We start from the raw sequence: 55,778 nt of genomic DNA, 5'->3' as shown, positions 1-55,778 counted from the left end.
AGTTCCATTGTGTTCTCCGGTACCGCTGGGTTTGCTCCACAAGTTACAATTATGCCGATTGTGGCAGCTTTTCTTTCAAAGTTTCAAATTCGCGCTCGAAATCGAGCGTCTTGCGCTGCGTGCTCATGGCCATCAGCGCCTCCGCGCCGTCGCCCTCGTCCTTGATCCACACCCACAGCCGGCGCTCGCGGATGTAGAACATCGAGAACACGCCCAGCACCAGCAGCGCGCAGCCAAGGTAGACCACGTTCTTGCCCGGCGAGCGCGTCACCTGGAACACCGACGCCTTGACCTCGACGAACTCGTCGAGCTGCAGGTACACCGGCGCGCCGTAGAAGAAGGCGTCCGACAGCGCGTTGGTGGCCAGCAGCAGCCAGCGGCCGTGGTTCTCGTCGGCGCTCACCTCCGGCAGCCCGGACTTGGCGCGCGCGGCCTGCCACAACTCCCACAGGCTGCCGTTGAGGATCTTCATGAACACCTCGGCGGTCTTCTCGCGGCCCGCTTCCGGCACCTTCTCCAGGAATTGCGAAATGGCCAGGAAGCCGGCCGCCTTGCTGTCGCCGGCGAACAGGGTCAGGCTTTTTTGCGCCGACGCCTCGATCTGCTCGCGCAGGGTTTCCGCGTTCGGGCCCTTCGGCGCGGCGCGCTCGGCGTAGCGTTTGGCGGCGGCGTCGCGCAGCGCCGGATCGGTCAGCGCCGCCCGCAGGCGCATCCACTCGTTGACGGTATGGGCGTCGTCCGACGGAATGCGCAGGAAGCTGAAGGCGTCCGATGGATTCGAGCGCACGCCGGCCAGGAACACCGTGGCGCCATCGACCGTGACCGGCTGCATGTAGTTCTGGAATTCGCGCGCCTGGCCGGTCTTGTCGCGCAGCTTGTACTGCACGCTCGGGCCGACGTTCTTCAAATCCTTGTTGTTGGCGTTGCGGCCGGCCGAGCCGGTGTGCTTGTCGAGGCCCTGCGCGAACTGTTCCTGCAGGCTCTTGCCCTGGGTGACGGCGCGCGCGTCCTGGCTGGCCAGGTTCTCGACGTTGAACGGGCGGAAGCCCGACCACTCGACCGTGTATTCCTTGCCCAGCGCCGTGTTGCCGCCGACCTCGCCGGCGATGGCGAACGGCGTGGTGTCGGCGCCGGTCATCGGGAAGCCGGTCAGTTTGAGCTTGCTGCCGCCGTCCTCAAAGCTGGACTGGTAGATCGCCAGGCCCTTGTACAGCAACGGTTTGTTGACTTCGATGACGGCCTTGACGACCTCTCCGCTGGCGTGGTCCTTGACCTCGACCTCGCTGGCGAACAGCTTGGGCATGCCGGTGCTGTAGAAGTCGATGGTGAATTTCTTCAGGTTGATCGTCACCGGCAGTTCCTGGATCAGCACGCCGTCGGCGCGCTGCAGCAGCGCGCTGTCGCTCGATGCGCCCTCGGGGATCAGGGTGTTGCCGCGGAAGGTGGGATTGGCCGTGCTCAGGCGGTGCTGCGGCGGCACCGCCGAAATCAGGCCGCTGCCGCCGAACGGCGTCTTGCCGAGGAACCATTCCTGGAAGCGGATCGGCATGTCCGAATCGAACAGCGCGCCGACGCAGATGATGACGATGGCCGAGTGCGCGAAGATGTAGCCGAACTTGTTGGCCGCGCCCTGCTTAGCCGCCAGCAAGGTGCCGTTGTCCTTCTCGACCAGCTTGACCTTGTAGCCGGCGTCGGCCAGGCGGGCGGCGGTCTGCCGCGCCAGCGCCGCGCGGGCCAGCGGCGCGCGCCACTGCATCTTGTGGTGGAAGTTCAGCAGCGACTGCTCGCGCACGTTCTCGCGCCAGCTGCGCATGTCCTTGACCATCTTGGGCGCGTTGCGCACGATGCACAGCGAGGTCGACGTCACCAACATGCCCATCAGCAGCAGGAACCACCACGCCGAATACACCGAGTACAGCCCGGTCTTGTCGAACACCTCGTACCAGAACGGCCCGAACTGGTTGATGTAGTTCGGCGTCGCCTCGTTCTGCTTCATCACCGTGCCGATGACGGCGGCGATGGCGATCATCGCCAGCAGCGCGATGGCGAAGCGCATGGAGGAAATCAGTTCAACGATCTCGCCGACGATGAGGCGGCGTGTCTTCAGTTCGATACCGGTGGTGCTGGGGCTACTCATGCGTGGGACGTCTCAATAAAAGATGCAGCTACCAAGTGTATCACCCGGCACCAACAAAAAGGGCAGCCCGCTCGCGCTGCTGCCCTTGTCTATTCGCGGCGCCGCGCCAACCGGCGCGGCAAAGCCAACTTTATTTCAAGCCAGCGACGTAATCGGCGACGGCCTTCATTTCCTCGTCCGACATGCGCTGCGCGATCGTGCTCATCTGCGCGCTGTTCTTGCGGCCGCCGGATTTGAACAGGCCAAGTTGCGCGACCGTGTAATCCTGATGCTGGCCGGCGATGCGCGGATACTGAACCGGGATGCCGCCGCCGCTGGCGCCGTGACAGCTGGCGCAGGCCGGCACGTTCTTGTCGGCGATGCCGCCGCGGTAGATCTTCTTGCCCAGTTCGATCGTGTCCTTGTTCTTCGCCGCACCCGGCTTGGTGGCCTGGGTGCTCAGCCAGGCCGAAATATTGTGCTTTTCCTCGTCCGTCAGCATCTTGGCGTAGGTCGTCATCACCGGTTGATTCCGCTCCACGGTGGTAAAGTTCACCAACTGCTTATAAATATAGCCCTCGTGCTGGGCCGACAATTTCGGATTGATGGCGATGGTCGAATTGCCGTTGGCGCCGTGGCAGGAGACGCAGGCCGGCAGGCCGCGCGCGTTGTCGCCGTCGGTGTACAGGGCGCCGCCCTTGGCCGCGTCGATTTTCGGTGCAGGGGCCGCGGCGGGCTTTTTCTCTTCGGCGGAGACGGAGGCAGAGACTGCCAGCAGAGCGATGAGCAAGGATTTTACAAATGGTGAAAACACACGATTCATTCAAGCACCCTGAGACGAGTCTAAAAAGTTTTTTTGAAACTGTCGCCCACGCTAGCACGAAATATGCATGGCAACACTTCGTAACCACTCATTGTACAATAGCTTTCCAGCATATTTGCTCCCTTTTGTTGCATTTTTCCCCATCCCATGTCCAAACTCTGGCAAGCCCGCTTCTTTACGACCGTCAACCAATTGCGTGACCTGCCCGATACCACGGTGCCGGAAATCGCCTTTGCAGGTCGCTCCAACGCCGGCAAATCGACCGCCATCAACATCCTGTGCAACCAGAAAGGGCTGGCGTTCGCCTCCAAGACCCCGGGCCGCACCCAGCACATCAATTACTTCTCGATCGGCGGCGCGCACGTCGCCCAGCACCGCAAGGACCCGACCATCGTCGAGGAAATCGAATGCCTGCTGGTTGACTTGCCCGGCTACGGCTACGCGGAAGTGTCCGGTTCGGCCAAGCTGCACTGGCAGCGCCTGCTGGGCGACTACGTGCAGCGCCGCGAGCAGCTGGCCGCGCTGATCCTGATCATGGACTCGCGCCGCCCGTTTACCGACCTGGACATCCAGATGCTTGAATGGTTCGCGCCGACCGGCAAGCCGATCCATTGCATTCTGACCAAGGTTGACAAGTTGAACCGCAACGAATCGGTCAACGTGCTGCGCCAGGCCAAGGCCAAGCTCGACAGCTATGTCGACGAGGACGGCGAAGGCTTCCCGTTCACCGTACAACTGTTCTCCGCGCTCAAGCGCATCGGCATCGACGAAGCCAACGACAAGATCCTGGAACTGGCCGGCGTCACCGACGAGCAAGCGGCGGCTCAGGTCGAGCTGATCGAGATGGAAGACGACGTCGAACCGGACGCGGAGCAGCCGAAGCCGGAATAAGCAAGCCGCCCTTCTTGCCCACACTCTTTAGGAAGTTTTCACGATGCACACGCCTCACGCCTCCGCCCAATTCCCCGGCATCCGCATGCGCCGCATGCGCCGCGATCCGTTCTCCCGCGCGCTGATGCGCGAGAACGCGGTCACGGCGTCGGACCTGATCTACCCGGTGTTCATCCTCGAAGGCACGCACCAGCGCGAGCCGGTGCTGTCGATGCCCGGCGTGGAGCGGGTCTCGGTCGACCTGCTGCTGAAGGTCGCCGAGGAATGCGTGAGCCTGGGCGTGCCGGTGCTGGCGCTGTTCCCGGTGATCGACGTGGCCAAGAAGACGCCCGACGGCGTCGAGGCGACCAATCCGGAAGGGCTGGTGCCGCGCGCCGTGCGCGCCCTGAAGCAGGCGTTCCCGCAGCTGGGCATCCTGACCGACATCGCGCTCGACCCGTACACCAGCCACGGCCAGGACGGCCTGATCGACGACAACGGCTATGTCATCAACGACATCACCACCGACATGCTGATCCGCCAGGCGCTGTGCCACGCGGACGCCGGCGTCGACGTGGTGGCGCCGTCGGACATGATGGACGGGCGCATCGGCGCGATCCGCGCCGCGCTGGAGGAAAAGGGCCATATCCACACGCGCATCATGGCGTACTCGGCCAAGTATGCGTCGGCGTTCTACGGCCCGTTCCGCGACGCGGTCGGCTCGGCCGCCAATCTCGGCAAGGGCGACAAGAACACCTACCAGATGGACCCGGCCAATTCCGACGAGGCCCTGCGCGAAGTGGGCCTGGACCTGGCCGAGGGCGCCGATATGGTGATGGTCAAGCCGGGCATGCCGTATCTGGACATCGTGCGCCGCGTGAAGGACGAGTTCAAGGTGCCGACGTTCGCCTACCAGGTCAGCGGCGAATACGCGATGATCAAGGCCGCCGCGCAAAACGGCTGGCTCGACCACGACAAGGTGATGATGGAATCGATGCTGGCGTTCAAGCGCGCCGGCGCCGACGCCGTGCTGACCTACTTCGCGCTGGACGTCGCGCGCCTGCTCAAGGCCGCCAAATAATCTGATCTTTCGTCGACACGAAAAAATGGCCGGGTGCGATCCCGGCCATTTTTGTTTGTGGCGCCGATTTCCCGTTCGGCGCCGGCCGTCTACTCCTGCGGCGTCAGGGCCAGGGCCGCGCTGAAATCACCCATCGGCTTGGCGCCGTTGGCGGCCAGCGCCTGGTCGCGCACCGTCAGGCCATCGAGCACTGGCAGGTTGAAGCGATGCGTGATGGCGCGCAGGATCGAGGCCGAGTCGTACTGCGTATGGTCGACCGAGCCCTTCTTGACGAACGGCGACACGATGATCGCCGGCACGCGCGTGCCCGGGCCCCAGCGGTCGCCCTTCGGCGGCGCGGCGTGGTCGTAGAAGCCGCCGTTCTCGTCGTAAGTCACGATGACCAGCATGTTCTTCCACTGCGGACTCTGCTTTAGCTTGGCGATGACATCGGCGATGTGGGCGTCGCCGTCGGCCACCGAGGCGTAGCCGGCGTGCTGGTTCAGATTGCCCTGCGGCTTGTAGAACGCCACCGGCGGCAAGGTGCCGGCGGCGACGTCGGCCACGAACTGGGTGTCGTAATCCTTCAGGTGCGCCGCGCGGTAGGCCGCATTCGTCACCGGGTCCATCTCGGCGAAGTAGTTGAACGGCTGGTGGTGGAACTGGAAGTTGGGCGGGTTGGCAAAGCCGCCGCGCGTGGCCGAGGTGGCGTTGGCGGTGGTGCTGTTCCAGGCGCCGGTATACCAGGCCCAGCCGATGTTCTTACTGGTCAGCATGTCGCCGATGTTTTTCTGCGTCTGCGGCGGCAAGGTGTTGGCCTTGGCCGGATCGGCGTACAAGTGGCTGCCGTCGGCGCTGGCCGGGGCGTTGCTGCTCGGCTGGAACGGCGGCTGCATGGTGTTGACCGCGTAGAACATGCCGCTGGCGTCGGCCGGCGTCAAGGTGCTGTCGTTGGCGTAGGTCTGCGCGCCGTTCAGCACGCTGCCGGGCGAGGTGGCCGACGGCGTCAGGCGCACGAAGTTGCCCTTGGCGTCGACATCGATCTTCGAGATCGACGCGGCCGCCACCGACTTGTCGGCGTTCGGGTATTGCGGCGCGCAGGCGCAGATCAGGTACTGGTGCGTCAGGAACGAGCCGCCGAAGGCGCCGATGAACAGGTTGTCGGCCAGCGCATACTGCTTGGCGATGTCCCACATCTTCATCTTGCTGCCGTCGTAGTAGCCCATGGTCAGGCCGCCGGCGTCCGAATACAGGGCGAACTTGTCGTTGGCGCCGCCGTTGATCTGCATCTGGTTGTTGTAGAAGCGGTGCACCAGGTCGCGCGTGATGACCGACTGCGGCATCGCGATCGGGCTGTTGACGTCGTCGATCTGGAACGGCTTGTTCGGCAGGTTGGCCGACTGCGCCTGCGTGATCACCAGGCTCTGGCCGGCGGCGGTCATGCCGCCCCAGGTCGGCGGCAGCACCGGCAAGGTGCTGTTGTCGACATCCTTCTGCGCCACGTAGCCACCGGTCGAGGTCGGATTGACGCCGGGCACGCCGTTAGCGCCCGGGAACAGGCCGTACAGATTGTCGAAGCCCCGGTTCTCCGCGTAGATGACGACGATGTTCTTGATGTTGCCCAGCGCGGCGCCGGCGCTGATGGCGTTGGCCACGTCGGCGCTGGCGCTCTGCGTGCCGGCGGCGGCGATGACGGCGGCGAAATTGTCGTTCTCGGCTTTCAGCTTGGCCTGGTCGTCGCCGGAGACCTTGTTGACGTCGGCCAGCAGATTGCTTTCGGCCACGCCGATACGCGCCGCCAGCTGGGCGCTGGCCTTGGCGAAGTCGCCGCCGTTGGCGTCCATGATCGCGCTCAGCTCGGTGCTGATGGCGTCGATGATGCCGGTGTGGCCGTTCGGCGCGCGAAACACCAGCTTTTGCGTGACCTTGGTGCCGGCGTCGCCTGGGGCGTCGTGACGGATGGCGTCGGTGCCGACGGTGACCAGCAGCGCGCCGCTGCTGGTGCCGGTCACTTTAAAACTGCCGTCGGCACCGGTGCGCACGCTGCCCGAATTGCTGTCGCAGGTCAGCTTGGCGCTGCCGCTTTCCAGACAGACCGAAGCGTTTTCGTAATAGCTGCCAACCACTTGGCCGGACAGGGTCGGTACGTCGCCGTCGGACGAACTGCCGCAGGCGATCAGGCCGGCGCCGGCGCCGGCCGCCAACAACAGCAGCGGCAACGGGCGCAGGACCGTTTTCAGTTTGGATGTCATGTTCTTGCCTTGTGGGTGGGATGAAAGCGGCTCATGCTAGGCGGCGAATATGTCAGGACGATGAAATGGCGGAGCCGGAAACGTATCGTTTTGTATCGTTTTCTAACAGTCATGTAGTCGTCATGTCATATTGGTAGTCTGGGCGCATGAAAATTATTTATGCACTTCTGCTGGCCGCGCTGTTGGGCGCCTGCCAGCGCGCGACACCCACCGCACCCGCCGACGCGGCACAAGTCTCCAGCCCTGGCGCCGACGCGCCGCGCGCCGCCTATGCGCCGCCGGCCGGACGACGGCCGACGGTGCCCGAACTGACCGAACTGGGGCGCGCCATGTTCAACGATACCAGCCTGTCGGCGTCGGGCAAGCTGGCCTGCGCCAGCTGCCACAGTCCCGACAACGCCTACGGTCCCAACAACAATCTGGCGGCGCAACTGGGTGGCGCCGACGGCAAGACCGAAGGCACGCGCGCGACGCCGTCGCTGCGCTACATCCAGAACTCCCCCGCCTTCAGCGAGCACTACCATGACGACGATGGCGACGACAGCACCGACGCCGGCCCCACCGGCGGCCACGACTGGGACGGCCGCGCGCGGTCGGCGCACGAGCAGGCGCTGGGGCCGCTGCTATCGGCGCGCGAGATGGGCAACAAGGACGAGGCGGCGGTGCTGGAGCGGTTGCAGGCCAGTCCGCTGGCGGCGAAGTTCCGGGAGGTGTACGGCGTCGACATCTTCGCGCGGCCCAACGCCGCCCTGCAGGGCGCGTTGATGGCGCTGGAGGTGTTTCAGGAAAGCCCGGCCGATTTCTATCCCTACAGCAGCAAGTACGATGCGTTCCTGCGCAAGCAGGCCACGCTGTCGGCGCCGGAGGTACGTGGGCTGCAGGTGTTCAACGACGAAACCAAGGGCAACTGCGCGTCCTGCCACATCAGCCGCATCTCGCCGGGCGGCGTGTTCCCGCAGTTCACCGACTACGGCCTGATCAACATCGGCGTGCCGCGCAACCGCAAGCTGCTGGTCAACGCCGACCCGCGCCACTACGACCTCGGCCTGTGCGGCCCGGACCGCACCGACCTCAAGGACCACAAGGAATATTGCGGCCGCTTCAAGACCCCGTCGCTACGCAACGTCGCGCTGCGCAAGGCCTACTTCCACAATGGCAGCTTTAGCCGGCTGGAGGACGTGGTGCGCTTCTACGCCACGCGCGATACGACGCCGATGAAGTGGTACAAGGATCGCAAGTTCGACGACCAGCCGGCCGGGCTGGAGGCCAACGTCAACATGGACGCGCCGTTCGGCGGCCGCCCGGGCGGCGCGCCGTCCCTGAGCGAACGCGACATCGCCGACCTGATGGCCTTCCTCAACACCCTGACCGACGGCTACCGGCAAGGCGCTTCGCCCGTTTCGACACGGCAGCCGTAATTCCCAGCGAGGCGCGAGAACTAGTCGCCCGGCGACAGCGGTGTCACCGGTCAGGACCGCTATCCAAATAGTTCTTGACTAGCCTACCTACTAGAAGGTAGCATTCACACATGAGTAAATTATCCAATACCGCCGAAGAAATCGTCTCCTGCGCACGGGGACTGATCATCGCCGGAGGCTATAACGGCTTCAGCTACGCCGATATCGCCGAGGTGGTCGGTATACGCAAGGCCAGCATCCACCACCATTTCCCGAACAAGGTGGACTTGGTCAAGGCGCTCGTGGTGCAACACCGCCAAGCCACGGAGGAAGGGCTGGGCCATCTTCAGCAAGCCATTGCCGATCCGGTGGAGCAGCTGCGCGCGTACATCCAGCACTGGTCGAAATGCATCGAGGATCTGAGCGCGCCGTTTTGTGTCTGCGCGCTGCTGGCGGGCGAATTGCCGATTTTGCCGGAAGAGGTGGCGATCGAAGTGCGCGCCCACTTCCGGTTCCTCTCGGATTGGCTGGCCTCGGTGCTCGCCGAGGCGATACGGCGAGGAACGATCCAGGCGGCCTACACGCCGCAGGTCGAGGCGGAGATTTTCATGGCCACGGTTCACGGCGCGATGCTGTCGGCGCGCGCCTATGGCGACGGCTCGATGTTCGGCACCATCGCCAGCGCCCAGTTGGCGCGGTATTTATCGCAACCGTAGTTTCGTCGAGCCGCTAAGCGCTAATGCGCTTAGGGCTCGGTTTTTTCAACCGCAATACCTACCAACTAGTAGGTAGCACATAAACGGAAAATATCATGTCCCAGCAAGTAAATATCAACATCCCGGCGGAGCAGGAAAACTGGCTCAAACGCTACTACTATGTCCGCGCGGCTTTTTCGGCGATATGGCTCATCGCGGCGATAACGATTGGCAAAAACTCGGCTTCCGCCAGCGCGCTGCTGCTGATCGGCTATCCGGCATGGGACGCGCTGGCCAATTTCATCGACGGCAAACGCAGCGGCGGGCTGGCGCGGAACCGTACCCAGCTGATCAACGTCCTCGTCAGCCTTGCCGTCGCGTTGGCGCTCGCGGTCAGCCTGCCGGACATGCACCGGGTGTTGGTCGTATTCGGCGCCTGGGCCATCCTGTCGGGCCTGCTCCAGCTCGGCACCGCGCTGCGCCGCTGGAAATCGCACGGCGCACAATGGGCGATGATATTGAGCGGCGCGCAATCGGCGCTTGCCGGCGCGTTCTTCATCTCCCAGGCGCAATTGCCGGCGGAGCCATCGCTCGCCACCGTCGCCGGCTACGCAGGTTTCGGCGCGTTCTACTTCCTGGTCTCGGCGCTGTCGCTGAGTTTTGCCACACGGCGCCGCCAACGAGGATGACGGAAACACGGAGGCCGTAAGGCAAGGGCTCGGCTGCGATCAGCGCGGCTTGCCCTCACGAAAAGATAACGATTCATCGCGTCGGCCACACCAACGAATGCCCTGATAAGTCCAGGGTGGCGAATCGAAGAAACATCCATAGACAGCATCCGGCTCAGCAATAAATTTATCGCCCGGCGCAAGTCCCTTGATGAAAAACAGGGAAATGTGGAACTTTTCAACAGGCCGAAAATTCCAAAATGTCCGAATGTCGGCCCCTTGTGTTTTTTGACAGCGGGTTAGTCACGTAGAAACGCGGTGAGGAAAAAAAGTACGCCGAACATTATCGGCAACATTAGAAAATTGAGAGTGAGGCCAATCGCAAATCTGGCCTTGGCCATGAAATACAGTGACGCTAATAACGGAATGCCAGTGCCCACCCCCGTCATCCAAAGAAAGGAAGGAACGCCAGCACTCGATCCTGCTGCGGCAAGACCAAATACCAGCCACAAGAACCCTATGAACCCATTACCGGCGAGAATAATCAACCATACGATCCAGCTAGCAATTTTATCCATACATCTCAGGGAACTGGGTTGCGCGGGGACTGCTCCCCGCAGATGTTTTTATCCGTCGCTACGGAGCGCGGCGATCGGGTCCAGCGCGGCGGCCTGGCGCGCGGGGAAGACGCCGAAGGCAAGGCCCACCGCCACGCACAGCAGCACCGCCGCGATCAGGCTGAGCGGCGACCATGCCACCGACCAGCCGGCCAAGGCGGCGATGCTGTAGGCGGCCACCGCGCCCAACACCACGCCCAACAGTGCGCCGCTGACGGCGATCACCAGCGCTTCTGCCAGGAATTGCTCGACCACGTCGCGCCGGCGCGCGCCCAGCGCCCGCTTCAGGCCCACCTCGCGGCGCCGCTCCAGCACGTTGGCCAGCATGATGTTCATGATGCCGATGCCGCCGACCAGCAACGATACCGCCGCGATCGAACTCATGACGATGGCGAAGATCCGCTGCGTTTGCTGGTTCTGGCGATACAGGCCCATCGGCACGATCAGGTTGGTGTCATCGGCGCCGCCATGGCGCTTGGTGATCAGTGCCTGCAGCACGCGCGCGGCCTGGTCCGGCGCGACCTTGCCGTCGAGCCGCACGCTGATGCCGTCGACCTCGTCCTCGATGCGCTTGAAGTTGAAGCGCGCCCTGCCCGTCTCCCAGGCGACGAACAGGCGCTCGTCGTCGAGCCCCAGCTTGACGCCTTCAAAGTCGGACTTGCTTTGCGCGCGATCCTCCAGCACGCCCACCACCTCCAGCCATACGTGGTTGAGCTTGAGGTGGCGGCCGAGGGCCGGTTCATTGCCGAAAAGCGTGCGCGCCAGGCGGGCGCCCAGCACACACACCGGCGCCAGGGTGGCGCCGTCGGCCGGCGCCAGCCAGCGGCCGGCCGACAGGCGCAGGCCGCCATGCTCGGCGTACGCTGGAGAGACCGCGTAGGCGCGCGCCGGCACCACGCGCTGCCCCAGCACCAGCTGGTCGACCTTGATTTCCTTTTTCATCGACACCGACACCGCGCCCGGCACCACCGACAAGGCCGCCGCGCCGTCGGCGGCCGACAGGCCCAGCGAGCGGGTGCGGATATCCTTGAGCTGCTCGGGGTCGATGGCCTTGCTCTCGATGAGCACGTTGTCCAGCCCCAGCTCGGCCACCAGGCGCAGCGCCTCGCGCTTGCTGCCCTCGCCCACGGCCAGCATGGCGACGATGGCCGCTACGCCGAACACCATGCCCAGCAATGTCAGCCCGGTGCGCAGCTTGCGGCGCTGCAGCTCGGTGACCGCCTCGCGTATCAATGCCAGGTTCATGATTTCTCCGTCGGCGCCGGCGGCAACAGCACGATGCGCGCGCCGGCGGCGACGCCACTTTTCAATTCGCTGCGCACCGGACCGCGTTGGCCCAGTTCGACCTTGCGGCGCGTCTGTTTGCCGCCCTCTTCCGTGTAGACGACATAGCCGGCGCCGTCCTGCACCAGCGCGATGTTGGGTACCGTCAGCGCGGCCGGCTGCGCCACCAGTTCCACCGTGCCGCGCAAGGCCTGGCCCGGCTTGAGGCCGAGCTTGCGCGCGGTGGCGGTGTCGATGGCGGCGTCGAAGTCGCTGTACTTGACCGGCGACTCCTGCGACGTGGTGCTGGCATTGCTGCCGACGCGCGTGACTTTGAGCATGAGCTCGGTACCGGTACCGGCCAGGCGCACCCGCACCGGCAACCCGGTCTTGAGGCCGAACACCTGGCCCTCGGCCACGCTGAAATGGGCCACCAGCTGATTCAGGTCGGGCAGGGAACCGAACTCCTGGCCCGCCACCTGGGTCGAACCGATCTCGGCCTTGGTGCCGTCCCACCTGGCCGCCAGCAGGAACACGCCGTCGTGCGGCGCCACCAGTTCCAACGCGGCCAGACTGTCGCGCTGTTGCGCGGCGGTCCGCACCACGCTGTCGCGCTGCGAATGCAGCACCGCGTCCTGCGCCGCCGTGCGCGCCTGCGCCTGCCCGCCCTTCCACTCCAGATAGGTGCGCTTGGTGGTCAGGAAGCCGACGTCGGCCAGGGCATCCAGTATGTCGTTGCGGGGGAAGATGCTCAGGTCGACGCTGGCGTAGCGCCGGCTCAGGCCGAGGTCGTCCTCGACCTTGGCGCGGTCGCCGGCCAGCTTGTCGCGCTCGACGCTGGCGGCGCTCGCGCTGGTCTGCTCGGCCAGGGTCTTGCGCAACAGTTCCAGCTCGGCCTGCGACAACTCCATGCGCGATTGCGGCGAGTCGAAGCGCGCCACGACCTGGCCCTTTTCCACGCTGCTGCCGTCGGCCACCATGTCGACCAGCATGCGCTGGCTCCAGTTGCTGCCGGGCACGTTGAGTGGGGTGCTGGCGGCGGCCTTGATCTCGCCGTCGACGGCCAGCGTCTCCAGCCATGGACGCGGCGCCAGCGTCTCGGCGGCGACGCCGGACGACGCCGCGTCGCCGCCGCAAGCCGTCAATGACGTGCCCGATGCGATGCTCAATGAGATGGCCAGCGCCAGCGTCATGGCCAGCGGTTTGCGGGAATCGCGCCTCATCGTTTGCTCTCGGCCGGAGGAACGGCATCGGCGACCAGCACCGCTTGCACAGCCGCGCCCGGCTTAAGTCCGCTGGTGCCGCCGTCGAACTGTAACTCGACGTCGCGCACGATGGCCGGCTGGGCGGTCGATTTGCCGTGGAAGGCGCGGCCCAGCGCGACCACGCGCGCGTTCAGCGTCTGGTTGCTGCCCGGTACCGTCACGCGCGCCGCCTGCCCCACGCGCACCCGCGGCGACTGCGCCTCGGGCACGTTGGCGGCGATGTACAGCTGGTCCGGGTCGGCCAAGGTGGCCACCGTCAGCCCCACCCACACCTGGCTGCCGGCGCTGAATTTCTGGCCGTCGAACCCGGTGCGATAGACCACCAGTCCCCTGCGCGGCGCCACCACCTTCAGCGCCGCCTGGCCCTTGGCCAGCGCGGCGATCTGCGTCTGCTGCTGCGCGATCTCGGCCTGCAGGCCGGCGCGCTCGGCGTGGCGGGCGCGCATTTGCGCCTGGTGCTGGGTCACCGCCAGCTTGGCCAGCTGGTTTTTCTCGACCCGCTCGATCACCAGCTTGTCGTAGTCGACGCGCCGTATCAGTTCCTTCGGCATGGTGGCCTTGCGGTCGGCCTTGTCGGCGTTGCTTTGCGCCTCCGCCACGGCCAGTTCGCCCGCGCGGTCGGCCTCGGTCTGGTCGAGCTTGAGCTTGTCGAGCGCGCGCAGCTTTTCGTTGAGCGTGCCCTGCTGCGCGATCAGCCGGGTGGTGACGTCGTTCGATTCGAACTGCGCGATCTGCTGCCCGGCCTCGAGCAGGGTGCCTTCGGGCGCGATCTGCGCCAGCTTGTACTGCCAGACATGGGGGATGCTCGGCGGCGACACCGCCAGCGCGCCGCGCGAGGCGATCTCGCCCTCGACGGTAAGCGCCTCGTCCCCCGGCGGCGGCGCCGGCGGCGACGTCTTGGCCGCGTGCGGTTCGACCAGGGCGCTCATGCCCGCCACCAGCGGCAGGCCGTGCCCGTCGGGCAACGCGATCTTGATGCGGAAGTAGCGGCCCAGGCCCCAGCTCGCGCGCGCCTCCGGCGCGCTGGTGATGGACTTGACCTTGCCGATGACGGCGGCGGTGGCGGTGGCCGGCAAGGCGTCGAAGCGCAGGCTCACCGATTGCCCCTCGGACAGGTAGGGCCGGTCCGCCTCCAGCGCCCAGGCGGTGACGGCCATCTCGCCGTTGCCCAGCACCACGCCGGCGGCGTTGCCCGGCCAAGCCGACGAACCCTCCTCGAAGCGCTGGCCCATCCACGGGCTGTAGCCGTGCACGACCACGCCGTCGCGCTTCGCGCGCACTTCCGATTGCGCCAGCTGGGCGAGCTGGAACGCCAGGTTGATCTGCAGCTTCTTGACTTCCAGCTGGCCGTCCTCGCGGCGCCGGCCGACCGCCTCGCGCGCGCTGACTTCGGCGTCGCGCTTGATCGCCAGGTCGCGCGTGGCGCGGCCGAGCTCGGCCTGGTGGCGGTCGTAGTCCAGCACCGAGATCTGCGTCTTGGGCAGCGCCGCCTCGACCTTGGCCTTGGCCAGCGCGGCCTGCGCGGTGACCAGCGCCTTCTCGGCCTCGACGGCGGCCACCTCCAGGGTGGCGGTTTCCTTTTCGGCGCGCGCGCGTGCCTGCTCCAGTTCGGTTTCGAGCCGGTCGATGTTGGCGGCGCCGCCGGTCTCGATGCGCAGCACCACGTCGCCGGTTTTGACGTGGGTACCCTCGGCAACGAAATTGCGCAGGGTCAGCGGCGCCGAATTCGACGGCGGCACGGTGATGGTTTGCGAGTCCAGCGCCTCCACCTCGCCGGTCAGCAGAACGGGACGGCGCCGCGGCGCGGCGGCGTCGGCGGCGGCTTCAGCCTTCCTTGCGTTATCGGCCTTGCCCGTGGCGGGCGCGGACGCGACGGCGGTGCCGGCCCCGGCCGGGCCGACATCCAGGCCCAGCGCGGCGGCGACGGCCAGCGCCAGCAACGCCGCGCCCGACAGCGCCAGGGTGGCGCGCCTCACGCCCCGCCTTCGGCGATGCGGCCGTCGCGCAGATGGATGGTGCGCTGGGCCCCGGCGGCGATGGCCGGATCGTGGGTGACCAGCACCAAGGTCTGGCCGCCGGCGTGCAATTCGCGCAGCAGCTCCAGCACATCGGCCGCGCTGCGCGAATCGAGGTTGCCGGTCGGCTCGTCGGCCAGCAGCAGGGCCGGCTGGTTCAACAAGGCGCGGGCGATGGCGGCGCGCTGCAACTGGCCGCCGGACAGTTGGCCGGGCAAGTGGCCGATGCGCTGGCCCAGGCCGATGCGCTCGAGCAGCGCGACGGCGCGCTCGGGGGCGCCGGTGTCGGCGTGGCGGGCGTAGCGCTGCGGCAGCAGCACGTTCTCGAGCACGGTCAGGCGCGGCAGCAAATGGAAGGACTGGAACACGAAGCCGATGCGGCGGTTGCGCACATCGGAGGCGGCATCGTCGTCGAGGGCGCTGATCTCGTCCTGCGCCAGGCGATAGCGGCCGGTGTCCGGGCGATCCAGCGCGCCGAGCACGTTCAGCAAGGTCGACTTGCCCGAGCCGGACGGCCCCATGATGGCGACGAACTCGCCGGGCGCCACCCGCAAGTCGATGCCGTCCAGCGCGTGGATCTCGTTACCGCCCTGGCGGTAAGTCTTGCGAATATTACTGAGCTCGATCATGCCGGGAAGTATCCCGGCGCCGCGATCTTTTGTCAATTCCTTAACTTGTCATATTTTGTAAGCTCCGGGGTCAGGTCCACCATTTCTACACGGGCCCTGCCGTGGCGCTGGAAATTTCCCGCTCGGCAGCGGTTTCAGACGGCGTCGCGCGTCGCCAGCACGCGGTCGATCAGGCCGTATTCGGCACCCTCGCTGGCGGACATGAAATGGTCGCGGTCCGAATCCTTTTCGATCCGCTCCAGCGTCTGTCCGGTGCGCTCGGCATAGATGGAGTTCAGGCGGTGGCGCAGGTAAAGGACCTCGCGCGCCTGGATCTCGATGTCGGACGCCACACCCTGCGATCCGCCATGCGGCTGGTGGATCATGATGCGGGCGTTGGGCAAGGCGTAACGCTTGCCGATCGCACCGGCCGCCAGCAGGAAGGAGCCCATGCTGGCGGCGAAGCCGGTGCACAAGGTGGACACGTCCGGCTTGATGAACTGCATGGTGTCGTAGACCGCCATGCCGGCGTACACCGAGCCGCCGGGCGAATTGATGTACAGCGAAATATCCTTGTTCGGGTCCTCCGACTCCAGGAACAGCAACTGCGCGACGATCAGGTTGGCCGATTGCTCGGTCACCTCGCCGACCAGGAAGATCACGCGCTCCTTCAGCAGGCGGGAGTAAATGTCGAAGGCGCGCTCGCCGCGCCCGGTCTGTTCGACGACGGTGGGCACCAGGCCGAGCGCCAGGGGGGAATTCGCAGTCATGGCCATCCTTTCGCGTGTGAAGTAATCACCAAATTGATTACTGTCCGCTTGACGCCCGCGCCACCGCGCCGTGTGACGGGAAAAAAATATATAGTTGGCGCGTCACATCCGGGCCGCGCCGGGCGTCATGTGGCACCAGCCCCATCACAGGAGATTCCGATGCCCCCCATTACCGACCCCGACGGCGCCATGTTCGAAGCGCTGCGCCCGCGCCTGAAAGCGATCAGCCGCCGCATCGTCGGTAGCGAAGCGGAAGCCGAAGACGTCGTGCAGGATTGTTTTCTCAAATGGCAAGACGTCGAACAGGCGGCGCTGGCGACCCCGGCGGCCTGGCTGACCACCGTCGTGCGACACCAGTCGATCGACCGCCTGCGCAAGCGCGCGCGGGATATGGCGGCGGCGCGCAACGCGATGGAACTGGCGCCCGAAGTGCCACCGGCGCCGCCGGAGGACGGCCTGCTGCGGCGCGCGGAATTGGGCGAGGCGCTGGCCCGTTTGCTGGGCCGCCTGTCGCCATCCGAACGCCTGGCGCTGGTGTTGCACGAAGTGTTTGAATGCGACCATGCCGACATCGCGGCGGCGCTCGGCACAACGGCGGTGAACGCGCGTCAATACCTGGCGCGCGCGCGGCGGCGGTTGCGGGAGGACGGCGCGGAGGCGCCGGCCAGCGAGAAGCTATGCCGGGAGTTGATACTCCGCTTCCAGGCGGCGATCAACGGCCGCGACGTGCCGGCGATGATGACCTTGCTCGGCGACGAACAGCCGGTGTCGGTGATCGCCTCGCCGTTGCCGCGCATGCGCACCGGCGCCAGCGCCAACGACGCCTTCTACCACCCCTACCGCCCCGCCCTGGCCGCATAAATCCCACGATCCGGGGTCAGGTCCACCATGGACGCACGAGCACGTGTAGAAATGGTGGACCTTACCCCGGAGTTACTCAATAACAACTTCCTTGCGGTTGTCGCGCGAGACGCGGTCGATCATCTTGTTGTACGGGTCGACGCCGACGTCGAACGGCTGCTCCTTGACCGTGACCGTGACCACCGGCTCGCTGCCCACCAGCAGCCGCTTCTCCGTGAACAGCACCCGTTCCTCGCTTTCCTTGGCGCCCGGCGCGCGGGCGAAGACGGCGATCTCGACCGGCTCGTCGTAGACGCGCGGCGTTTCCTTGCCCTTGCCGTCCGCTTCCATCTTCGCCAGGTGCAGGGTCATCGTCACGTCCCACTGGCCGTCGGCCCGTTTTTTCGCCTTGGCGTCCGTCACGCGGTTGTCGTAGAAGACGATCTTCTCGAACAGGTCGGTGATCAGCGCCTGCTTGTCCTGCGGCGCTTCGGCGCGGATGTAGGCCAGCAGCTCGCGGCTGGTGGTGTACGGCGCCTCCTGGTACGCCTTGTCCTGCAGGAAGCGCTTGAGCGCGCGGTTGACCGCCGCCTCGCCGATCTCGTCGCGCAGGCGGTAGAACACCAGGCTGCCCTTGCGGTAATGGATGTATTGCTGGTTCTCGACGCGGAACAGCGGTTGTTCTTCGATCAGCTCGCCGCCACGCTCGCGCAGGTAGCCGTCCAGCTCGAAGCGCAGGAAGCGGCGCAGCTTGTCGCGGCCGTATTCCTTTTCCATCACCATCAGCGCCGAGTATTGCGCCAGCGATTCGATCAGCATCGTCGAGCCCTGGACGTTGGCGCCCGTCACCTGGTGGCCCCACCACTGGTGCGCCATCTCGTGCGCGGTGACGTAGTAGACGTAGTCGATGTCTTCCTTGTCGCGCAGGTCGGCGATGAAGCCGAGCGATTCCGAATACGGGATCGTGTTGGCGAACGATTGCGCGAAGCCCTGGTAGTTCGGGAACTCGAGGATGCGCGCCTGCTTGTGCTGGTACGGCGTGTAGTTGGCGTCGAAATAGTCGAGCGACTTCTGCGTCGACGTGATCATGCGGTCGACGTTGTAGGCGTGCTTGCTGTCGTAGTAGACCTCGATCGGCAGGCCGCGCCACTCGCCCTTCTTGACGCTCCAGCGCGCCGACAGGTAGGCGAAGAAGTTGACCATCGGCCGGTCCATCTTGTAGTGGAAGTAGCGGCGCCCGCCCTGCTCCCATGTCTTCTGCAGGTAGCCCGGCGCGACGGCGATCTGGTCGCCGCTGGTCGAAACCGTGGTCTCGAAATTGATCCAATCGGCCTCGCCGCCGAAGGCGGTGTTGGCGCGCGCCTTCTCGTCCTCCAGCTTGGCCATGCGCTGCGGTTCGCCCAGGCCGCGCTTGCGGCGCTCGTTGCGGTCCTTCAGCTCGACATCGTCGCGGTAGCCGAAGTGCGGGAAGAACTCGCTGTTGTTGAAGAAGGTGCCGTTCAGGTTGACGCTGTCGGGCGCGCCGCTGTTGGTGAACCCTTCGTGGCGGACATCGACGGTGAAGCCGAGGTCGACACGCGCGCCGGGCGCGATCGGCTGCGCCAGCTTGATGACCTTGAAGCCGGCGATCTTATCGTCCAGCACGACCTGGTGCGGCGGCAGGTTGGCGTAGCGGGTCTCGACGTCGGGGTTGACCTGCAGCCGCAGCTCGGTCAGCGGCAGGCCGGTTTTGTTTTCCAGCAGATAACGGCCACGGATCGCCACCCGGCGCTCGGCCGGATAGATGTCGACATCGGCGCGCACGTCGGTGATGCGCGGCTGCGGCAGGTCCTTGTATTTGCGGTAGTGCTTCTCGTAGTCCGCCTGGCGGTCCATGGCGAGGTCCGACGGCACATACTTGTTGAGCACATTGGTGTTGTAGAAGATCCAGGCGCCGGTGCCGATGAAGCCGGCCACGCTGAGCGCCAGCGCCAAGCCGGCGCCGCTCTTCAAGCGCGCGCCGGCCAGACGCAGGCGGGCGCGCCACGGCCGCGCCAGGCCGCGCACCCAGAACGCTTGCGCCAGGATCAGCGCCGACACCGTGAACAGGCTCCAATACAGCGCGAACCATGACCAGCCCTTGAGGAAGTGGCCGTAACCGTTCATGTCCGAATAGCGCAGGCCCGGCAGCGCGCCGAAGTTGTACAGGTTGTGATTGAAGTGCATCACGCCCAGCACGATCTGCGACACCATCAGCAGGATCACCAGCAGGTAGCCGATGAACTTGTTGTTGGTGAGCACCTGCAGCGCCAGCGCGAACAGTCCCATCAGCACGAAGAAGGCCGATTCCAGCAGCATGCCCTTGACGTACAGGCCGACCTCGATCGGCGCCCCGCCCTTGAACAGCTGGAAGCCGGCGGCCGCCACCGCGCCGGCGAGCAGGAAGCCGAAGATGACGCCGACCAGCGCGACGCATTTGGCGACCAGCGGCGCCCAGTCCGGCACCGGCATGGCATCGCCGACGTCGGAAATCTTGACCTGGCGCTCCTTGAAGATCAGTTCCCCGGCGTAGAAGGTCAGCACGATGATCAGCATGAAGTTGAAGGTGCCGCTCAAGGTCTGCAACATCAGGTGCGTGACCGGGTAGACGGCGGTGCCGAAGATGTTGTCGGCCTGGCTGGCGGCGCCGATGAAGTTGAGTACGCCGAACAGCAGCATCACCAGGAAAGGCACGCTCCTGAACACGCCCCGGGCGTCGAAGGCGAGGATGTGCCAGCACTGTATCCAGCCGGTGGAAGCCTGGAAGCGCGGCGCGATGCGCGGCAGCGCCCCGGCCGGCGACGGCGCCGGCGCCACGGGGGCCGGCTTGGCCTTGCCGAACAGGCGGCGGCCGGTGCCGACCCTTTGCGGCTTGAACAGGATCAAGGTGGCGATGAAGAAGACCACCGCGACGCCCAGCCACAGCAGGCGGTTGGCCAGCAGGTAGCCGGTGAACGGCGGCAGGCCGGCGTTGGCCTCGGCCGCCGAGAAGTAGCGGGTGGCGCGGCCGAAGGCGCGCACGCCGAACGGGTCGACCAGCACGGCGATCCATTCGTTGTTGATGTCGCGCGTGAAGGCGCCGGCGACGGCCCACAGCACGAAAAAGCCCAGCACGCCGACGTAGACCAGCATCATCGAGCGGGTGGTGGCCGCCAGCAGCATCAGCAGCGCGCCGACGAACAGCAGGTTGGGGATGACGAAGAAGGCGAAGCTCCACAGGTAGGCCGCGCCCGGCAGCGGACCGACGCGGGCCTCGTCCACCCACGGCATCAGCGGACCGAGCAGCATGCCGATGGCGATCAGCACGAAGATCGCCAGGCAGGCCACCAGGCCGGCGCTGAAGCGGCCGAGCAGGTATTGGTACTTGCGCATCGGCGTGGCGAACAGCATGTCGGAGATGCCGACCTCGCTGTCGCGCAGCACGGTGCCGGCGATGAAGATGGTGACGATGAACATCGAGATCACGGTGAACGTGCCCATGATCTGCGCCACGACCGTCGGCGCGTTGCGGTGGACGTTGCCGATGGCGCCGCCGACCTGGATGGCGTCGCTGGTGGTGGCGCCGAACGCCATCAGGGCCAGGATCAGGCCGCTGACCCACAGCAGAGGCTGGCGCAACTGGTAGCGCAGATCGAATCTAAAGAATTCAAGCAACATGGCGGCTCCTTACGCCGCGACCGGCGACGCGGCCGACGCGGCCGACGGGGCGGCCGGCGCGGCGGCGCGCGCGGCGTTGCGCACGTGCAGGAAGTAGACATCCTCCAGGTCGGGCTCGACGGCGATGAAGCCGTCGTCCGGCTGGCTGTCGGCGTAGACGTTGATCTGCGGTTTGCCGCCGACCAGGCGCGTGTGCAGCACGTTGAAGCGCTGCTGGTATTCCGGCAGCGCCTCGGCGCTGACGCTGCGGCGCCAGACCTTGCTCTTGATGGTGTCGATGGCGGCCAGCGGCTCGCCCTGGCTGAGCACCTCGCCCTTGACGATGATGGCCATGCGCGGGCACAGGTCGGTGACGTCGGCGACGATGTGGGTCGACAGGATCACCACCACCTGCTCGCCGATCTTGGCCAGCAGGTTGAGGAAGCGGTTGCGTTCGTCCGGGTCGAGGCCGGCGGTCGGTTCGTCGACGATGACCAGGCGGGGCGAGCCGAGCAGCGCCTGGGCGATGCCGAAGCGCTGGCGCATGCCGCCCGAGTAGGTGCCGAGGTTGCGTTTGCGCGCTTCCCACAGGTTGGTTTGCTGCAGCAGCGCCTCGACCGCTTCCTTGCGCTCGCCGCGCGCGGTCAGGCCCTTGAGGACGGCGAAGTGGTTGAGCAGCGTTTCGGCGCTGACCTTCGGGTAGACGCCGAAGTCCTGCGGCAGGTAGCCCAGCTGGCGGCGCAGCGCCTCGGGCTGGGCCAGCACGTCGAGGCCGTTGAAATCGATGCTGCCGCTATCGGGATCTTGCAAGGTGGCGATGGTGCGCATCAGCGAGGATTTGCCGGCGCCGTTGGGGCCAAGCAGGCCGAACATGCCGTTGGGGATGTCGAGGCTGACGTTGTTGATCGCTTTGACGCCGTTGGCGTAGGTCTTGCTCAGCTGTTTGATCGATAGCATGGAACGCATTCTCCGGATAAGAAACGGACGGGGTCCGTGGCAACCTTACTATAAGGTAAAGTTGCAAACTTAGCAGGATTTTGCGATGGGCCGCAGATTTCGGGGAATGGACGGGGATTTCCCGCCATCGCCCTACGGCCGGTACTCGGGGAACATTTCCTTGAGCAGGAACGCGGTCAATTCCTTCTCGTCTTCCTTGCGCGCGCTCATGTGGACGGTTTTGCCCAGGCGGCGCGATTCCCATTCGAAATCGCCCGGCTTTTCCTTGCGGATGATCTTGATCATTTCCTTGACCACGGCCGTTTCGATGTCGCGCTCGCCACCCTGCTCGACGTGGATCTGCTGCAGCCAGTTGCGCTTGAAGTTGGTGTTCCAGCCGCGGAATTTGACGTCGGCGCTGTTCGAGCGCTTGTCGACCGAGAACACGCCGCCCGTGTCATCCCTGTCCACGCCGCTGGAGCGGCCCTGGGCGCCGGCGATGTTGGCCTTGGCGATGCGCAGCGCGCGGTCGTTGGCGCTCTCCTCCGGCGCCGGCGGCGCCGGCTGCGGATTGTTGGCTTCGCGCGCGGCGCGGCGCTTGGCGATCATTTCCGACATGTCCGCCTCGGGCGGCGGCGTCATCGTCGCCTGCACCGGCGGCACATAGGTTTCCAGCTTGGGCTTGACGGCGGCCGGCGTCTCGCGCGCAACACTTTGCTTGCGCGGCGGCGGCGGCTTGCTGGCCTTGGCCACCTCGGTCTTCGGCTGCGGTTTGGGTGTGGGCTTGGTCGGCGTGATCGGCTGCGGCTGGATGTAAACCATCTGGCCACCCTTGGGCGGCGCCGAGGTCTTGGTCTTTTCCGGCGCCGGAGCGATGAAGTAGTACAACACCGCTAGCAGGTGCAGGCCGATCGAAATGCCGATGCCGATGCGGTTGCTCTTGGCCTTGCGGTCCCACGTCGCGTACGCCTCCCCCGCCTGCGGCAGGGGTTGCCCGCAGGTTTCGCAATATCCTGTTGCGGAAAGTATATGGGAGTCGTGGTGCAAGATACCAAACCTTGTGCGTGAAAATGCGGCCATAGTGCCAGAGTCCCGATCGTTTGGAAACATCTGTTCAGGACCATCATACCGCGCCCGTCAATTCGGTGCGCGTATCCCAAGTATCCACTTTACAATTTTCACGTCTTGACGGGTGTTACCGTATGTATCCAGGCCTTTACAAAATGACATGTTGGGTATCGTTCACCGGGACGGGCGCGGCCACCGCCGGCCGGCGCCCGGGGGTGTGGCGGGGATGGTCGGCCATCCGGGCGAACATGGCGGTGACACAACGGTCGGCGTCCAGCACCTGGCGCGAGCGCAGCATCGGGCGCGGCAAGGCATGCGTGTAGTAATGACACCCCTCGACCGGATAGCCGAGCGCCCAGATGTTGCGCGCCGGTTCGCCCTGGACGTTGAGCGGCTGGCTGGCCTCGTCGATTTCGATGCCGCCGGGGTGGAACATGCCGTTGTAGTACGGCCGCACTAGGCCGCGTTTTAACACATTACGGATAAGTAAGGACTCGTCCGTCTCGGGGAAAAAGGCGTCCAGCCGGGCCACGACGAGCACGTCGATCGGCCGCCGCTCGTTGCCGTCGGCGAATTTCGTGTTAAGCACATAGGTCGAGTCGTCCTCGTCGACCTCGACCACGCTGTTGGGGCCGGAAACGATGTCGATGACACCGGCGTCGAGCAGCGCCAGCAGCTCCTCGTTGCGGCGCAGCGGCGGGCCGAAGGCGGCGCGGTTGATGGCGGGATGGTAGACGTTGAGGAACTTGCGGTGCGAGGCCGGCGTCAGGCCGCCGTGCTCGACAGCGGCCTGCAAGGTGGCGCGGACGTCGCGCAGCACGTCGGTGGCGGCCTTGGTCGCACTGCCGGTATTGCCCAGCCGGGCCTCACGCAGGTCGGCTTGCAGCCAGTCGGTGAAAAAGTCGCGGAATTCGTCGAGGTTGGCGAACTGGCGCTCGCGCAGCGGGAACAGCAGCGTATCGATCAGCGCCTCGTCGTCGGCGTCCGGCACGAAGGTGAGCGGGTCCGGCACCGGGGAGGCGGCTGGCGACATTGGGTGTTCGACGGCGCCGCCGGCGCGGGCGTTGTTGGCCGGCAGCGCGGCGGTGCGCGCCAGCGTGTTGCGGTAGACCCAGGCCATTTCGCGCTTGAGCAACGGCAGCAGCTCGCGGTCGAAATCGAGCTGGCGGCTGCCGCGCGTGGCCAGCGCCATGCGCCGCAGCCCCTCGACCGCGTCGGGGGTGAAGTAATGCGGGTGGTGGCGGCCGTCCAGCCCCTTCTGGTTGATGCCGCGCGCGGCGTACGGCAGGCAGTTGCGCGAGCACAAGGTCAGTTTCGGCTCGCGCCCGGAACGCTGATACCGTAGCAAACCCGGCCCCCCCTGCCCGTTCGGCTCGCCGTTCGGCTGGCGCACGAAGACGCCGCCGCGCCCGACCGTCAACTCGGCGATCACGTCGTGCGCGCTCAGGCCCAGGCCCTGGATCGCCACGCGCGCCTCGGGGCTGATCCGCGCCAGCTTGTCGAGCGGATAGACGTGGCGCACGAACGACAGGCGGCTGTTGTAACGCGCGTGGTCCTGCGCGAATTTGGCCAGCGAGGCGTCCAGATCGCTGGGCAGGTTGCGGCCGTGGCCGGTGGTGAGGAAGACGAAATCGCTGTGGACGATGAAACCGCTCTCCAGCTCGATGGCGGTGCGCCCGTCCTGCTGCTGCCACAGGTCGTTCGCGCGCTGGCGGTGGTGGGTGAGCGTGACGCAAGCCGGCAACGAGGCCGCCACCTGCTGGTAGGCCCAGGCCAGGTATTCGCCCAGCATGCTGCGCGGCAGGTAATCGGACTCGGTGATGCCGTCGCCGGCGCCCTCGATCCGGTGGTAGCTGTCGCCGAAGCGGCGGTAGCCGCTCTGGCGCGCCCACGCCGTCAGCGACGGAGTGGCGCACAGCGGCGCGTGCTGCACCGCGCCGAGCGCGGGGAACATGGTGACCTGGCTGGCCACCGTGTTGATCAGCAGGTGCTGCGGCTGGCGCGTGGTGTGCACGCCGGGGCCGCATTCGCCGGGTTCGATCAACACGATGTCGAGCAGCAGCTGGCGGCTGCCGGCGATCGCCGCGATGCGTTCGAGCACGCTGAGCCCGCGCGGCCCCATGCCCACGATGGTGACACTGTAGCGTTTCATTCTGGTCGCCTCTTTATTAATAGCCAACTTGCCTATAATAAATAATCGACCCTCAAATTAACTTGTCTCCCGTCAATGCTTGACTATGTTCACCGCCTTCAGTGGTACGGCGTGCACACTTTCATGTTGCCCGACGACGGGCGCGTCGTCGCCGGCCAGTTCGATGTCGCTCATCGGACCGGTGCCGCTGTATTTGTCGAGGAACAGGTAGATGACCGGCGTGATGTACAGCGTGATCACTTGCGAGAAGATCAAGCCGCCCACCACGGCCAGGCCCAGCGGCTGGCGCAGCTCGGCGCCGGCGCCCAGGCCCAGCGCGATCGGCAGCGCGCCCATCAGCGCCGCCAGGGTGGTCATCATGATCGGCCGGAAGCGCAGGATGCACGCCTCGCGGATCGCCTCGGCCGGGGTGCGGCCCTCGTTGCGCTGCACGTGCAGCGCGAAGTCGATCATCATGATGGCGTTCTTCTTGACGATACCAATCAGCATCAGGATGCCGATGATGGCGATCATCGTCAGGTCCAGATTGAACAGGCGCAAGGTCAGCAAGGCGCCGACGGCCGCCGACGGCAGGCCGGCCAGGATGGTCAGCGGGTGGATATAGCTTTCGTACAACACGCCCAGCAGCACGTAGATGACGCCCAGCGCGGCGATGATCAGGATCAGCTGGCTGCCCTGCGAGCTCTGGAACACCGCCGCGTCGCCGCCGTAGTTGGTGATGATCGACGGCGGCAGGCTCATGTCCACGCCCATGCGGTCGATCTTGGCGGTGGCGGTGCCCAGCGGTACGTCCGGCGCCAGGTTGAACGAGATCGTGATCGCCTGCAGCTGGCCCTGGTGGTTGACGGCGGTCGGGCCGATGGTGCGCTCGACGCTGGCAAAGCTCGACAGCTTGACCAGCTGGCCGGTCTTGTTGCGCACCGAGATCTTGGTCAGCGCGCTGTCGAACTGGCGGTCGGCGTCGGCCGCCTCCAGGATCACGTAGTAGCTGGCGGCCGGCGAGTAGATGGTCGACACCTGGCGCTCGCCGAAGGCGAGATAGAGCGCGGTGCGGATGTCGCCGATGGCCACGCCGAGGTTGTTGGCCTTGTCGCGGTCGATCTTCAGCGACGCCTGCAAGCCCTTGTTCTGCGAATCGCTGGTGACGTCGCGGAAGTCGGGATCGTTGCGCATCTGGTCCAGGTATTTCTGCGCCCAGTCGTTGAGCGCGCCCGGACTGACCGATTGCAGGGTGTACTGGTAGCGGCTCTTGGACTGGCGCCCGCCCAGTTGCAAATTCTGCACCGGGCTCAGATACACGGCGATGCCGGGCACGGCCTTGGTGGCCTTGCGCAGGCTGTCCAGCACCTGCGGCATCTTCTGCCGTTCGCCGCGCGGCTTGAGCACCAGGAACATGCGCCCGCTGTTGCCGCCGCTGACGAAGGAGGTCACGTCCTGCACGTTGGGGTCGGCGCGGATCACCGCCACCACGCGGTCCTGCAGCGCCATCAGCGCGGCCGACGAGATGTCCTCGGAGGCCTCGGTGTTGACGCGGATCTGGCCCAGGTCCTCCTCGGGGAAGAAGCCCTTCGGTATCGTCATGTACAGCACCACCGTCAGCAGGAAGGTGCCCAGCGCGGCCAGCAGCACGATAGGCCGGTGGCGCAGCGCCAGGTCCAGCGTGCTGGCGTAGCCGTTGCGCAGCCTGGTGAAGCCGGCCTCGAACCAGCGGCCGAGGAAGTTGCCCTTGTCGTGCTCGGGATCGATGGTGTCGGCCGGCAGCAGGCGGCTGGCCAGCATCGGCACCAGCATCAGCGACACCGCCGCCGACACCAGCACCGACAGCGCCACGACCACGGCGAATTCATGGAACATCAGCCCGATCACACCCGGCATGAAGAAGATCGGGATGAACACGGCCACCAGCGAGACCGAGATCGAGATGATGGTGAAGCCCATCTCCTTGGCGCCGACCAGCGACGCCTGCAGGGGCTTCTTGCCCATCTCGATGTGGCGCACGATGTTTTCCAGCACGACGATGGCGTCGTCGACCACCAGGCCGACGGCCAGGGTGATGCCCAATAATGAAACATTGTCGAGGCTATAACCGAAGGCGTACAACAAGGCCAGCGCGCCCAGCAGCGAGATCGGCATCGTGATCGCCGGGATGAAGGTGGCGGCGGCGCGGCGCAGGAACAGGAAGATCACCATGACGACCAGGAAGATCGTCAGCAGCAGGGTCAGGTTGACGTCGTGGATGGCCTCGCGGATCGACACCGAGCGGTCGTTGACGAGGTTGATGCTGATCGATTCCGGCACCTGGTTCTTGAAACGCGGCAGCAGCGCGCGCACGCCGTCGACCACCTGCACGGTGTTGGCGTCGGGCTGGCGCTGCACCAGCAGCACGATCGAGCGCTCGCCGTTATAGCTGCCGGCGGTCTTGACCGACTGGAAGCTGTCCTCGACGGTGGCGACGTCCTTCAGGCGCACCGGCTCGCCGTTGCGGGTGGCGACGATCAGCTCGGCGAATTCGGACGCCTTCATCAGCTGGGCGTTGCCCTGGATGGTCAGGGTCTGGCTGGGGCCGTCGAGGATGCCCAGCGGGGTGTTGGCGTTGGCCGACTTGATCGCCTGCTGCAATTCGTCCAGGGTCAGGTCGCGCGCGTTCATCAGGTCCGACTTGGCGCGCACCCGCACCGCGAAGCGTTTCTGGCCGTTGACGGTGACCTGCGCCACACCTGGCAGGGTCGACAGGCTGGGCGCGATCAGGTTCTCGGCGTAGTCGTTCAGTTCGGCCAGGGTCATCGACGGCGACGTCATCGTCATGAACAGCACCGGCGCGTCGGCCGGGTTGACCTTGCGGTAGGACGGCAGGTCGGTCATCTCGACCGGCAACTGGCGCTGGGCGCGCAGCAGCGCCGCCTGGACGTCGACCGCCGCCTCGTTGACGTTGACGCTGGGGTCGAACTCCAGGGTCAGCGAGGTGTTGCCCAGCGTGTTGGTGGAGGTGATCAGCGACAGGCCGGCGATGGTGGAGAACTGCTTTTCCAGCGGCAGCGCGACCGACGACGCCATGGTGTCGGGCGAGGCGCCCGGCAGGTCGGCCGAGACGTTGATGACCGGCGTGTTATAGCTGGGCAGCGCGGCGACCGGGATGTAGAAGTACGACAGCACGCCCGCCAGCACCAGGGTCAGCGACAGCAGCACCACCATCACCGGGCGCCGTATGCACAACTCGGAAAGGTTCATCGCTTAGCCCTTCTGTTTCGCGTTATCGACTGTCGGGTCGGCCGGCTTGTCGGCCCCGGCGATCCGCACCTTGCCGCCCGGCCGCAGGTTCTGCTTGCCGTCGACGATGATTTTCTCGGTGCCGCTCAATCCGGACACGGCGGCGTGGTCGCCAAAGGAGTGCAGCCGCTTGATGTTGACCACCTTGGCGGATTGGTCACTATCAACCGCGTAGACGAAGGTGCCGCGGGTATTGCTGATGATAGCGTTTTGCGGGATCACCGTCGCGTCTTTTATCACGTGGGAGACCAGCTGGGTGTTGACGTACTGGCCCGGCCACAGGCTCGAACCCTTGTTGTCGAACTGCGCCTTGACGCGGATGACGCCGGCCACCGGATCGACCGTGTTGTCGATGAAGCTCAGGACGCCGTTGATTTCCTTGTCCGAGCCGCCCAGGGTGACCTTGACCGGCACCTCGCCGCGCTGCTTGGCCTCCAGCAGCGAACCGAGCGCCGACTCCGGCAGGGTGAAGGCGACGTTGATCGGATCGAGCTGGGTGACGGTGGTCAGCGACGTCTCCAGCTGCACCAGGCTGCCCGGATAGACGTTGATGGCGCCAACCCGGCCCGTCATCGGCGCGCGGATGGCGGTGTAGCTGGCGTCGACGCCGACCGCGCGGGCGGCGGCGATGTCGGCCTCGAGCAGCGCACGGGCCGAATCGACCTGGCTCTTGAGGGTGTCGACGGCGCCCTGGGCGACGAATTTCTGCTCCAGCAGATCCATCGCGCGCTGGTACTGGCGCTCGGCGTCGGCCAGGGTGGCGCGGTCGCGCGCGACCTGGGCCTGCGCCTTTTGCACGTTGGCGCGCTGGCTGCGGTCGTCCAGCGAGAACATCAGCTCGCCGGATTTGACGAACTGCCCTTCCTTGATATGCACCTTGGCGATGGTGCTGGTCGTCTGCGGATGCAGGTCGACGGTGCTGACCGGTGTGACGGTGCCGTTCGCTTGCAGCACGACGGCGACATCCTGGCGCGTCGGCGCGACGACGCTGACCGTGGTCGGGCCCTGCGGGCCGTTGCCGTTCTTCGACTGGGCGCCGGTCTGGGCCGCGCCGGAGCCGCCGTGGGTCGCGTACCAGACGCCGCCGCCAAGGATCAGGATGGCGCCCACCACATATGCTAACGAAGATTTTTTCATTTTTTAAGTCAGGGTTTTACTGATGAAGTGACTGCCAAGATTATTGCCGCTGTGCATGAAGGCGAAGCATTGTCGCATGGTTTTTGACCAAAACTCGCGCTTCTTCGCTACTCTGTGGCGTTTTTGCGTGAACTGAAAGCGCCGCGCGGCTCAGCGCGCGGCGTAGTATTCCGGCACCACCAGGGTGACCTCCAGCCCGCCGTCGGCATGGTTGGCCAGCACCACGTTGGCGCCGTGCTGCTCGGCGATGTTGCGGGCGATGGTCAGGCCCAGGCCGGTGCCGCCGGACTCGCGCGAACGCGACGTCTCGATGCGGTAGAACGGCTCGAACACGCGCGCCATCTGGTCGTCCGGAATGCCGGGGCCGCCGTCGCGGATGCGGATGCGCGCCGCGCCCGCCAGGCGCTCGACGGTGACGTTGGCGTGGTGGCCGTATTTGACGGCGTTGTCGATCAGGTTGACCAGGCAGCGGCGGATCGCCATCGGCCGCCCCATCAGCGCCATGCCGGCCTTGCCGTTCAAGGCGACCGGCTGGCCGCTGTCGGTGGCGTCGCTGCAGACGCTGTCGAGCAGCGAATCGAGGTCGAGCGCCTGCATGGTTTCGGTGGTGTCCATGCTGCGCGCCAGGTCCAGGCCTTCCTTGACCATTTGCTGCATGGCCGACAGGTCGTCGATCAGGCGCTGCTGCAGGTCGGCGTTGTCGACCTTCTCCAGCCGCAGGCGCAGGCGCGTGAGCGGCGTTTGCAGATCGTGGGTGATGGCCGCCAGCATTTGCGTGCGCTGCATGATGTGCTGGCGGATGCGCGCCTGCATGGCGTTGAAGGCGGCGCTGGCCTGGCGGATCTCGGCCGCGCCGCTGAGCACCACCGGCGGATGGTTGATGTCGTTGCCCAGGTCCTTGGCGGCCTGCGCCAGCAGCTTGAGCGGGCGCATGGTCATGCGCGTGACCAGATAGGCCAGCACCGCGACACTGAACAGGAAAGGCAGCAGCGCCAGCATCTCGCTGTACTCGGTGGCCGGCTTCTCGGGCGGCGGCAGGATCGACAGCTTGAGCAGTGCGCCGTCGCGCAGGCGCACGCGCATGGCCTCGCAGGCGCCGCCCCACTGCGACGGCGCGAAGATGTAGCTCTGGCGCGGCTGGTAGCAGGCGGCCGGGCGCTCGCGCAGCGGCATCAGCTGGATGCCCTGGCCGAGGCGCTGCTGCAGCCGGGTGGAAAACTCGGTCGGCCCGGTGGTCTCGGCCAGCGGTTCGTCGGGACGCTGCAGCAGGATGGTGCCGCGCGTCGCCATGCGCAGGTAGGTCGCGCGCGACGGTTCGGTGAGCGCCTCGGCGGTCGAGATCAACTGTTCGGCGCGCTCCATCGCGTGGAAGTCGCGGTAGCGCTCGAACGCGCGGGTACGCTCGCCGACGGCCAGCCACTGGGTCAGCGCCGCCGAGGCGATGATACCGAGCAGCAGGACGGCGAAGACCCGGCCGGTCATCGAGCCGAGGAAGGCTTTCAAGGGTGCGGCTCCACGGTGACCTGCCCGGCCAGCACGTAGCCGCCGTTGCGCACGGTCTTGATGATTTGCGGCACGCGCGCGTCCTCGCCCAGCTTTTGCCGCAGGCGGCTGATCTGGATGTCGATCGAGCGGTCGAACGGGTCGGCGTCGCGGCCCTGCGTCAGGTTCAACAGTTGGTCGCGGTTGAGCACGCGGTTCGGGTGTTCGAGGAACACCTTGAGCAGGCGGAATTCGGCGCCCGACAGCATGATGACGATGCCGTCCGGATTGAGCAGGTGGCGCGCGGTCAGGTCCAGCGTCCAGTTGGAAAAGCGCATCTGTTGCGCCTTGTCGGCGCCGCTGCCGCTGGGCATGGCGTTGCTGCGGCGCAGGACGCTGCGGATGCGGGCCAGCAGCTCGCGCGGCTCGAAAGGCTTGGGCAGGTAGTCGTCGGCGCCCATCTCGAGGCCGAGGATGCGGTCGAGCGGCTCGCCGCGCGCGGTCAGCATGATGACTGGCAGGGTCGACTGCGCGCGCAGCTTGCGGCACAGCGTCAGGCCGTCGTCGCCGGGCAGGTTGAGGTCGAGCACGACCAGGTCGGGTTTGGCTTCGTCGAGCATTTTCCACATGGCCAGGCCGTCGGCGGCGCACAGCGCGCGGTAGCTGTTCGATTCAAGGTAGTCGGCCAGCAGGGTACGAATGTCGCGATCGTCGTCGACGATCAGAATAGTAGATGTGGGTTCCATGCCTTAATTATCCTTAGTTCGGACGCGCCTGACCAATCACCAATTGTATCGTCTTGTATATGACCGACAACTTGTGACGACGCGGCGGCAACACGAAACATCTGGATACAAACACTATGACACGGGAAACGTCATGGCAATCTTCGGCTGCGAAGATGGGTTCAAGCGCGACAACAAAACGCCGCGATACCGAATGAATCACTGAACTACTCATCGATAAAGGAAATGACCATGAACATCCTTCGCAAAAGCATACTGATCGGTTTTACGGTGCTGGGCATGGCCGCCGCGCACGCCCAGGACACGGCGCCGGCCGCCGGCCCGGACAAGGCCGCCAACATGGAGCAGCGCCGCGCCAAGATGTCGGAGATGTACGCCAAGCGGCAGGCCAGGCTGCATGACCAGCTGAAGCTGACCACGCAGCAGGAATCGGCCTGGGCCAGCTATCAGGCGGCGATCAAGCCGGCGATGCCGGACGGACCGCGTCCGCAGCGCGGCGAGTTCGCCAAGCTGACGGCGCCTGAGCGTCTGAGCAAGATGATCGAAATGACCAAGCAGCGCGAAGCGAAAATGGAGGCCCACCTGACCGCGCTGACGGCGTTCTACGGCCAGCTGACGCCGGAGCAGAAGAAGGTGTTCGATGATCGCGCGATGGGCGGCAAGCATGGCGGCCACGGCCAGCGCGGCGGCTGGCGTCATCACGGCTAATCTGGAGACACGTAGGGCGGATTAGGCGGGCGAGGCCCGCCAATCCGCCCCGGGGCCCATCGAAGAGGCGGCCTACCTGGCCGGTAGGCCTTAGAGGCGGAACGCCGTAATCCGCCATGTATATGCCGTCGGCGGCTCATGCATGGCGGATTACGCTGCGCTAATCCGCCCTACGTGGAACCACGGCGAACCACGCACCGCGCGACTTTACGGAAACGCGCGCGACAACGAACCGTGGAACTGGCTGGCGTTCTGATACCCGATCACGCGCGAGCCCGGTATCTCCCGCCCTTTGCCGTCGAACAGGATGATCCCCGGCGGCCCGAACAAACCAAACCGCTTCAGCATGGCCTTGTCGTCGGCGTCGTTGGCCGTCACATCGACCTGCAGCAGCACGGTGTTGGCCAGCTTGTCGCGCACCTTGGCGTCGACGAAGGTCAGCTTCTCCATCTCCTTGCACGACACACACCAATCCGCATAGAAATCCAGCATGGCGGTCTTGCCGCCGGTTTGTGCCAGCACCGCGTCCAGCTGCGCCACGGTCTTGATGCGCTGGAAGGCCAGCGGCGTATGCTGGTTGCCGGTCAAGTGCGCCAGCGGCGCCAGCGGATCGCGGCCGCCGCTGACCACCCCGACCAGCTGCGTCAATCCCAGCACGGCGACCACCACGCCCACCGTCTTGCCGACCCACGCTGCTGAGTTGAGCAGCAGGTACATGCCGTAGCCGACCAGCAGCGCGGCCCAGCCCATCATCTGCACCGCGGCCGGCAGCACCGGCGATACCAGCCACCACGCCATCGCCAGCATCAGCACGCCGAAGAAGCGCTTGACCGAGTCCATCCATTTGCCGGCCTTGGGCAGCAGCGCGCCGGCCGAGACGCCGACCAGGATCAGCGGCACGCTCATGCCGACCGCCATGGCGAACAGCGCGGCGCCGCCGATGACGACGTCGCGCGTCTGGCTGATGTAGACCAGCGCGGCGGCCAGCGGCGCGGCCACGCACGGTCCGACGATCAAGGCCGAGATCGCGCCCATGATGAACACGCCGGCCAGCTTGCCCGACGATTGGCGATTCGAGACGCCGCTCAATTTCGATTGCAACGCGGCCGGAACCTGCAGGTCGTAGTAGCCGAACATCGACAGCGACAGGATCGCCATCAGCACGGCGAAGGTGCCCAGCACCCACGGGTTTTGCAACGCGGCGGACAAGCCCTCGCCCGCCAGGCCGGCGGCCACGCCCAGCGCGGTGTAGACGATGGCCATGCCCAGCGCATAGGTGACGGAGAGCAGCAGGCCGCGGCCGCGGTTGCTGCGGTCGCCCTCGCCGACGATGATCGACGACAGGATGGGCACCATCGGCAGCACGCAGGGTGTGAACGACAGGCCCAGGCCGAGCAAGGCGAACAGCGGCAGGATGACCAGCAGGCTGCCGGTCTTGAGCGCGGCTTCCAGCCGGCCCGATTCGCCGACCGGCGCGGCCGCCACGGCGGGGGCCGGCGCGGCCGGCGGCACGATGTCCTCGGCGGTCGGCTTGGGGATGGTGTAGATGTTGACGCCGGGGCTGACCGCGGCCGGCTTGCCTTCACCGATGGCCTGGGCCGTTGCGGTCGCCGGCGCCGCCGCCGGTTTCGTGGCGGGCGCCGCGGCGCCCTTGGCGCCCGGCGCCGCCGGCAACGGCACCGAGCCGCTGCCGGTCAGCTGCGCCTTGTAATCCTGCGGCGAGTAGCACAGGCCCTTTTCGGAGCAGCCCTGGCCGCTGACCAGCAAGGTGAACGGGCCGTCGACGTCGACCGGTATCGTGATGGTGACGTTCTGGCGGTAGGTCTCGACGTCCTTCTCGAAGGTGGCGTCGTAGTGGACCTTGCCGGCCGGGATCAAGGGCGTGCCGAGCTTGGCGCCGACGGCGCTGAACTTGAACGGCTCGCGGTACATGTAGTAACCGTCGGCGATCTGGAAGCTGACCGCGATCGTGTGGCCATCGACCATGCGCGCGGAGAACTTGAACGCCAGTGCGGGATCGAGGAAGTCCTGGGCGCGGGCGGGAGCGGTCAACAGCACGGCGATCAGGGACAACAGCGTGGCGAAAAGACGGGCGAAACGGGACATGAAAACCTTCTATCAGCGGGAGTGGTCGTTGGAGCAAGTGGGATAGTACACCGAGCCGTGCTTTCCCGCCCGCGCCCGGGCCGGGGGGCACGGGTTCCGGCCCGTGGTTTCACCGGTCTCCCCGTTTTGTGCGAAACTCGGCTTTTGCCCACCTGGAGTGCACCCCGATGTCTACGCTACGCCCCTTGCTGTTTTCCGCTTTGGCACTGGCCGCCGTCCCGACGCTGGCGCAGGCGCCGGCCGAGGCGCTGGCCGCCGTGTCCGCCGAGGATTTGCTGGACCATATCAAGACCCTGGCCTCGGACGAATTCGAGGGCCGCGCCCCGGGCTCGGTGGGCGAAGCGAAGACGGTGGCGTATCTGGAGCAGGAATTCAAGAAGCTGGGCCTGAGACCGGGCAATCCGAACGGCAGCTGGGTGCAGCCGGTGCCGATGCGCGGCATGACGCCGACGCCGTCGTTCAGCTACACGATCGGCGGCAAGACGGTGGCGCTCAATTTTCCGGAAGATTATGTCGCGCATTCGACCAGCCAGCCGGTCAAGGTCGGCGTGGACAAGTCCGAGATCGTGTTCGTCGGCTACGGCGTGCAGGCGCCCGAGTACGGCTGGGACGATTACAAGGGCGTCGACGTGCGCGGCAAAACCATTTTGATGCTGATCAACGATCCGGCCGTCCCCGATCCGAAGAATCCGGCCGAGCTCGACCCGGCCATGTTCAAGGGCAAGGCCATGACCTATTACGGCCGCTGGACCTACAAGTACGAGATCGCCGCCAAGCTGGGCGCGGCGGCGGCGATCATCATCCATGAAACCAAGCCGGCCGCCTATCCGTGGGACGTGGTGCGCAGCGGCGGCAACAGCGAGAACTTCAGCCTGCTGCGCGACGGCCCCGATCCGGACGCGCCGGCGGTGCCGGGCTGGATTCAGCTGGACAAGGCCAAGGCGATGATGGCGGCCGCCGGTTACGATTTCGACAAGCTCAAGAAGCAGGCGCTGACCAAGGACTTCCGTCCCGTCAGCCTGAAAGGCACGGCCAGCTTCAAGATCGACAACACGGCGCGCACCGTCAACTCGAACAACGTGGTGGCGATGATCCCGGGCAGCGATCCCAAGCTGAAGGATGAATTCGTCATCTACAGCGCCCACTGGGACCATCTGGGCATCGACGAGCGCCTGCCGGGCGACCGGACCAAGCAGATCTATCACGGCGCGCTCGACAACGCCTCCGGCGTGGCCGCGCTGATGGAGATCGCCAGGGCCTACAAGGCGCTGCCGCCGGGTCAGGCGCCGAAGCGCTCGATCCTGTTCCTGGCGACCACGGCCGAGGAACGCGGCCTGCTGGGGGCGAAGTACTACGCCAGCCATCCGCTGTATCCGCTCAAGAAGACGGTGGCCAATATCAACATCGACGGCATCAACGCCTGGGGCAAGACGGCGCAGATCGAGAACGTGACGTCCGGGCATTCGAGCATCGACGCGCTGCTGGCCAAGTACGCCAAGACCCAGGGCCGGGTGATGGACGGCGATTCGCGTCCCGAGCTGGGCAGCTTCTATCGCGCCGACCAGCTGGAGTTCGCCCGTGCCGGCGTGCCGGTGCTGTACACCAAGGCGCGCAGCCGCTATCTGGACAAGCCGGAGAACTATGCGCGCGAGAAGGTGGATCACTACTTCACCAAGGATTACCACCAGGTGACCGACGATGTGCGCGACGATTGGGATTTCAGCGGCGGCGTGCAGGACATCCAGCTGCTGTTCCAGGTGGGATTGGATATCGCGCAGGGGGTGACGCCGACGTGGAACGCCGGGTCGGAGTTCAAGGCGGGTGACAAGCGGCTGAGGTAACGCGCGCAACCAACCCGGCCTGCGTTTGGCGATACGCGCGGGTCGCCGCTTAGGGGTCGTACCCCATGGGTACGACCCCGGTTGGGGGTGCGGGTTGGCGGCCCGCAAACCACGTCCATAAAAAAAGCCAGGCATCGCCTGGCTTTTTTCTTAGATACTACCCTACAGCGAAGATTACTCTTCAGCGGTTGGAGCGGCGTCGATGTCGGTGACTTCTGGACGGTCCATCAGCTCAACGTAAGCCATTGGAGCGTTGTCGCCAACACGGAAACCCATTTTCAGGATGCGCAGGTAGCCGCCGTTGCGGTTTGCGTAGCGTGGGCCCAGTTCTGCGAACAGCTTCAGAACCATTTCACGATCGCGCAGACGGGAGAACGCCAGACGCTTGTTTGCCAGGGTGTCGGTCTTGCCCAGGGTCAGGATCGGCTCGATCACGCGACGCAGTTCTTTCGCTTTTGGCAGCGTGGTTTTGATGGCTTCATGACGCAGCAGGGAAACGGTCATGTTGCGCAGCATTGCCAGACGGTGGGACGAGGTACGATTCAGTTTACGGAGGCCGTGACGGTGACGCATGGTACTTCCTTTCAGGTGTTTAAATCCGAGTTCTTCGATCGCTCACGTGTGACGGTGGGCGCGGACCGGTTCTAGGGATATACGCCCGCTACAACATGTAGCGGGCGGGTGGTGCAAAATGCTAATCAGTTGGCAACAGGGCAGAACATCGCTGCGCAATGTCCAGCACTGTCGCCCAATTTGTTACTTCTCCAGCCCTGCAGGCGGCCAGTTTTCCAGCTTCATGCCCAGGGTCAGGCCACGGGAAGCCAGAACTTCCTTGATTTCGTTCAGGGACTTGCGGCCCAGGTTCGGCGTCTTGAGCAGTTCGTTTTCCGAACGCTGGATCAGGTCGCCGATGTAGTAGATGTTTTCCGCTTTCAGGCAGTTGGCCGAACGCACGGTCAGTTCCAGATCGTCCACTGGACGCAGCAGGATCGGGTCGACCAGCGGCGCGCGCGATGGCGCTTCGGCGGCGGCTTCGGTGCCTTCCAGGGCGGCGAACACGTTCAACTGGTCCACCAGGACGCGCGCCGATTGACGGATCGCTTCTTCCGGCGAGATGACGCCGTTGGTTTCGATGTTGATGATCAGCTTGTCCAGGTCGGTACGCTGTTCCACGCGAGCGGACTCGACGAAGTAGGAAACGCGGCGCACCGGCGAGAACGACGCATCCAGAATGATGCGGCCGATGGTTTTGTTGGTGTCTTCGGACAAGCGGCGGACGTTGCCCGGCACATAGCCGCGGCCTTTTTCAACCTTGATCTGCATGTCCAGTTTGCCGCCGGCGGTCAGGTGGGCGATCACGTGGTCCGGATTGATCAGTTCCACGTCGTGTGGCAGATCGATGTCCGAGGCCAGGATGGCGCCTTCGCCTTCCTTCTTCAGGGTCAGGGTGACGGAGTCACGGTTGTGGACCTTGAAGACCACGCCCTTGAGGTTCAGCAGCAGATCGACGACGTCTTCCTGCACGCCGTCGAGCGACGAGTATTCGTGTACAACGCCTGCGATCGTCACTTCGGTTGGCGCGTAGCCGACCATCGACGACAGCAGCACGCGGCGCAACGCGTTACCCAATGTATGGCCATAGCCGCGTTCGAACGGCTCCATCACTACTTTAGCGTGGCCGGCGCCGAGCGCCTCTACATCGATAATACGTGGCTTCAACAGACTGTTTTGCATGTAAATGTCCTTTTCAATACCCTCGGCGCGTTAGGCCGATAAGGCTGATGGCATTAGTGAAAACGCCCACTCGCAATCGAGTGGGCGGGATTTGTGCTACGAACTACGATTAACGCGAGTACAGCTCGACGATCAGCGATTCGTTGACGTCGTTGGCGATCTCGTTGCGCTCTGGCAGGGACTTGAAGGTGCCTTCCATTTTCTTGGCATCGACCGACACCCAGCTTGGCATGCCGACTTGTTCAGCCAGCGACAGCGCTTCAACGATACGCACTTGCTTCTTCGACTTTTCGCGCACGGCGACGACATCGCCGATTTTCACTGCGTACGAAGCGATGTTGACCACTTGGCCGTTCACGGTGAACGCTTTGTGCGATACCAGCTGACGCGCTTCGGCGCGGGTCGAGCCGAAGCCCATGCGGTATGCAACGTTGTCCAGGCGGGTTTCCAGCAGCTTCAGCAGGGTTTCGCCGGTGTTACCCTTGCGACGGTCCGCTTCGGCGAAGTAGCGACGGAACTGACGTTCCAGAACGCCGTACATACGCTTGACTTTTTGCTTTTCGCGCAGTTGGTTGCCGTAGTCCGAGGTGCGGGCACCCGACTTGACGCCGTGCTGGCCTGGTTTGACGTCCAGTTTGCACTTGCTGTCGAGCGAGCGGCGTGCGCTCTTCAGGAACAGGTCAGTACCTTCACGGCGGGAGAGTTTTGCTTTAGGTCCGATATAACGTGCCACGATGCTTCCTTTTTATAAATAATAACGCCCCAGCCACATCGAAATATGGTTAGGCGCTAGTCTGATCCTCAGGGTGGGCCAGACGGTGGCTTAAATACGAATAACCCGCCGAATGTGTTCGACAGGCGACAACAGCCGGGCAGTATAACCGTTTCCGGCTTTCTGCTCCAGCGATTTCTGACAGCGGGAAGGAGGCGAAGCGAACTTCGCCGCCGACCGCGCTATTAGATACGACGACGTTTTGGAGGACGGCAGCCGTTGTGTGGCACTGGGGTAACGTCCTGGATCTCGGTGATCTTGATGCCCAGGTTGTTCAATGCGCGCACCGCGGATTCGCGACCAGGACCTGGGCCCTTGATACGCACTTCCAGGTTCTTCACGCCGCATTCAACAGCGACTTTACCAGCCGCTTCAGCCGCAACCTGCGCTGCGAACGGGGTCGATTTACGCGAACCCTTGAAGCCAGCACCACCGGAGGTCGCCCACGACAGAGCGTTGCCCTGGCGGTCGGTGATGGTGATGATGGTGTTGTTGAAGGAAGCGTGAACGTGCGCGATACCTTCGGCGACGTTCTTCTTGACCTTCTTGCGGACGCGCGCTGCTGCTGCGCTGCTTTGTTGCTTAGCCATGTGATTTCCCTAGATTATTTCTTGAGCGATTGAGCGGCTTTGCGCGGGCCCTTGCGGGTACGTGCATTGGTGCGGGTGCGCTGACCGCGGACCGGCAGGCCCTTACGGTGACGCATACCGCGGTAGCAACCCAGATCCATCAAACGCTTGATGTTCATGGACAATTCGCGGCGCAGATCGCCCTCGACGATGAATTTAGCTACTTCATCGCGCAGCTTTTCCAGTTCGCTGTCGTCCAGATCCTTGACCTTTTTATCGGTCGCAATACCCGTCGCGGCGCAGATGAACTTTGCGCGTGGGCGGCCTACACCGTAGATGGCCGTCAGGCCGATAACGGTGTGCTGATGATTTGGGATATTAACCCCTGCAATACGTGCCATTCGTTATTCCTCGATAAATAACGGTTATTAACCTTGACGCTGCTTGTGACGCGGTTCGACGCAGATTACGCGAACGACGCCCTTGCGCTTGATGATCTTGCAGTTGCGGCAGATCCGCTTGACTGAGGCGTTAACTTTCATTTTGCTCTCTCTTTGGTTAGTTACTTGGTCCGGAACACGATGCGTGCTCGGCTCAGATCGTAAGGTGTCAGTTCGACCGTCACCTTGTCGCCAGGAAGAATGCGGATATAGTTCATCCGCATTTTACCCGAAATATGCCCGAGCACCACGTGTCCGTTTTCCAGCTTTACTCGAAATGTTGCATTGGGGAGATTCTCAAGAATCTCGCCCTGCATCTGTATGACGTCGTCTTTTGCCATTCGGTATGTTTACCGCGCTTATCGCGTCGGAATTCCGCCTTTGAAATTTGCTTTGCGCAGCAGCGATTCATATTGCTGCGACATCACGTAGTTTTGTACCTGGGCCATGAAATCCATGGTCACAACCACAATAATCAACAGAGAAGTACCACCAAAATAGAACGGTACCTTCCACTCGGCTTGCATGAATTCCGGCAACAAACACACCAAAGTGATGTAGATGGCGCCAGCCAGTGTCAAACGTGTCAGGATCTTGTCGATGTAACGGGCAGTCTGCTCACCGGGACGGATCCCTGGCACAAAGGCCCCGCTCTTCTTCAAGTTATCCGCTGTTTCCTTGCTGTTGAAGACCAGCGCCGTATAGAAGAAACAGAAAAACACGATCGCAATGGCATACAACAGTGCGTGGATGGGCTCGCCTGGCCCCATCGATGCTGCCAAATCTTTCAGGAACCGGACGACAGGGTTGGCCGTGTCGGCGCCCTGCGTGAACCAGCCCACGATCGTTGCCGGGAACAAGATAATCGACGAAGCGAAAATCGGTGGGATCACGCCGGCCATGTTCAACTTCAATGGCAGGTGCGACGTTTGTCCACCGTAGATCTTGTTACCCACCTGGCGTTTGGCGTAGTTCACCAGAATCTTGCGCTGGCCACGTTCGACAAACACCACGAAGAACGTCACCGCCACCACCAGAATCATGATGATGATCGCCGAGAACGCGCCGATCGAACCATTGCTCACCGAGGCACCCAAACCGCCCAGCGCGCTCGGCAGACCTGCCGCGATACCCGCGAAGATGATGATCGAGATGCCGTTGCCCAGGCCGCGCTCGGTGATCTGCTCGCCGAGCCACATGACGAACATGGTGCCGGTCAACAAGGTGACGACCGTCACGAAGCGGAACGCATAGCCCGGATCCAGCACCAGGCCCGGCTGCGATTCCAGCGCCACGGCGATCGACAGCGCCTGGAACAGCGCCAGCACGACCGTGAAATACCGGGTGTACTGGGTGATCTTGCGACGGCCCGATTCGCCTTCCTTCTTCAGCGCTTCCATCTGCGGCGACACGATCGACACCAGCTGCATGATGATCGAGGCCGAGATGTAAGGCGTGATACCCAGCGCAAAGACTGTGAAGCGCGCCAGAGCGCCACCGCTGAACATGTTCAACATGCCCAGGATGCCGCCCTCTTGCGACTTGAACAGCGCGGCCAATTGTACCGGATCGATCCCGGGAACCGGGATGTGAGCGCCGATACGATAAACCACCAATGCACCAAGCAAGAACCAGAGCCGGTTCCAAGGGAACCCGGCTGCCGCACTTTTAGCCAATTGTGGATTAGTCGCCAATTTTCGCTCCGATCAAGCTGTTAGCGGTCAACTCAGGCTACCGAGCCGCCGGCTGCTTCGATGGCCGCTTTCGCGCCAGCGGTCACTTTCAGGCCTTTGAGGTTCACCGCCTTGGTGATCTCGCCGGACAGAATGACGCGCACGTCGCGGGCCAGCACGGCCAGCACGCCGGCTTGCTTGAGCACCAGGATGTCGACGTCGCCGACCGGCAGGTTGTTCAGGTCGGACAGGCGCACTTCAGCTTTGAAGGTGGCGTTGAGCGACTTGAAACCGCGCTTAGGCAGACGGCGTTGCAGAGGCATCTGACCGCCTTCGAAACCGACTTTGTGGAAGCCGCCCGAACGCGATTTTTGACCCTTGTGACCACGGCCCGAGGTTTTACCCAGACCGGAGCCGATACCGCGGCCGACGCGACGCTTGTAGTGCTTGGCGCCATCGGCTGGTTGAATGGTATTCAATTCCATGATTTCTCCGTGTGTAAGCCCGAGGGCTTACGCAACTACTTTAACGAGGTACGATACTTTGTTGATCATGCCGCGCACGGATGGGGTGTCTTGCAGCTCGGAGACCGAGTTGACACGACGCAGGCCCAGACCGCGGACGGTGGCACGGTGGTCTTCACGCGTGCCGATCAAGCCCTTGACCAATTGTACTTTGACGGTTTTGGTTGTCATAACGTTCACCTTAGCCCAGGATTTCTTCTACCGACTTGCCGCGTTTCGCAGCAATTTCAGCAGGAGTACTCATTTTTGCCAGACCATCCAGCGTTGCACGGACCAGGTTGTAAGGGTTGCTCGAGCCGGTGGATTTCGCCACGACATCGGTCACGCCCATTACTTCGAAGATCGCGCGCATTGCGCCGCCGGCGATGACGCCGGTACCCGGTTTCGCAGGCGACATCATCACTTTCGATGCGCCGTGACGGCCGGTGACGGTGTGCTGCAGGGTGCCGTTTTTCAGGTTGACCTTGATCAGGTTGCGGCGGGCTTCTTCCATTGCCTTCTGCACACCGACCGGTACCTCTTTCGACTTGCCCTTGCCCATGCCGATGCGGCCATCGCCGTCACCAACCACGGTCAGCGCGGCGAAACCCATGATACGACCACCCTTGACCACTTTGGTCACGCGGTTGATCGCGATCATTTTTTCGCGCATGCCGTCATCCGGCTTGTCGCTTGCCATTTTTGCTTGCATTTTTGCCATGATCGTTCCTTAGAACTTCAGACCGGCTTCGCGCGCGGCTTCTGCCAGCGCCTTCACACGGCCGTGGTAACGGAAACCGGAGCGGTCGAACGCGACTTCGGTAATCCCTGCTTTCAGTGCTTTCTCTGCGACGCGCTTGCCGACGATCGCGGCAGCGGCGGCGTTGCCACCCTTGCCCGATTTGCCAGCCAGTTCGTTGCGCACTTCGACTTCTGCCGTGGAGGCCGATACCAGTACTTTGGCATCCGGCGAGATCAGGTTCGCGTAGATATGCAGGTTAGTGCGGTGTACCGACAGGCGGTTCACTTTCTGTTGCGCGATCTTGATCCGGGTTTGGCGTCCGCGGCGCAGACGTGATTCTTTCTTGTCCATCGTCAGCCCCTAGTTACTTCTTCTTGGTTTCTTTGATCTTAACCACTTCGTCCGCATAGCGAACACCCTTGCCTTTATAAGGCTCTGGGGAGCGGTAAGCGCGAACTTCAGCAGCCACTTGGCCCACTTGCTGACGGTCGATCCCTTTGATGATGATCTCCGTCGGCGTCGCGGTGGCGCAGGTGACGCCGGCTGGCATCGAGTGCACGACAGGGTGCGAGAAGCCCAGCGACAGATTCAGCTTGTCGCCCTGCGCTTGCGCCTTGTAACCCACACCGACCAGGTTCAGCTTTTTCTCGAAACCCTTGGTGACGCCGGTGACCATGTTGTTGACCAGGGCGCGCAGCGTGCCGGACATGGCATTGGCTTCGCGGCTGTCATCGGCCGGGACGAAATTGAGGGTTCCTTCTTTGTTTTCCACTTTGACCTGGCCGTTGAGGACCTGGGTCAAGACGCCCAGCGGGCCCTTGACAGTGATCGCTTGCGCGGAGATGGCGACATCAGCGCCAGCTGGCACAGCGATTGGCATTTTAGCTACACGAGACATGTCTAACTCCTTATGCGACGTAGCAAATAACTTCGCCGCCGACACCGGTAGCGCGTGCTTTGCGGTCAGTCATGACGCCTTGCGGAGTCGACACGATCGCCACACCCAAGCCATTCATCACAGTAGGGATCTCGTCTTTGCCCTTGTAGACGCGCAGGCCCGGACGGGACACGCGCTCAAGGCGCTCGATGACGGGACGGCCAACATAATACTTCAAACCGATTTTCAGTTCCGCTTTGCCACCAGCTTCGGCTACGGCGAAATCTTCAATGTAACCCTCGTCCTTGAGGACGTTGGCAATCGCAATTTTGACTTTCGACGATGGCATGGCCACGGTCGTTTTTTGCACGCCCTGGGCGTTACGAATGCGGGTCAGCATATCGGCGATAGGATCGCTCATACTCATTGCATATTCTCCTATTACCAGCTTGCTTTAGTCATACCCGGAATCTCACCACGCATGGCGAATTCACGGAGCTTGATACGGCCCAGACCGAATTTACGGAAAGTGCCGCGAGGACGACCGGTGACGGCGCAGCGGTTGCGCTGGCGGGTCGGAGCCGAGTTACGTGGCAGCGCTTGCAGCTTCAGGCGCGCTTCGTAACGTTCTTCTTCCGACTTCGACTGGTCATCAATGATGGCCTTCAGCGAAGCGCGCTTGGCGGCGAATTTGTTCGCCAGGTCCACACGCTTTTGCTCACGGTTAATCAGTGCGAGTTTTGCCATGATCTTCTTAGTTCCTGAACGGGAATTTAAAGGCGGCGAGCAAAGCTTTGGCTTCGTCGTCGGTCTTGGCGGTGGTGGTGATCGAAATGTTCATACCACGCAGCGCATCGATCTTGTCGTACTCGATCTCAGGGAAGATGATCTGCTCTTTGACGCCGATGTTATAGTTGCCGCGGCCGTCGAACGAACGACCATTGACACCACGGAAATCGCGCACGCGCGGCAGGGCCACGGTGATGAAGCGATCGAGGAACTCGTACATGCGAGCGCCACGCAGGGTGACCATGGTACCGATCGGGTAGCCTTCACGGATCTTGAAACCCGCGATAGCTTTGCGCGACTTGGTCGTCACTGGCTTTTGGCCAGCGATCTTGGTCAGGTCGCCGACGGCGTGTTCGAGGACTTTCTTGTCCGCGATGGCCTCACCGACACCCATGTTCAGGGTGATCTTGGTCAGGCGTGGAACTTCCATCACCGACTTGTAACCGAATTTCGCGGTCAGGTCGGCGACGACTTTTTCTTTATAGAATTCTTGGAGACGTGCCATGATTTCTTAAGCCTTCACTACTTCGCCGGACGATTTGAAGATGCGGACTTTTTTGCCATCCACTTCTTTGAAACCGACACGGTCTGCCTTGCCACTAGCCGCGTTGAACAACGCGACGTTGGACACGTGAATCGGCATAGTCTTGTCGACGATACCACCTTGTACGCCAGTCATTGGGTTAGGCTTGGTCGCTTTTTTCGCGACGTTGACGCCTTCAACCACGACATGCTCCGCATCTACACGACGCGAAACGACGCCACGTTTGCCCTTGTCTTTCCCGGTCAGAACGATGACTTCGTCGTTTTTACGAATCTTATCCATTACGACTCCTTACAGGACTTCCGGTGCCAGGGACACGATCTTCATGAACTTTTCAGTGCGCAGTTCGCGCGTCACTGGTCCAAAAATACGGGTACCGATCGGTTCCAGCTTGGCGTTCAACAGAACGGCGGCGTTGCCGTCGAACTTCACCAGGGAACCGTCTTGGCGGCGAACACCTTTAGCGGTGCGCACAACCACGGCGTTATAAATTTCACCTTTTTTGACACGGCCACGTGGCGCGGCGACTTTGACAGTCACTTTGATCACATCGCCAATGCCAGCATAACGGCGCTTGGAACCGCCCAATACCTTGATGCACATAACTTCTTTGGCACCGGTATTGTCGGCCACTTCGAGCCGGCTTTCAGTTTGAATCATAGTATTCTCTTTCCCAACTTAAGCCGAAGAATCCACACAATGCGGACCTGCGGTCAGTCTTGGTCCCGCCAGCGCGCCCATGCAGGGCGTGATGTTTGGGTGCTTGACCTTCGTACTGCGACCGACCGCACGGTTCTGCGTCTGTGGCCAGACACTTTGCGGCGTTACATGAACGAAGCCCGCAAGTATATAACACAACTCGCGGGCTTGCAAGAACTAATTGAAAACCGCCCCCGGCCCGTGTGGACCGGAGGCGACGGCTTCAATTAAACGATTTGCGCGGCTTGCACCACGCGCGTCACGGTCCATGCCTTCGTTTTGGAGATCGGACGACCTTCCACGATTTCCACCGTGTCACCGGCTTTCACCTGGTTGGTCTCGTCGTGCGCGTGATACTTGTTCGAGCGCACGATGATCTTGCCGTACAAAGGATGCTTGACGTGACGTTCGATCAGAACGGTAACGGTCTTGTCCATCTTGTCGGACACCACTTTACCGATCAGGGTGCGCTTGAGCGACTTTACTGGTTCGGTCATTTGGCTTCCTTCGTGTTCATTACCGTTTTTACACGTGCGATATCGCGACGTACCTTCTTGAGCTGCGAAGTGTTGCTCAGCTGCTGCGTCGCGATTTGCATGCGCAGGCCGAACTGGGCCTTCAACAGGTCAGTCAGCTCTTTTTGCAGAGCTACCTGGTCTTTGCCGCGGAGTTCAGATGCTTTCATATTTCACTCCTGTTATTGGCCGACTTGGCGGACCACGAAGGTCGTCGCCAGCGGCAGTTTGGCAGCGGCCAGGCGGAATGCTTCGCGCGCCAAGGTTTCGTCGACGCCGTCCATTTCGTACAGGACTTTGCCCGGACGGATTTCAGCGACGTAGTACTCTGGATTACCCTTACCGTTACCCATACGAACTTCGGCTGGCTTGTTCGAAATCGGTTTGTCCGGGAAGATGCGGATCCAGATACGACCACCACGTTTGATGTGGCGGGTCATGGCGCGACGTGCGGCTTCGATCTGGCGTGCCGTGATACGACCACGGGCGACGGCTTTCAGACCGAACTCACCGAACGACACCGAAGTGCCGGTGCCATGCGAAATGCCGGTGTTGCGGCCTTTCTGCTCTTTACGATACTTCCTGCGTGCTGGTTGCAGCATGATTATTCTCCTGCTTTCTCGGCCGGCTTGGCGGCAGCGGCGCTACGAACGCGGGCTGCGCCTGGAGCGGCTGGTTTAGCACCGGCGCCGGCGCCGGCTGGACGCGGACGGCCAGCTGGTTTGCCGTCGTCACGACGTGGGCCACGTGGCTTCTTCTCGTCCGGCGGGGTATCGATGACTGGTGCGTCGCCGTTCGGCGCGCGGTCACCCTTGTAGACCCAGACCTTGACACCGATGATGCCGTAGGTGGTCGAAGCTTCGCTGGTGCCGTAGTCGATGTCGGCGCGCAGGGTGTGCAGTGGCACACGACCTTCGCGGTACCACTCTTTACGAGCGATTTCGATACCGTTCAGACGACCCGACGACATGATCTTGATACCCAGGGCACCCAGACGCATGGCGTTTTGCATAGCGCGCTTCATCGCGCGGCGGAACATGATGCGCTTTTCCAGCTGCTGGGCGATCGAATCGGCGATCAGCTGCGAGTCGATTTCCGGCTTGCGGATTTCTTCGATGTTCACGTGGACAGGCACGCCCATGATCTTGGTCAGCGCCGACTTCAGTACTTCGATGTCTTCGCCTTTTTTACCAATGACCACGCCCGGACGCGAGCTGTAGATCGTGAAGCGCGCGTTCTTGGCTGGACGCTCGATGACGATGCGGCCGACCGAAGCGTTCTTCAGCTTGGTCTTCAGGTAGGCGCGCGCCTTCAAGTCTTCGTTCAGCATCGAAGCGAAGTTGCTGTTGCCAGCATACCAACGCGAGGCCCAGTTACGGGTAACCGACAGGCGGAAGCCGGTTGGGTGGATTTTTTGACCCATGCTATAGCTCCTTAGTTGCCGACGGTCACGTAAATGTGACACGATTGCTTCGAAATGCGATCACCCCGGCCCTTAGCGCGTGCGGTGAAGCGCTTGAGGATCGGACCCTTTTCGACGTAGATCGTTTTCACGAACAATTCGTCGATGTCGGCGCCATCGTTGTGCTCGGCGTTGGCGATAGCCGACTCGAGCACTTTCTTGATGATGGTCGCGCCCTTTTTCGGGCTGAATTGCAGAATGTTGAGTGCTGCGTCAACTTTCTTGCCGCGGATCTGGTCGGCCACGAGGCGACCTTTCTGATCCGACAAGCGCACACCCTTGAGGATTGCTTTGGTTTCCATTATTTCTTCGCCTTCTTGTCAGCGGCATGGCCCTTGAACGTGCGGGTCAGCGCGAATTCACCGAGCTTGTGACCAACCATGTTCTCGGAGACGTACACCGGCACGTGCAGCTTGCCATTGTGGACGGCGATCGTCAGGCCGATGAAGTCAGGCATGATGGTCGAACGACGGGACCAGGTTTTGATTGGCTTTTTGTCTTTGGCCGCTTGCGCCGCTTCGACTTTTTTCACCAGGTGGGCGTCACAGAACGGCCCTTTTTTCAATGAACGAGTCATGTGCTACCCCTTATTTCTTGCCGCGGCGCGAGACGATCATGGAAGAAGTGCGCTTGTTGCTGCGGGTCTTCTTACCCTTCGTCTGTTGGCCCCAAGGCGACACTGGATGACGACCAGCTGCGGTTTTACCTTCACCACCACCGTGCGGGTGATCGACCGGGTTCATGACCACACCGCGAACGGTAGGACGAACACCGCGCCAGCGCATCGCACCGGCTTTACCAATCTTACGCAGGCTGTGCTCGGCGTTGCCGACTTCACCCACGGTGGCACGGCACTCGATGTGCACGCGACGGACTTCACCCGAGCGCAGGCGGACCTGGGCGTAGGTGCCTTCGCGGGCCATCAGGACGACGCCGGCGCCGGCGGTACGGGCCATCTGGGCACCCTTACCTGGCAGCATTTCGACGCAGTGCATGACGGTGCCGACCGGGATGTTGCGGATCGGCAGGCAGTTGCCCGACTTGATCGGCGCTTCCGAGCCGTTCATGACGGTGTCGCCCACGCTCATGCCCTTGGTGGCGATGATGTAGTGACGCTCGCCGTCGGCGTAGCACAGCAGGGCGATATTCGCGGTGCGGTTCGGATCGTATTCGATACGTTCCACTTTCGCTGGAATGCCATCCTTCTGACGCTTGAAGTCGATCAGGCGATAGTGTTGCTTGTGACCACCACCGATGTGACGGGTGGTGATGTGGCCGTTGTTGTTACGGCCGGCGGTCTTCGATTTTTTCTCAACCAGGGCTGCGAACGGACGGCCTTTGTACAGGTCCGGGTTCACAACCTTCACCATGCCGCGACGGCCTGGGGAGGTTGGCTTCATCTTAACGAGTGCCATTATTTAGCCTCCTCGGAGAAATTGATTTCCTGGCCAGGCTTCAGGCACACGAAAGCACGCTTGGTATGGTTGCGGCGGCCGGTGTGGGCACCGGAACGCTTCTGCTTACCTTCGCGGTTGACGGTCTGCACCGATTCCACTTCGACTTTGAACAGCAGTTCAACGGCGGCCTTGATTTCCGGCTTGGTCGCGTCGGTGGTAACACGGAACACGATCTGCTCGTTCTTTTCCGCGACCATGGTGGCCTTCTCGGAAATGACTGGAGCTACCAGCACCTTCATCAGGCGCTCTTCGCTAAATTTCAATGCGCTCATGCCAGCATCTCCTCAATCTTGGCCAATGCGGCCTTGGTCACTACAATCTTCTTGTAGAACACCAGCGACATTGGATCCGCGTGACGTGGTTCAACGACCAGGACGTTCGGCAGATTGCGCGAAGCCAGTTCCAGGTTTTCGTTGGCGACGTCGGTGATGATCAGTACCGAGTCAAAGCCCATGCCGGTCAGCTTTTGCGACAGCAGCTTGGTTTTTGGCGCTTCGATCGCGAAATCTTCGACCACAACCAGGCGCTCTTCGCGGGCCAGCTGGGACAGAATCGAGCAGATACCTGCGCGGTACATCTTCTTGTTCACTTTGTGGGTGAAGTTCTCGTCGGGCGAGTTCGGGAAGATGCGACCACCGCCGCGCCACAGTGGCGACGACGACATACCAGCACGAGCGCGGCCGGTGCCTTTTTGGCGCCATGGCTTCTTGGTCGTGTGGTGGACTTCTTCACGGTCTTTTTGTTTACGGTTGCCGCTGCGTGCATTGGCTTGGTAAGCAACGACGATCTGGTGGATCAGGGCTTCGTTGTAGTCGCGGCCGAAAATGGTGTCGGCGGCAGCTACGTTAGAGGCGGCTTGACCTTGAGCGTTCAAGAGCTTGAGTTCCATCGTTTAAGCTCCCTTCTTTGCTTTAACTTTGACAGCAGGCGATACGACGACCTGGCCATTTTTCGCGCCTGGGATCGCGCCTTTGACCAGCAGCAGCTGGCGGTCGGCATCGATACGGGCGATCTCGAGGTTCTGCACGGTGCGGGTGACGTCACCGAGGTGACCGGTCATGCGCTTACCAGGGAACACGCGGCCTGGATCTTGCGCCATACCGATGGAACCTGGAACGTTGTGCGAACGGGAGTTACCGTGGGTAGCACGGCCCGAAGCAAAGTGGTGACGCTTGATGGTACCGGCGTAGCCTTTACCGATCGTGACACCTTGAACGTCGATCTTTTGACCGACTTCGAACAGCGAAGCGGCAACGACATCGCCGGCTTTCAATTCTGCTGCCTTGGTGGCGTCGACGCGGAACTCTTTCAACAGAGTACCGGCTTCGACACCAGCTTTAGCGTGGTGACCAGCAACAGCCTTCGTTACGCGGGAAGCGCGACGTTGACCGAATGCGACCTGAACCGCGGAGTAACCGTCGGTTTCAGGAGTTTTGATTTGCGCAACACGGTTGTTCGATACGTCCAACACGGTGACAGGGATCGAGTCCCCTTCATCCGTGAAGATGCGCATCATACCAACCTTGCGACCGAGGAGGCCAAGGCTCATTTTTTCTCCAATTCCCACCTACGATTGGGCGGGGATATGTTGAACTACAAAATTAGTACGGACCAATAAAAGGTCGAATCCATACCGAAGCCGGCTAGTGTAGCGTGAAAAGGGGCTTGACGCAACAACTAAGTACGGGGTATGTCGGGTTTACGCGGAATTATTCGGGCGGTGTGGCGGGACGGGGCAAAGCGAGGCGGCGCGCGGGTTGCGGCCGGTCGCAGGCGGGGGTGGCGTGGCGACGGCGCCACAAGGTGAATGTTATTTACAAGGAAAAGTGAGATATTTTCTAATTTCCTCAATGCAATTACCAAATCGATATGGTAATGTTCGTCCTGGCAACTAATTCCCCCTGGCAATTCCCAACCACCGTTCCCCTACTCCACGCGCCCATGTCGACCACCACCAGCACCAGCACCACTTCCGCCACCACCACCGCCGATTACCTGGCCGCCGCCGCAGCGCCGGTAAGCTTGGCGCCACCAACCCTGGTGTCGATTTCAGACACCGGCGTCAAGGGTGACTTCATCACCAGCGCCACCCGTCCGCAGTTCGCCGCCCAGCTCGACGTCGCCTTCGGCGGCTACACCATCGCCCTGTACGACGGCGACACCAAGGTCGGCAGCGCCATCGTGCAGACCAGCGGTGGCTGGAACATCATCAGCAGCACGCTGGGCAACGGCGCCCACAACCTGCGCCTGGCGCTGACCGATCCGGCCGGCAACGTGGTGGCCACCTCGCCGACCCAGCAGATCAGCATCAAGACCCAGGCCGAGGCGCCGTCGGCGCCGCTGCTGCTGCCGAGCGTCGACAGCGGCGCCTCCGACAGCGACCACGTCACCAACGTCAACGTGCTGCGCTTCAGCGGCAGCGCCGAAGCCGGTTCGGCGGTGTCCCTGTACAACGGCCGCACCGAGGTCGGCTCGGCCGTCGCCGACGCCAGCGGCAAATGGGTGATGGACAACGTCTTCCTCGACGATGGCAGCTATCAACTGACCGCGGTGGCCACCGACGTGGCGCGCAACATCTCCGCCCCCTCCGCCAGCCTGAACCTGGTGATCGACACCGAGGCGCCGCAGGCGCTGACGCTGGCGCTGGCGCCGGCGTCCGACAGCGGCCACGCCGGCGACGGCGTGACCAACGTCGCCACCCCGACCGTCACCGGCGCCACCGAGGCCGGCGCCACGGTCCTGCTGTTCGACGGCGCCACCCAGCTGGGCAGCGCGGTGGCCGACGCCCAGGGCAACTGGAGCATCGCCAGCGCCACGCTGGCCGACGGCGCCCACCAGCTGGCCGTGCGCATCACCGACGTCGCCGGCAACGTCTCAACCGCCGGCGCCACCCTGGCCGTGACCATCGACGGCGCCGCTCCGGCCGCCCCCGGCGCGCCGGTGCTGGCCGCCGCTTCCGACAGCGGCGCATCCAACGCCGACCAGATCACCAACATCGCCACCCCGCGCCTGGGCGGCATGGCCGAGGGCGGCGCCACCATCGCGCTGTACGACGGCGCGCAGCTGGTGGCCAGCACCGTGGCCGCGGCCGGCGGCGCCTGGCAGATCGACGACCTGCGCTTCGCCGACGGCGCCCACAGCCTGACCGTCAAGGCCACCGACGCCGCCGGCAACGTCTCGGCCGCCTCGCCGGCGCTGCTGCTGACCGTCGACACCGCCGTCCCGGCCGCGCCGGCCGGGCTGGACCTGCTGGCCGGCTCCGACAGCGGCAGTTCGGACCAGGACAACATCACCAACGCCACCTTGCCGGTGATCGCCGGCACGGCCGAGGCCGGCGCGCGCGTGGCCCTGTACGACGGCGCCACCTTGCTTGGCAGCGGCGTGGCCGACGCCGCCGGCCAGTGGCAGATCACGGTCGAGCGGGCGCTCGCCAACGGCGTGCACAGCCTGACCGCCGAGGCCACCGACGCCGCCGGCAACGTCTCGCCGCGCTCGGCCGCCCTGGACGTCACCATCGATACCACGGCGGCCCTGCCGCCGACCGCCCTGGACCTGGTCGCGGCCGCCGACAGCGGCGCCGCCGACGGCGACGACCTGACCAACGTGGCCGCGCCCGTCATCACCGGCAAGGCCGAGGCCGGCGCCCGCGTGGCGCTGTTCGACGGAGATCGCGAGCTCGGCAGCGCGGTGGCCGGCGCCGACGGCGTCTGGCGCATCACCAGTGCCGCGCTGGCCGACGGCGAGCACCATCTGACCGCGCGCAGCAGCTCGCTAACCGGCACCGTCTCGGCGCCGTCCGAGGCGCTGGTGGTGACCATCGACACCGCCGCCCCGGCCGCCCCCGAGGCGCCGCGGCTGGCCGCCGGCGCCGACACCGGCAGCTCCGACAGCGACCACATCACCAATATCACCACGCCGGCGCTGAGCGGCACCGCCGAAGCCGGCGCCACCGTCACCTTGTTCGACGGCACGCGCCAGGTGGGCACGGTCGTGGCCGACGCCAGCGGCGCCTGGCGCTACACCCCTGAGCAGCGCCTGGAGAACGGCGAGCACAGCCTGACGGCCACCGCCACCGACGCCGCCGGCAACATCTCGGCCGCCTCGCCCGCGCTGGTGTTCACCATCGACTCGCGCGCCCCGGCCGCGCCGGCCGCGCTCGACCTGGTCGCCGCCGACGACAGCGGCAGCGCCGCCGACGACGACATCACCAGCGTGACGCGCCCGGCGATCACCGGCACGGCCGAGCGCGGCGCCAGGGTCGACCTGTACGACGGCGACACGCTGCTCGGCAGCGCCGTGGCCGGCGACGACGGCGGCTGGCGCATCGACGTCGCCCAGCCCTTGGCCGACGGCGCGCACCAGTTGCGCGCGCAGGCCACCGACGTCGCCGGCAACACTTCGGTCAAATCGGCCGTGCTGGCCATCACCGTCGACACCACCGTGCCCACCGCGCCGACCGAGCTCGACCTGCCGACGACGGCCGACCACGGCGTCTCCGACAGCGACGACCTGACCAACGCGGCCGCGCCCACCATCACCGGCAAGGCCGACGCCGGCGCCACCGTCACCTTGTTCGACGGCGACATCCGGCTCGGCACCGCCGTGGCCGACGCCAGTGGCGCCTGGAGCATCAACACCGGCCCGCTGGCCGACGGCACTCACCACCTGACCGCCAGCACCAGCGCCAAGACCGGGCTGGTCTCGGCGCCATCGGCGGCGCTGGTGGTGACGATCGACACCGCCGCTCCGGCCACGCCGGGCGCGCCGCTGCTGGCCGCCGGCGACGACAGCGGCCTGTCCAACACCGACGGCGTGACCAACGTCGCCGCGCCGCGACTGGGCGGCAGCGCCGAAGCCGGCGCCAGCATCGCGCTGCTCGACGGCGGCGTGCAAATCGCCACCGCCGTGGCCGACGCCAACGGCGCCTGGAGCATCGGCGAGCACCTCTTCGCCGATGGCGCGCACCAATTGACGGTGGTCGCCACCGACGCCGCCGGCAACGTCTCGGCCGCCTCGCAGGCGCTGACGCTGACGGTCGACACCGGCGCCCCGGCGGCGCCGTCCGGCCTCGATCTGCTGGCCGGCTCCGACGGCGGCGTCTCCAACGGCGACAACATCACCAACGTGGCGCAACCGACCCTGGCCGGCCAGGCCGCGCCGCTGGCCGCCGTGGCGCTGTACGACGGCGCCACGCTGATCGGCAGCACCATCGCCAACGCCGCCGGCAACTGGGAAATCACCGTCGGCGCGGCGCTCGCCGACGGCGTCCACAGCCTGACCGCCACGGCCACCGACCTGGCCGGCAACACCTCGCCGGCGTCCCCGGCGCTGAGCGTCACGGTGCTGACGGCCCCGCCGGCCACGCCGTCCGGCCTCGACCTGGCCGGCGCCGCCGACAGCGGCGCCTCCAACAGCGACAACCTGACCAACGCCACCACGCCGCTGATCACCGGCAAGGCCGGCGCCAACGCGCTCGTCACCGTCTACGACGGCGCCACGGTGGTCGCCACCACGGTGGCCGACGCCGCCGGCCTGTGGAGCGTCACCAGCGCCGCCCTGGCCGACGGCGCGCACCACCTCAGCGCCAGCGCCGCCGATGTCGCCGGCAATGTCTCGGCGCCGTCGGCCGAGCTGGTCGTCACCGTCGACACGCAGGCGCCGGCGCTCGGCGCGCTCGCGCTGGCGGCCGGCTCCGACAGCGGCCGCTCCGATAGCGACGGCATCACCAACGTCACCACGCCGACCGTCACCGGCACCGCCGAAGCCGGCGCCACGGTGGCACTGTTCGACGGCGCCCGGCAACTCGGCACCGTCATGGCCGACGCCAACGGCGCCTGGAGCTTCAAGACGGCCGCGCTGTCCGCCGGCGCGCACACCCTGACGGCCACCGCCACCGACGCGGCCGGCAACGTCGCCGCCCCGGCGGCGCTGACCGTCACCATCGACAGTGGCGCGCCGGCCGCGCCCACCGCGCTCGACCTGACCGCCGCCTCCGACAGCGGCACCTCGGGCACCGACAACCTCACCAACGTCACCACGCCGACCATCGCCGGCAAGGCCGAGGCCAACGCCAGCGTCGCGCTGTTCGACGGCACCGTCCTGGTCGGCACCGGCTTGGCCGACCAGGACGGCAACTGGCAGATCACCGTCACCCAGCCGCTCAAGGATGGCGCGCACGGCCTGACCGCCCAGGCGACCGACGCGGCCGGCAACCTGTCGGTCAAATCGACGGCGATCGCCGTGACGATCGACACCACACCGCTGGCCGCGCCCGGCGCGCCGGACCTCGATATCGGCTCCGACACGGGCTCCTTGAACACCGACAACGTCACCAACGCGGCCACGCCCAAGTTCACCGGCACCGCCAGCGCCAGCACGCTGATCCAGCTGTTCGACGGCGACACCCTGGTCGGCTCGGCCACCACCACCTCGACCGGCGCCTGGAGCATCGTCAGCGCCGCGCTGGCCGATGGCGCGCACACGCTGACCGTGCGCAGCGTCGACCCGGCGGGCAACCTGTCGGCGCCGTCGGCGCCGCTGGTGGTGACCATCGACCGCGCCGCGCCGGGCGCCCCGGGCGCCCCGGTGCTCGACGCCGCGTCCGACACGGGCGTGTCCGACGCCGACAAGCTGACCAAGGATGCCA

General features: G+C 64.4%; 56 protein-coding genes (1 of these 56 running past the window's edge). 9 read left to right on the top strand and 47 right to left on the bottom strand.

Going from position 1 to position 55,778, the window contains the following annotated elements; genetic code table 11:
- The 3 genes from ccsB to MRBLMU1_RS18315 form a co-directional block, all read right to left on the bottom strand.
- Nucleotides 1-8, bottom strand: partial view of a c-type cytochrome biogenesis protein CcsB gene (gene ccsB / locus MRBLMU1_RS18325; protein WP_363503916.1) — the start only. 1,147 nt of this gene lie to the left of the window's left edge; the window shows 8 of its 1,155 coding nt (coding positions 1-8); the start codon lies at nucleotides 6-8; its stop codon lies beyond the left edge, outside the window.
- 41 nt (nucleotides 9-49) lie between these two features.
- Nucleotides 50-2,137, bottom strand: a complete 2,088-nt coding sequence (locus MRBLMU1_RS18320) for a cytochrome c biogenesis protein ResB (protein ID WP_363503914.1) — start codon at nucleotides 2,135-2,137, stop codon at nucleotides 50-52.
- Nucleotides 2,138-2,267: 130 nt separating this feature from the next.
- On the bottom strand, nucleotides 2,268-2,939 hold the full coding sequence (locus MRBLMU1_RS18315; RefSeq protein WP_363503912.1) for a c-type cytochrome: 672 nt from the start codon (nucleotides 2,937-2,939) through the stop codon (nucleotides 2,268-2,270).
- A gap of 147 nt (nucleotides 2,940-3,086) precedes the next feature.
- Between MRBLMU1_RS18315 and yihA the strand changes: the two genes are divergently transcribed.
- Complete coding sequence (gene yihA, locus MRBLMU1_RS18310; protein ID WP_363503910.1) at nucleotides 3,087-3,830, top strand: ribosome biogenesis GTP-binding protein YihA/YsxC; 744 nt, start codon at nucleotides 3,087-3,089, stop codon at nucleotides 3,828-3,830.
- A 43-nt stretch (nucleotides 3,831-3,873) separates the two neighbouring features.
- A complete protein-coding gene (gene hemB / locus MRBLMU1_RS18305; protein WP_363503908.1) occupies nucleotides 3,874-4,890 on the top strand; it encodes a porphobilinogen synthase in 1,017 nt (338 codons plus the stop codon).
- Between the two features lie 89 nt (nucleotides 4,891-4,979).
- Here hemB and acpA read toward each other — a convergent pair whose 3' ends face one another.
- Nucleotides 4,980-7,121, bottom strand: coding sequence for an acid phosphatase (acpA, locus tag MRBLMU1_RS18300; protein WP_363503906.1), 2,142 nt, complete (start codon nucleotides 7,119-7,121; stop codon nucleotides 4,980-4,982).
- A 146-nt stretch (nucleotides 7,122-7,267) separates the two neighbouring features.
- Here acpA and MRBLMU1_RS18295 point away from each other — a divergent pair, with 146 nt between their 5' ends.
- The 3 genes from MRBLMU1_RS18295 to MRBLMU1_RS18285 all read left to right on the top strand — a co-directional run bounded on the left by MRBLMU1_RS18295 (nucleotide 7,268) and on the right by MRBLMU1_RS18285 (nucleotide 9,902).
- Entirely contained in the window at nucleotides 7,268-8,539 is a 1,272-nt protein-coding gene (locus tag MRBLMU1_RS18295) for a cytochrome-c peroxidase (protein ID WP_363503904.1), read from the top strand.
- Between the two features lie 110 nt (nucleotides 8,540-8,649).
- Nucleotides 8,650-9,234: a TetR/AcrR family transcriptional regulator gene (locus MRBLMU1_RS18290; RefSeq protein WP_363503902.1), complete on the top strand. Its 585-nt coding sequence runs from the start codon at nucleotides 8,650-8,652 to the stop codon at nucleotides 9,232-9,234.
- 95 nt (nucleotides 9,235-9,329) lie between these two features.
- Nucleotides 9,330-9,902 carry a DUF308 domain-containing protein gene (locus MRBLMU1_RS18285; protein ID WP_363503900.1) on the top strand — a complete coding sequence of 191 codons (573 nt, stop codon included), beginning with the start codon at nucleotides 9,330-9,332 and terminating at the stop codon, nucleotides 9,900-9,902.
- A 278-nt stretch (nucleotides 9,903-10,180) separates the two neighbouring features.
- On the opposite strand, the gene MRBLMU1_RS18280 is transcribed toward MRBLMU1_RS18285, so the two are convergent.
- The 6 genes from MRBLMU1_RS18280 to clpP all read right to left on the bottom strand — a co-directional run bounded on the left by MRBLMU1_RS18280 (nucleotide 10,181) and on the right by clpP (nucleotide 16,419).
- Nucleotides 10,181-10,459 (bottom strand): hypothetical protein, encoded by a 279-nt coding sequence (locus MRBLMU1_RS18280; RefSeq protein WP_363503898.1) that lies wholly within the window; start codon nucleotides 10,457-10,459, stop codon nucleotides 10,181-10,183.
- Between the two features lie 48 nt (nucleotides 10,460-10,507).
- Nucleotides 10,508-11,743, bottom strand: coding sequence for an ABC transporter permease (locus MRBLMU1_RS18275; protein ID WP_363503896.1), 1,236 nt, complete (start codon nucleotides 11,741-11,743; stop codon nucleotides 10,508-10,510).
- The gene (locus tag MRBLMU1_RS18270) at nucleotides 11,740-12,984 is read right to left on the bottom strand and encodes an efflux RND transporter periplasmic adaptor subunit (RefSeq protein WP_363503894.1); all 1,245 of its coding nucleotides are present in this window, start codon (nucleotides 12,982-12,984) and stop codon (nucleotides 11,740-11,742) included. Before MRBLMU1_RS18270 ends, MRBLMU1_RS18275 begins: the two co-directional genes overlap by 4 nt.
- Nucleotides 12,981-15,002, bottom strand: coding sequence for an HlyD family secretion protein (locus tag MRBLMU1_RS18265; protein WP_363503892.1), 2,022 nt, complete (start codon nucleotides 15,000-15,002; stop codon nucleotides 12,981-12,983). The genes MRBLMU1_RS18270 and MRBLMU1_RS18265 overlap by 4 nt, the downstream gene beginning before the upstream one ends.
- The gene (locus tag MRBLMU1_RS18260; RefSeq protein WP_363503890.1) at nucleotides 14,999-15,706 is read right to left on the bottom strand and encodes an ABC transporter ATP-binding protein; all 708 of its coding nucleotides are present in this window, start codon (nucleotides 15,704-15,706) and stop codon (nucleotides 14,999-15,001) included. The genes MRBLMU1_RS18265 and MRBLMU1_RS18260 overlap by 4 nt, the downstream gene beginning before the upstream one ends.
- 98 nt (nucleotides 15,707-15,804) lie before the next feature.
- A complete protein-coding gene (gene clpP / locus MRBLMU1_RS18255) occupies nucleotides 15,805-16,419 on the bottom strand; it encodes an ATP-dependent Clp endopeptidase proteolytic subunit ClpP (RefSeq protein WP_363503888.1) in 615 nt (204 codons plus the stop codon).
- Nucleotides 16,420-16,578: 159 nt separating this feature from the next.
- Between clpP and MRBLMU1_RS18250 the strand changes: the two genes are divergently transcribed.
- Nucleotides 16,579-17,280 carry a sigma-70 family RNA polymerase sigma factor gene (locus MRBLMU1_RS18250; protein WP_363503886.1) on the top strand — a complete coding sequence of 234 codons (702 nt, stop codon included), beginning with the start codon at nucleotides 16,579-16,581 and terminating at the stop codon, nucleotides 17,278-17,280.
- Nucleotides 17,281-17,352: 72 nt separating this feature from the next.
- On the opposite strand, the gene MRBLMU1_RS18245 is transcribed toward MRBLMU1_RS18250, so the two are convergent.
- From MRBLMU1_RS18245 to MRBLMU1_RS18210, 8 genes are all read right to left on the bottom strand, one after another.
- Nucleotides 17,353-20,934, bottom strand: a complete 3,582-nt coding sequence (locus tag MRBLMU1_RS18245) for a M1 family aminopeptidase (RefSeq protein WP_363503884.1) — start codon at nucleotides 20,932-20,934, stop codon at nucleotides 17,353-17,355.
- Nucleotides 20,935-20,943: 9 nt separating this feature from the next.
- Entirely contained in the window at nucleotides 20,944-21,870 is a 927-nt protein-coding gene (locus MRBLMU1_RS18240) for an ABC transporter ATP-binding protein (RefSeq protein WP_363503882.1), read from the bottom strand.
- Nucleotides 21,871-22,002: 132 nt separating this feature from the next.
- Entirely contained in the window at nucleotides 22,003-22,896 is an 894-nt protein-coding gene (locus tag MRBLMU1_RS18235; RefSeq protein ID WP_363503880.1) for a hypothetical protein, read from the bottom strand.
- 169 nt (nucleotides 22,897-23,065) lie between these two features.
- Complete coding sequence (locus MRBLMU1_RS18230; RefSeq protein WP_363503878.1) at nucleotides 23,066-25,069, bottom strand: FAD/NAD(P)-binding protein; 2,004 nt, start codon at nucleotides 25,067-25,069, stop codon at nucleotides 23,066-23,068.
- 72 nt (nucleotides 25,070-25,141) lie between these two features.
- A complete protein-coding gene (locus tag MRBLMU1_RS18225; RefSeq protein WP_363503876.1) occupies nucleotides 25,142-28,297 on the bottom strand; it encodes an efflux RND transporter permease subunit in 3,156 nt (1,051 codons plus the stop codon).
- Nucleotides 28,298-28,300: 3 nt separating this feature from the next.
- Nucleotides 28,301-29,473 (bottom strand): efflux RND transporter periplasmic adaptor subunit, encoded by a 1,173-nt coding sequence (locus tag MRBLMU1_RS18220; protein WP_363503874.1) that lies wholly within the window; start codon nucleotides 29,471-29,473, stop codon nucleotides 28,301-28,303.
- Between the two features lie 150 nt (nucleotides 29,474-29,623).
- The gene (locus tag MRBLMU1_RS18215; protein ID WP_363503872.1) at nucleotides 29,624-30,976 is read right to left on the bottom strand and encodes an ATP-binding protein; all 1,353 of its coding nucleotides are present in this window, start codon (nucleotides 30,974-30,976) and stop codon (nucleotides 29,624-29,626) included.
- Entirely contained in the window at nucleotides 30,973-31,701 is a 729-nt protein-coding gene (locus tag MRBLMU1_RS18210) for a response regulator (RefSeq protein ID WP_315219140.1), read from the bottom strand. Before MRBLMU1_RS18210 ends, MRBLMU1_RS18215 begins: the two co-directional genes overlap by 4 nt.
- Nucleotides 31,702-31,932: 231 nt before the next feature.
- Between MRBLMU1_RS18210 and MRBLMU1_RS18205 the strand changes: the two genes are divergently transcribed.
- On the top strand, nucleotides 31,933-32,409 hold the full coding sequence (locus MRBLMU1_RS18205) for a Spy/CpxP family protein refolding chaperone (protein WP_363503870.1): 477 nt from the start codon (nucleotides 31,933-31,935) through the stop codon (nucleotides 32,407-32,409).
- Between the two features lie 207 nt (nucleotides 32,410-32,616).
- Here the strand turns inward: MRBLMU1_RS18205 and dsbD are convergent, their stop codons facing one another.
- Nucleotides 32,617-34,515 (bottom strand): protein-disulfide reductase DsbD, encoded by a 1,899-nt coding sequence (gene dsbD, locus MRBLMU1_RS18200; protein WP_363503868.1) that lies wholly within the window; start codon nucleotides 34,513-34,515, stop codon nucleotides 32,617-32,619.
- Nucleotides 34,516-34,682: 167 nt separating this feature from the next.
- On the opposite strand from dsbD, the gene MRBLMU1_RS18195 reads away from it, so the two are divergent.
- Entirely contained in the window at nucleotides 34,683-36,356 is a 1,674-nt protein-coding gene (locus MRBLMU1_RS18195) for a M28 family peptidase (protein ID WP_363503866.1), read from the top strand.
- Nucleotides 36,357-36,530: 174 nt separating this feature from the next.
- Here the strand turns inward: MRBLMU1_RS18195 and rplQ are convergent, their stop codons facing one another.
- From rplQ to rplC, 28 genes are all read right to left on the bottom strand, one after another.
- The gene (gene rplQ / locus MRBLMU1_RS18190) at nucleotides 36,531-36,929 is read right to left on the bottom strand and encodes a 50S ribosomal protein L17 (RefSeq protein ID WP_090325907.1); all 399 of its coding nucleotides are present in this window, start codon (nucleotides 36,927-36,929) and stop codon (nucleotides 36,531-36,533) included.
- A 183-nt stretch (nucleotides 36,930-37,112) separates the two neighbouring features.
- Nucleotides 37,113-38,090, bottom strand: coding sequence for a DNA-directed RNA polymerase subunit alpha (locus MRBLMU1_RS18185; protein ID WP_008444343.1), 978 nt, complete (start codon nucleotides 38,088-38,090; stop codon nucleotides 37,113-37,115).
- 109 nt (nucleotides 38,091-38,199) lie between these two features.
- Entirely contained in the window at nucleotides 38,200-38,823 is a 624-nt protein-coding gene (gene rpsD / locus MRBLMU1_RS18180) for a 30S ribosomal protein S4 (RefSeq protein WP_363503864.1), read from the bottom strand.
- Nucleotides 38,824-39,047: 224 nt separating this feature from the next.
- Nucleotides 39,048-39,452 carry a 30S ribosomal protein S11 gene (gene rpsK, locus MRBLMU1_RS18175; RefSeq protein WP_008444339.1) on the bottom strand — a complete coding sequence of 135 codons (405 nt, stop codon included), beginning with the start codon at nucleotides 39,450-39,452 and terminating at the stop codon, nucleotides 39,048-39,050.
- Nucleotides 39,453-39,466: 14 nt separating this feature from the next.
- Nucleotides 39,467-39,832, bottom strand: a complete 366-nt coding sequence (gene rpsM / locus MRBLMU1_RS18170) for a 30S ribosomal protein S13 (protein WP_019923475.1) — start codon at nucleotides 39,830-39,832, stop codon at nucleotides 39,467-39,469.
- Between the two features lie 27 nt (nucleotides 39,833-39,859).
- A complete protein-coding gene (rpmJ, locus tag MRBLMU1_RS18165) occupies nucleotides 39,860-39,973 on the bottom strand; it encodes a 50S ribosomal protein L36 (protein ID WP_005663407.1) in 114 nt (37 codons plus the stop codon).
- A gap of 20 nt (nucleotides 39,974-39,993) precedes the next feature.
- The gene (infA, locus tag MRBLMU1_RS18160) at nucleotides 39,994-40,212 is read right to left on the bottom strand and encodes a translation initiation factor IF-1 (RefSeq protein ID WP_005663428.1); all 219 of its coding nucleotides are present in this window, start codon (nucleotides 40,210-40,212) and stop codon (nucleotides 39,994-39,996) included.
- Between the two features lie 18 nt (nucleotides 40,213-40,230).
- A complete protein-coding gene (gene secY, locus MRBLMU1_RS18155; RefSeq protein WP_315401711.1) occupies nucleotides 40,231-41,565 on the bottom strand; it encodes a preprotein translocase subunit SecY in 1,335 nt (444 codons plus the stop codon).
- A 32-nt stretch (nucleotides 41,566-41,597) separates the two neighbouring features.
- Nucleotides 41,598-42,029 (bottom strand): 50S ribosomal protein L15, encoded by a 432-nt coding sequence (gene rplO, locus MRBLMU1_RS18150; protein ID WP_090325894.1) that lies wholly within the window; start codon nucleotides 42,027-42,029, stop codon nucleotides 41,598-41,600.
- 27 nt (nucleotides 42,030-42,056) lie between these two features.
- Nucleotides 42,057-42,239 (bottom strand): 50S ribosomal protein L30, encoded by a 183-nt coding sequence (rpmD, locus tag MRBLMU1_RS18145; RefSeq protein ID WP_090325890.1) that lies wholly within the window; start codon nucleotides 42,237-42,239, stop codon nucleotides 42,057-42,059.
- Between the two features lie 10 nt (nucleotides 42,240-42,249).
- Complete coding sequence (gene rpsE, locus MRBLMU1_RS18140) at nucleotides 42,250-42,768, bottom strand: 30S ribosomal protein S5 (protein WP_026334874.1); 519 nt, start codon at nucleotides 42,766-42,768, stop codon at nucleotides 42,250-42,252.
- 9 nt (nucleotides 42,769-42,777) lie between these two features.
- The gene (gene rplR / locus MRBLMU1_RS18135) at nucleotides 42,778-43,140 is read right to left on the bottom strand and encodes a 50S ribosomal protein L18 (protein WP_090325886.1); all 363 of its coding nucleotides are present in this window, start codon (nucleotides 43,138-43,140) and stop codon (nucleotides 42,778-42,780) included.
- Nucleotides 43,141-43,153: 13 nt separating this feature from the next.
- Nucleotides 43,154-43,687, bottom strand: coding sequence for a 50S ribosomal protein L6 (rplF, locus tag MRBLMU1_RS18130; RefSeq protein WP_090325882.1), 534 nt, complete (start codon nucleotides 43,685-43,687; stop codon nucleotides 43,154-43,156).
- Between the two features lie 10 nt (nucleotides 43,688-43,697).
- A complete protein-coding gene (gene rpsH, locus MRBLMU1_RS18125) occupies nucleotides 43,698-44,093 on the bottom strand; it encodes a 30S ribosomal protein S8 (protein ID WP_008444325.1) in 396 nt (131 codons plus the stop codon).
- Nucleotides 44,094-44,107: 14 nt separating this feature from the next.
- Entirely contained in the window at nucleotides 44,108-44,413 is a 306-nt protein-coding gene (gene rpsN, locus MRBLMU1_RS18120) for a 30S ribosomal protein S14 (RefSeq protein WP_008444324.1), read from the bottom strand.
- A gap of 7 nt (nucleotides 44,414-44,420) precedes the next feature.
- Nucleotides 44,421-44,960 (bottom strand): 50S ribosomal protein L5, encoded by a 540-nt coding sequence (gene rplE, locus MRBLMU1_RS18115; RefSeq protein WP_008444321.1) that lies wholly within the window; start codon nucleotides 44,958-44,960, stop codon nucleotides 44,421-44,423.
- A 6-nt stretch (nucleotides 44,961-44,966) separates the two neighbouring features.
- Nucleotides 44,967-45,281, bottom strand: a complete 315-nt coding sequence (rplX, locus tag MRBLMU1_RS18110; protein WP_090325875.1) for a 50S ribosomal protein L24 — start codon at nucleotides 45,279-45,281, stop codon at nucleotides 44,967-44,969.
- A 9-nt stretch (nucleotides 45,282-45,290) separates the two neighbouring features.
- On the bottom strand, nucleotides 45,291-45,659 hold the full coding sequence (gene rplN / locus MRBLMU1_RS18105; protein ID WP_008444317.1) for a 50S ribosomal protein L14: 369 nt from the start codon (nucleotides 45,657-45,659) through the stop codon (nucleotides 45,291-45,293).
- 266 nt (nucleotides 45,660-45,925) lie between these two features.
- Nucleotides 45,926-46,195 carry a 30S ribosomal protein S17 gene (gene rpsQ / locus MRBLMU1_RS18100; protein ID WP_008444314.1) on the bottom strand — a complete coding sequence of 90 codons (270 nt, stop codon included), beginning with the start codon at nucleotides 46,193-46,195 and terminating at the stop codon, nucleotides 45,926-45,928.
- Nucleotides 46,192-46,383, bottom strand: a complete 192-nt coding sequence (gene rpmC / locus MRBLMU1_RS18095; RefSeq protein WP_090325867.1) for a 50S ribosomal protein L29 — start codon at nucleotides 46,381-46,383, stop codon at nucleotides 46,192-46,194. The genes rpsQ and rpmC overlap by 4 nt, the downstream gene beginning before the upstream one ends.
- Nucleotides 46,384-46,395: 12 nt before the next feature.
- Nucleotides 46,396-46,815, bottom strand: a complete 420-nt coding sequence (gene rplP / locus MRBLMU1_RS18090) for a 50S ribosomal protein L16 (RefSeq protein WP_090325864.1) — start codon at nucleotides 46,813-46,815, stop codon at nucleotides 46,396-46,398.
- 2 nt (nucleotides 46,816-46,817) lie between these two features.
- Complete coding sequence (gene rpsC / locus MRBLMU1_RS18085; RefSeq protein WP_090325859.1) at nucleotides 46,818-47,636, bottom strand: 30S ribosomal protein S3; 819 nt, start codon at nucleotides 47,634-47,636, stop codon at nucleotides 46,818-46,820.
- A gap of 11 nt (nucleotides 47,637-47,647) precedes the next feature.
- The gene (gene rplV / locus MRBLMU1_RS18080) at nucleotides 47,648-47,980 is read right to left on the bottom strand and encodes a 50S ribosomal protein L22 (RefSeq protein ID WP_176362469.1); all 333 of its coding nucleotides are present in this window, start codon (nucleotides 47,978-47,980) and stop codon (nucleotides 47,648-47,650) included.
- Nucleotides 47,977-48,252, bottom strand: a complete 276-nt coding sequence (gene rpsS / locus MRBLMU1_RS18075) for a 30S ribosomal protein S19 (RefSeq protein ID WP_008444295.1) — start codon at nucleotides 48,250-48,252, stop codon at nucleotides 47,977-47,979. Before rpsS ends, rplV begins: the two co-directional genes overlap by 4 nt.
- A 10-nt stretch (nucleotides 48,253-48,262) precedes the next feature.
- Nucleotides 48,263-49,090, bottom strand: coding sequence for a 50S ribosomal protein L2 (rplB, locus tag MRBLMU1_RS18070; protein WP_090325854.1), 828 nt, complete (start codon nucleotides 49,088-49,090; stop codon nucleotides 48,263-48,265).
- Entirely contained in the window at nucleotides 49,090-49,404 is a 315-nt protein-coding gene (rplW, locus tag MRBLMU1_RS18065; RefSeq protein ID WP_090325850.1) for a 50S ribosomal protein L23, read from the bottom strand. Before rplW ends, rplB begins: the two co-directional genes overlap by 1 nt.
- Complete coding sequence (gene rplD, locus MRBLMU1_RS18060; RefSeq protein ID WP_090325845.1) at nucleotides 49,401-50,021, bottom strand: 50S ribosomal protein L4; 621 nt, start codon at nucleotides 50,019-50,021, stop codon at nucleotides 49,401-49,403. Before rplD ends, rplW begins: the two co-directional genes overlap by 4 nt.
- Nucleotides 50,022-50,024: 3 nt before the next feature.
- Nucleotides 50,025-50,681: a 50S ribosomal protein L3 gene (gene rplC / locus MRBLMU1_RS18055; RefSeq protein WP_090325842.1), complete on the bottom strand. Its 657-nt coding sequence runs from the start codon at nucleotides 50,679-50,681 to the stop codon at nucleotides 50,025-50,027.
- A 392-nt stretch (nucleotides 50,682-51,073) separates the two neighbouring features.
- On the opposite strand from rplC, the gene MRBLMU1_RS18050 reads away from it, so the two are divergent.
- A partial coding sequence (locus tag MRBLMU1_RS18050) for an Ig-like domain-containing protein (protein ID WP_363503844.1) occupies nucleotides 51,074-55,778 on the top strand: 4,705 nt, incomplete at its 3' end.

The sequence above is a fragment of the Burkholderia sp. LMU1-1-1.1 genome, from assembly GCF_040675865.1.
Lineage (GTDB): Bacteria > Pseudomonadota > Gammaproteobacteria > Burkholderiales > Burkholderiaceae_D > Rugamonas.
The sequence above is the reverse complement of the archived record's forward strand: the minus strand, read 5'-3'. Positions and strand labels throughout refer to the sequence as shown.

Excerpts from the sequence above, each read along its gene's own strand:
- MRBLMU1_RS18195 (WP_363503866.1), top strand. The coding sequence starts at position 34,683 with ATGTCTACGCTACGCCCCTTGCTGTTTTCCGCTTTGGCACTGGCCGCC.
- MRBLMU1_RS18185 (WP_008444343.1), bottom strand. The coding sequence starts at position 38,090 with ATGCAAAACAGTCTGTTGAAGCCACGTATTATCGATGTAGAGGCGCTC.
- rplQ (WP_090325907.1), bottom strand. The coding sequence starts at position 36,929 with ATGCGTCACCGTCACGGCCTCCGTAAACTGAATCGTACCTCGTCCCAC.
- MRBLMU1_RS18205 (WP_363503870.1), top strand. The coding sequence starts at position 31,933 with ATGAACATCCTTCGCAAAAGCATACTGATCGGTTTTACGGTGCTGGGC.
- rpsE (WP_026334874.1), bottom strand. The coding sequence starts at position 42,768 with ATGGCAAAAATGCAAGCAAAAATGGCAAGCGACAAGCCGGATGACGGC.
- MRBLMU1_RS18285 (WP_363503900.1), top strand. The coding sequence starts at position 9,330 with ATGTCCCAGCAAGTAAATATCAACATCCCGGCGGAGCAGGAAAACTGG.
- MRBLMU1_RS18315 (WP_363503912.1), bottom strand. The coding sequence starts at position 2,939 with ATGAATCGTGTGTTTTCACCATTTGTAAAATCCTTGCTCATCGCTCTG.
- rplX (WP_090325875.1), bottom strand. The coding sequence starts at position 45,281 with ATGGATAAGATTCGTAAAAACGACGAAGTCATCGTTCTGACCGGGAAA.
- MRBLMU1_RS18320 (WP_363503914.1), bottom strand. The coding sequence starts at position 2,137 with ATGAGTAGCCCCAGCACCACCGGTATCGAACTGAAGACACGCCGCCTC.
- rplR (WP_090325886.1), bottom strand. The coding sequence starts at position 43,140 with ATGGACAAGAAAGAATCACGTCTGCGCCGCGGACGCCAAACCCGGATC.
- MRBLMU1_RS18230 (WP_363503878.1), bottom strand. The coding sequence starts at position 25,069 with ATGAAACGCTACAGTGTCACCATCGTGGGCATGGGGCCGCGCGGGCTC.
- rplN (WP_008444317.1), bottom strand. The coding sequence starts at position 45,659 with ATGATTCAAACTGAAAGCCGGCTCGAAGTGGCCGACAATACCGGTGCC.
- rplC (WP_090325842.1), bottom strand. The coding sequence starts at position 50,681 with ATGAGCCTTGGCCTCCTCGGTCGCAAGGTTGGTATGATGCGCATCTTC.
- MRBLMU1_RS18225 (WP_363503876.1), bottom strand. The coding sequence starts at position 28,297 with ATGAACCTTTCCGAGTTGTGCATACGGCGCCCGGTGATGGTGGTGCTG.
- rplB (WP_090325854.1), bottom strand. The coding sequence starts at position 49,090 with ATGGCACTCGTTAAGATGAAGCCAACCTCCCCAGGCCGTCGCGGCATG.
- MRBLMU1_RS18210 (WP_315219140.1), bottom strand. The coding sequence starts at position 31,701 with ATGGAACCCACATCTACTATTCTGATCGTCGACGACGATCGCGACATT.
- rplW (WP_090325850.1), bottom strand. The coding sequence starts at position 49,404 with ATGAGCGCATTGAAATTTAGCGAAGAGCGCCTGATGAAGGTGCTGGTA.
- rplD (WP_090325845.1), bottom strand. The coding sequence starts at position 50,021 with ATGGAACTCAAGCTCTTGAACGCTCAAGGTCAAGCCGCCTCTAACGTA.
- rplP (WP_090325864.1), bottom strand. The coding sequence starts at position 46,815 with ATGCTGCAACCAGCACGCAGGAAGTATCGTAAAGAGCAGAAAGGCCGC.
- rpsH (WP_008444325.1), bottom strand. The coding sequence starts at position 44,093 with ATGAGTATGAGCGATCCTATCGCCGATATGCTGACCCGCATTCGTAAC.
- rpsS (WP_008444295.1), bottom strand. The coding sequence starts at position 48,252 with ATGACTCGTTCATTGAAAAAAGGGCCGTTCTGTGACGCCCACCTGGTG.
- MRBLMU1_RS18270 (WP_363503894.1), bottom strand. The coding sequence starts at position 12,984 with ATGAGGCGCGATTCCCGCAAACCGCTGGCCATGACGCTGGCGCTGGCC.
- rplO (WP_090325894.1), bottom strand. The coding sequence starts at position 42,029 with ATGGAATTGAATACCATTCAACCAGCCGATGGCGCCAAGCACTACAAG.
- infA (WP_005663428.1), bottom strand. The coding sequence starts at position 40,212 with ATGGCAAAAGACGACGTCATACAGATGCAGGGCGAGATTCTTGAGAAT.
- yihA (WP_363503910.1), top strand. The coding sequence starts at position 3,087 with ATGTCCAAACTCTGGCAAGCCCGCTTCTTTACGACCGTCAACCAATTG.
- rpsK (WP_008444339.1), bottom strand. The coding sequence starts at position 39,452 with ATGGCTAAGCAACAAAGCAGCGCAGCAGCAGCGCGCGTCCGCAAGAAG.
- clpP (WP_363503888.1), bottom strand. The coding sequence starts at position 16,419 with ATGACTGCGAATTCCCCCCTGGCGCTCGGCCTGGTGCCCACCGTCGTC.
- hemB (WP_363503908.1), top strand. The coding sequence starts at position 3,874 with ATGCACACGCCTCACGCCTCCGCCCAATTCCCCGGCATCCGCATGCGC.
- rpsN (WP_008444324.1), bottom strand. The coding sequence starts at position 44,413 with ATGGCAAAACTCGCACTGATTAACCGTGAGCAAAAGCGTGTGGACCTG.
- rpsQ (WP_008444314.1), bottom strand. The coding sequence starts at position 46,195 with ATGACCGAACCAGTAAAGTCGCTCAAGCGCACCCTGATCGGTAAAGTG.
- rpsC (WP_090325859.1), bottom strand. The coding sequence starts at position 47,636 with ATGGGTCAAAAAATCCACCCAACCGGCTTCCGCCTGTCGGTTACCCGT.
- rpmD (WP_090325890.1), bottom strand. The coding sequence starts at position 42,239 with ATGACAACCAAAACCGTCAAAGTACAATTGGTCAAGGGCTTGATCGGC.
- MRBLMU1_RS18220 (WP_363503874.1), bottom strand. The coding sequence starts at position 29,473 with ATGAAAAAATCTTCGTTAGCATATGTGGTGGGCGCCATCCTGATCCTT.
- MRBLMU1_RS18245 (WP_363503884.1), bottom strand. The coding sequence starts at position 20,934 with ATGTTGCTTGAATTCTTTAGATTCGATCTGCGCTACCAGTTGCGCCAG.
- rpsM (WP_019923475.1), bottom strand. The coding sequence starts at position 39,832 with ATGGCACGTATTGCAGGGGTTAATATCCCAAATCATCAGCACACCGTT.
- MRBLMU1_RS18290 (WP_363503902.1), top strand. The coding sequence starts at position 8,650 with ATGAGTAAATTATCCAATACCGCCGAAGAAATCGTCTCCTGCGCACGG.
- MRBLMU1_RS18280 (WP_363503898.1), bottom strand. The coding sequence starts at position 10,459 with ATGGATAAAATTGCTAGCTGGATCGTATGGTTGATTATTCTCGCCGGT.
- MRBLMU1_RS18240 (WP_363503882.1), bottom strand. The coding sequence starts at position 21,870 with ATGCTATCGATCAAACAGCTGAGCAAGACCTACGCCAACGGCGTCAAA.
- acpA (WP_363503906.1), bottom strand. The coding sequence starts at position 7,121 with ATGACATCCAAACTGAAAACGGTCCTGCGCCCGTTGCCGCTGCTGTTG.
- rplE (WP_008444321.1), bottom strand. The coding sequence starts at position 44,960 with ATGGCACGTCTCCAAGAATTCTATAAAGAAAAAGTCGTCGCCGACCTG.
- MRBLMU1_RS18250 (WP_363503886.1), top strand. The coding sequence starts at position 16,579 with ATGCCCCCCATTACCGACCCCGACGGCGCCATGTTCGAAGCGCTGCGC.
- rplF (WP_090325882.1), bottom strand. The coding sequence starts at position 43,687 with ATGTCTCGTGTAGCTAAAATGCCAATCGCTGTGCCAGCTGGCGCTGAT.
- MRBLMU1_RS18295 (WP_363503904.1), top strand. The coding sequence starts at position 7,268 with ATGAAAATTATTTATGCACTTCTGCTGGCCGCGCTGTTGGGCGCCTGC.
- MRBLMU1_RS18275 (WP_363503896.1), bottom strand. The coding sequence starts at position 11,743 with ATGAACCTGGCATTGATACGCGAGGCGGTCACCGAGCTGCAGCGCCGC.
- rpmC (WP_090325867.1), bottom strand. The coding sequence starts at position 46,383 with ATGAAAGCATCTGAACTCCGCGGCAAAGACCAGGTAGCTCTGCAAAAA.
- rpmJ (WP_005663407.1), bottom strand. The coding sequence starts at position 39,973 with ATGAAAGTTAACGCCTCAGTCAAGCGGATCTGCCGCAACTGCAAGATC.
- dsbD (WP_363503868.1), bottom strand. The coding sequence starts at position 34,515 with ATGTCCCGTTTCGCCCGTCTTTTCGCCACGCTGTTGTCCCTGATCGCC.